58 protein-coding genes (1 of these 58 only partly in view) are annotated in these 55653 nt (G+C 64.6%); 33 read left to right on the plus strand and 25 right to left on the minus strand.

What is annotated here, in order from left to right; all coding sequences use genetic code 11:
- The first annotated feature begins 180 nt into the window (after nt 1-180).
- The 4 genes from SP5_RS16910 to SP5_RS16925 are packed head-to-tail and all read left to right on the plus strand — an operon-like array spanning nt 181 to nt 4716.
- Complete coding sequence (locus SP5_RS16910) at nt 181-867, plus strand: ZIP family metal transporter (protein WP_004212882.1); 687 nt, start codon at nt 181-183, stop codon at nt 865-867.
- Nucleotides 864-1472 carry a cation efflux transmembrane domain-containing protein gene (locus SP5_RS16915; protein WP_004212885.1) on the plus strand — a complete coding sequence of 203 codons (609 nt, stop codon included), beginning with the start codon at nt 864-866 and terminating at the stop codon, nt 1470-1472. The genes SP5_RS16910 and SP5_RS16915 overlap by 4 nt, the downstream gene beginning before the upstream one ends.
- The gene (locus SP5_RS16920) at nt 1469-3970 is read left to right on the plus strand and encodes a heavy metal translocating P-type ATPase (RefSeq protein ID WP_010337029.1); all 2502 of its coding nucleotides are present in this window, start codon (nt 1469-1471) and stop codon (nt 3968-3970) included. The genes SP5_RS16915 and SP5_RS16920 overlap by 4 nt, the downstream gene beginning before the upstream one ends.
- A complete protein-coding gene (locus SP5_RS16925) occupies nt 3967-4716 on the plus strand; it encodes an HAD-IIB family hydrolase (protein WP_004212890.1) in 750 nt (249 codons plus the stop codon). The genes SP5_RS16920 and SP5_RS16925 overlap by 4 nt, the downstream gene beginning before the upstream one ends.
- 235 nt (nt 4717-4951) lie before the next feature.
- Here the strand turns inward: SP5_RS16925 and SP5_RS16930 are convergent, their stop codons facing one another.
- Nucleotides 4952-5671: a DUF6118 family protein gene (locus SP5_RS16930; protein WP_029547630.1), complete on the minus strand. Its 720-nt coding sequence runs from the start codon at nt 5669-5671 to the stop codon at nt 4952-4954.
- Nucleotides 5672-5680: 9 nt separating this feature from the next.
- Nucleotides 5681-6595: a hypothetical protein gene (locus SP5_RS16935; RefSeq protein ID WP_010337031.1), complete on the minus strand. Its 915-nt coding sequence runs from the start codon at nt 6593-6595 to the stop codon at nt 5681-5683.
- 259 nt (nt 6596-6854) lie between these two features.
- Between SP5_RS16935 and SP5_RS19340 the strand changes: the two genes are divergently transcribed.
- Nucleotides 6855-7070, plus strand: a complete 216-nt coding sequence (locus SP5_RS19340; protein ID WP_125458961.1) for a hypothetical protein — start codon at nt 6855-6857, stop codon at nt 7068-7070.
- An 81-nt stretch (nt 7071-7151) separates the two neighbouring features.
- On the opposite strand, the gene SP5_RS16940 is transcribed toward SP5_RS19340, so the two are convergent.
- Nucleotides 7152-7598: a globin domain-containing protein gene (locus SP5_RS16940; RefSeq protein WP_042490932.1), complete on the minus strand. Its 447-nt coding sequence runs from the start codon at nt 7596-7598 to the stop codon at nt 7152-7154.
- Between the two features lie 146 nt (nt 7599-7744).
- Nucleotides 7745-8347 (minus strand): sensor histidine kinase, encoded by a 603-nt coding sequence (locus tag SP5_RS16945; protein WP_052811617.1) that lies wholly within the window; start codon nt 8345-8347, stop codon nt 7745-7747.
- Between the two features lie 141 nt (nt 8348-8488).
- On the opposite strand from SP5_RS16945, the gene SP5_RS16950 reads away from it, so the two are divergent.
- Complete coding sequence (locus tag SP5_RS16950) at nt 8489-8857, plus strand: response regulator (RefSeq protein ID WP_042490934.1); 369 nt, start codon at nt 8489-8491, stop codon at nt 8855-8857.
- Nucleotides 8858-9064: 207 nt separating this feature from the next.
- On the opposite strand, the gene SP5_RS16960 is transcribed toward SP5_RS16950, so the two are convergent.
- The 4 genes from SP5_RS16960 to SP5_RS16980 all read right to left on the minus strand — a co-directional run bounded on the left by SP5_RS16960 (nt 9065) and on the right by SP5_RS16980 (nt 12934).
- Nucleotides 9065-9988 carry a GGDEF domain-containing protein gene (locus tag SP5_RS16960; RefSeq protein WP_042490938.1) on the minus strand — a complete coding sequence of 308 codons (924 nt, stop codon included), beginning with the start codon at nt 9986-9988 and terminating at the stop codon, nt 9065-9067.
- Between the two features lie 306 nt (nt 9989-10294).
- Nucleotides 10295-10927 carry an RNA polymerase sigma factor gene (locus SP5_RS16965; RefSeq protein ID WP_042490940.1) on the minus strand — a complete coding sequence of 211 codons (633 nt, stop codon included), beginning with the start codon at nt 10925-10927 and terminating at the stop codon, nt 10295-10297.
- Nucleotides 10928-11445: 518 nt separating this feature from the next.
- The gene (locus tag SP5_RS16970; RefSeq protein WP_042490943.1) at nt 11446-11730 is read right to left on the minus strand and encodes a WGR domain-containing protein; all 285 of its coding nucleotides are present in this window, start codon (nt 11728-11730) and stop codon (nt 11446-11448) included.
- A gap of 685 nt (nt 11731-12415) precedes the next feature.
- Nucleotides 12416-12934, minus strand: coding sequence for a hypothetical protein (locus tag SP5_RS16980; RefSeq protein ID WP_042490949.1), 519 nt, complete (start codon nt 12932-12934; stop codon nt 12416-12418).
- Between the two features lie 208 nt (nt 12935-13142).
- On the opposite strand from SP5_RS16980, the gene SP5_RS16985 reads away from it, so the two are divergent.
- Nucleotides 13143-13886 (plus strand): hypothetical protein, encoded by a 744-nt coding sequence (locus tag SP5_RS16985; protein WP_042490951.1) that lies wholly within the window; start codon nt 13143-13145, stop codon nt 13884-13886.
- Between the two features lie 67 nt (nt 13887-13953).
- On the opposite strand, the gene SP5_RS16990 is transcribed toward SP5_RS16985, so the two are convergent.
- Genes SP5_RS16990 through traA form a run of 4 tightly spaced genes read right to left on the minus strand, consistent with a single transcriptional unit; the run spans nt 13954 to nt 19210 of the window.
- Nucleotides 13954-15252 carry a serpin family protein gene (locus tag SP5_RS16990; RefSeq protein WP_228168121.1) on the minus strand — a complete coding sequence of 433 codons (1299 nt, stop codon included), beginning with the start codon at nt 15250-15252 and terminating at the stop codon, nt 13954-13956.
- Between the two features lie 8 nt (nt 15253-15260).
- On the minus strand, nt 15261-15530 hold the full coding sequence (locus SP5_RS16995) for a TehB family protein (protein ID WP_010339208.1): 270 nt from the start codon (nt 15528-15530) through the stop codon (nt 15261-15263).
- Nucleotides 15530-16267, minus strand: coding sequence for a DUF6118 family protein (locus SP5_RS17000; RefSeq protein WP_010339209.1), 738 nt, complete (start codon nt 16265-16267; stop codon nt 15530-15532). The genes SP5_RS16995 and SP5_RS17000 overlap by 1 nt, the downstream gene beginning before the upstream one ends.
- Nucleotides 16268-16276: 9 nt before the next feature.
- Nucleotides 16277-19210: a Ti-type conjugative transfer relaxase TraA gene (traA, locus tag SP5_RS17005; RefSeq protein ID WP_010339210.1), complete on the minus strand. Its 2934-nt coding sequence runs from the start codon at nt 19208-19210 to the stop codon at nt 16277-16279.
- A 173-nt stretch (nt 19211-19383) separates the two neighbouring features.
- Here traA and SP5_RS17010 point away from each other — a divergent pair, with 173 nt between their 5' ends.
- The 6 genes from SP5_RS17010 to SP5_RS17035 all read left to right on the plus strand — a co-directional run bounded on the left by SP5_RS17010 (nt 19384) and on the right by SP5_RS17035 (nt 24261).
- Nucleotides 19384-19692, plus strand: a complete 309-nt coding sequence (locus SP5_RS17010) for a conjugal transfer protein TraD (RefSeq protein WP_010339211.1) — start codon at nt 19384-19386, stop codon at nt 19690-19692.
- Nucleotides 19693-19729: 37 nt separating this feature from the next.
- On the plus strand, nt 19730-19939 hold the full coding sequence (locus tag SP5_RS17015) for a conjugal transfer protein TraD (RefSeq protein WP_010339212.1): 210 nt from the start codon (nt 19730-19732) through the stop codon (nt 19937-19939).
- Nucleotides 19932-20486, plus strand: a complete 555-nt coding sequence (locus tag SP5_RS17020; protein WP_010339213.1) for an AAA family ATPase — start codon at nt 19932-19934, stop codon at nt 20484-20486. The genes SP5_RS17015 and SP5_RS17020 overlap by 8 nt, the downstream gene beginning before the upstream one ends.
- Complete coding sequence (locus SP5_RS17025; protein WP_010339214.1) at nt 20479-20742, plus strand: hypothetical protein; 264 nt, start codon at nt 20479-20481, stop codon at nt 20740-20742. The genes SP5_RS17020 and SP5_RS17025 overlap by 8 nt, the downstream gene beginning before the upstream one ends.
- 2 nt (nt 20743-20744) lie before the next feature.
- Nucleotides 20745-22403 carry a type IV secretory system conjugative DNA transfer family protein gene (locus SP5_RS17030; RefSeq protein ID WP_010339215.1) on the plus strand — a complete coding sequence of 553 codons (1659 nt, stop codon included), beginning with the start codon at nt 20745-20747 and terminating at the stop codon, nt 22401-22403.
- A gap of 946 nt (nt 22404-23349) precedes the next feature.
- Nucleotides 23350-24261, plus strand: coding sequence for a replication initiation protein (locus tag SP5_RS17035; RefSeq protein ID WP_029547944.1), 912 nt, complete (start codon nt 23350-23352; stop codon nt 24259-24261).
- Between the two features lie 70 nt (nt 24262-24331).
- On the opposite strand, the gene SP5_RS17040 is transcribed toward SP5_RS17035, so the two are convergent.
- The 3 genes from SP5_RS17040 to SP5_RS17050 form a co-directional block, all read right to left on the minus strand.
- Nucleotides 24332-24613: a hypothetical protein gene (locus SP5_RS17040; protein ID WP_010339217.1), complete on the minus strand. Its 282-nt coding sequence runs from the start codon at nt 24611-24613 to the stop codon at nt 24332-24334.
- 17 nt (nt 24614-24630) lie between these two features.
- On the minus strand, nt 24631-25272 hold the full coding sequence (locus SP5_RS17045; RefSeq protein WP_010339218.1) for an AAA family ATPase: 642 nt from the start codon (nt 25270-25272) through the stop codon (nt 24631-24633).
- Between the two features lie 155 nt (nt 25273-25427).
- Entirely contained in the window at nt 25428-26060 is a 633-nt protein-coding gene (locus SP5_RS17050) for a transcription elongation protein SprT (protein ID WP_010339219.1), read from the minus strand.
- A gap of 418 nt (nt 26061-26478) precedes the next feature.
- Between SP5_RS17050 and SP5_RS17055 the strand changes: the two genes are divergently transcribed.
- From SP5_RS17055 to SP5_RS19345, 4 genes are read left to right on the plus strand one after another with little or no spacing between them, the layout of a single operon-like run.
- A complete protein-coding gene (locus SP5_RS17055; protein WP_010339220.1) occupies nt 26479-26760 on the plus strand; it encodes a type II toxin-antitoxin system RelB/DinJ family antitoxin in 282 nt (93 codons plus the stop codon).
- Entirely contained in the window at nt 26729-27049 is a 321-nt protein-coding gene (locus SP5_RS17060) for a type II toxin-antitoxin system YafQ family toxin (protein WP_029547945.1), read from the plus strand. The genes SP5_RS17055 and SP5_RS17060 overlap by 32 nt, the downstream gene beginning before the upstream one ends.
- A 2-nt stretch (nt 27050-27051) precedes the next feature.
- Nucleotides 27052-27672, plus strand: a complete 621-nt coding sequence (locus SP5_RS17065; RefSeq protein WP_010339222.1) for a histidine phosphatase family protein — start codon at nt 27052-27054, stop codon at nt 27670-27672.
- 8 nt (nt 27673-27680) lie between these two features.
- Nucleotides 27681-28319 (plus strand): hypothetical protein, encoded by a 639-nt coding sequence (locus SP5_RS19345; RefSeq protein WP_157013791.1) that lies wholly within the window; start codon nt 27681-27683, stop codon nt 28317-28319.
- Nucleotides 28320-28451: 132 nt separating this feature from the next.
- On the opposite strand, the gene SP5_RS20010 is transcribed toward SP5_RS19345, so the two are convergent.
- The 3 genes from SP5_RS20010 to SP5_RS17080 all read right to left on the minus strand — a co-directional run bounded on the left by SP5_RS20010 (nt 28452) and on the right by SP5_RS17080 (nt 30145).
- On the minus strand, nt 28452-28778 hold the full coding sequence (locus tag SP5_RS20010; RefSeq protein ID WP_223178489.1) for a Rap1a/Tai family immunity protein: 327 nt from the start codon (nt 28776-28778) through the stop codon (nt 28452-28454).
- A gap of 75 nt (nt 28779-28853) precedes the next feature.
- Nucleotides 28854-29258, minus strand: coding sequence for a PepSY domain-containing protein (locus SP5_RS17075; protein ID WP_228165648.1), 405 nt, complete (start codon nt 29256-29258; stop codon nt 28854-28856).
- Nucleotides 29255-30145 carry a DUF1259 domain-containing protein gene (locus SP5_RS17080; protein WP_042490969.1) on the minus strand — a complete coding sequence of 297 codons (891 nt, stop codon included), beginning with the start codon at nt 30143-30145 and terminating at the stop codon, nt 29255-29257. The genes SP5_RS17075 and SP5_RS17080 overlap by 4 nt, the downstream gene beginning before the upstream one ends.
- 195 nt (nt 30146-30340) lie before the next feature.
- On the opposite strand from SP5_RS17080, the gene SP5_RS17085 reads away from it, so the two are divergent.
- The 4 genes from SP5_RS17085 (at nt 30341) to SP5_RS17100 (ending at nt 34575) form a co-directional block, all read left to right on the plus strand.
- The gene (locus SP5_RS17085) at nt 30341-31264 is read left to right on the plus strand and encodes a chromate resistance protein ChrB domain-containing protein (protein ID WP_008603798.1); all 924 of its coding nucleotides are present in this window, start codon (nt 30341-30343) and stop codon (nt 31262-31264) included.
- A 2-nt stretch (nt 31265-31266) separates the two neighbouring features.
- On the plus strand, nt 31267-32664 hold the full coding sequence (chrA, locus tag SP5_RS17090; RefSeq protein ID WP_017184237.1) for a chromate efflux transporter: 1398 nt from the start codon (nt 31267-31269) through the stop codon (nt 32662-32664).
- Between the two features lie 11 nt (nt 32665-32675).
- Entirely contained in the window at nt 32676-33407 is a 732-nt protein-coding gene (locus SP5_RS17095) for a superoxide dismutase (RefSeq protein ID WP_008603800.1), read from the plus strand.
- A gap of 88 nt (nt 33408-33495) precedes the next feature.
- Complete coding sequence (locus SP5_RS17100; protein WP_157784811.1) at nt 33496-34575, plus strand: Cj0069 family protein; 1080 nt, start codon at nt 33496-33498, stop codon at nt 34573-34575.
- A gap of 84 nt (nt 34576-34659) precedes the next feature.
- On the opposite strand, the gene SP5_RS17105 is transcribed toward SP5_RS17100, so the two are convergent.
- The gene (locus SP5_RS17105) at nt 34660-35220 is read right to left on the minus strand and encodes a recombinase family protein (protein WP_017184234.1); all 561 of its coding nucleotides are present in this window, start codon (nt 35218-35220) and stop codon (nt 34660-34662) included.
- Nucleotides 35221-35393: 173 nt separating this feature from the next.
- On the opposite strand from SP5_RS17105, the gene SP5_RS17115 reads away from it, so the two are divergent.
- Nucleotides 35394-38363, plus strand: a complete 2970-nt coding sequence (locus tag SP5_RS17115; protein ID WP_084220744.1) for a Tn3 family transposase — start codon at nt 35394-35396, stop codon at nt 38361-38363.
- A gap of 149 nt (nt 38364-38512) precedes the next feature.
- Nucleotides 38513-38950 carry a hypothetical protein gene (locus SP5_RS17120; protein WP_010339224.1) on the plus strand — a complete coding sequence of 146 codons (438 nt, stop codon included), beginning with the start codon at nt 38513-38515 and terminating at the stop codon, nt 38948-38950.
- Nucleotides 38951-39369: 419 nt separating this feature from the next.
- Here the strand turns inward: SP5_RS17120 and SP5_RS19350 are convergent, their stop codons facing one another.
- The 5 genes from SP5_RS19350 to SP5_RS17145 form a co-directional block, all read right to left on the minus strand.
- On the minus strand, nt 39370-39990 hold the full coding sequence (locus SP5_RS19350; RefSeq protein ID WP_126053496.1) for a hypothetical protein: 621 nt from the start codon (nt 39988-39990) through the stop codon (nt 39370-39372).
- Nucleotides 39987-40538, minus strand: a complete 552-nt coding sequence (locus SP5_RS17130; RefSeq protein ID WP_037525727.1) for a recombinase family protein — start codon at nt 40536-40538, stop codon at nt 39987-39989. The genes SP5_RS19350 and SP5_RS17130 overlap by 4 nt, the downstream gene beginning before the upstream one ends.
- Nucleotides 40539-40627: 89 nt before the next feature.
- Entirely contained in the window at nt 40628-41047 is a 420-nt protein-coding gene (tnpA, locus tag SP5_RS17135; RefSeq protein WP_010339227.1) for an IS200/IS605 family transposase, read from the minus strand.
- A gap of 168 nt (nt 41048-41215) precedes the next feature.
- Nucleotides 41216-42094 (minus strand): AAA family ATPase, encoded by an 879-nt coding sequence (locus tag SP5_RS18885; RefSeq protein ID WP_009824028.1) that lies wholly within the window; start codon nt 42092-42094, stop codon nt 41216-41218.
- Entirely contained in the window at nt 42021-43421 is a 1401-nt protein-coding gene (locus tag SP5_RS17145) for a TnsB C-terminal domain-containing protein (protein ID WP_010339228.1), read from the minus strand. Before SP5_RS17145 ends, SP5_RS18885 begins: the two co-directional genes overlap by 74 nt.
- Nucleotides 43422-43612: 191 nt before the next feature.
- Between SP5_RS17145 and SP5_RS17150 the strand changes: the two genes are divergently transcribed.
- Together SP5_RS17150 and SP5_RS17155 are read left to right on the plus strand one after the other, a co-directional pair.
- On the plus strand, nt 43613-44185 hold the full coding sequence (locus SP5_RS17150) for a recombinase family protein (protein ID WP_007407197.1): 573 nt from the start codon (nt 43613-43615) through the stop codon (nt 44183-44185).
- A gap of 289 nt (nt 44186-44474) precedes the next feature.
- Nucleotides 44475-45677 (plus strand): aspartyl protease family protein, encoded by a 1203-nt coding sequence (locus tag SP5_RS17155; protein ID WP_013039112.1) that lies wholly within the window; start codon nt 44475-44477, stop codon nt 45675-45677.
- Here SP5_RS17155 and SP5_RS17160 read toward each other — a convergent pair.
- A complete protein-coding gene (locus SP5_RS17160) occupies nt 45671-46087 on the minus strand; it encodes a MerR family transcriptional regulator (protein ID WP_004212867.1) in 417 nt (138 codons plus the stop codon). The two genes, SP5_RS17155 and SP5_RS17160, sit on opposite strands and share 7 nt — an antisense overlap.
- 78 nt (nt 46088-46165) lie before the next feature.
- On the opposite strand from SP5_RS17160, the gene SP5_RS17165 reads away from it, so the two are divergent.
- The 8 genes from SP5_RS17165 to SP5_RS17200 all read left to right on the plus strand — a co-directional run.
- Entirely contained in the window at nt 46166-46792 is a 627-nt protein-coding gene (locus tag SP5_RS17165) for a cation efflux transmembrane domain-containing protein (protein ID WP_004212870.1), read from the plus strand.
- Nucleotides 46792-48759 carry a cytochrome c/FTR1 family iron permease gene (locus SP5_RS17170; RefSeq protein WP_004212871.1) on the plus strand — a complete coding sequence of 656 codons (1968 nt, stop codon included), beginning with the start codon at nt 46792-46794 and terminating at the stop codon, nt 48757-48759. Before SP5_RS17165 ends, SP5_RS17170 begins: the two co-directional genes overlap by 1 nt.
- Before the next feature lie 73 nt (nt 48760-48832).
- Nucleotides 48833-49129: a hypothetical protein gene (locus tag SP5_RS17175; protein WP_007406840.1), complete on the plus strand. Its 297-nt coding sequence runs from the start codon at nt 48833-48835 to the stop codon at nt 49127-49129.
- Between the two features lie 60 nt (nt 49130-49189).
- Complete coding sequence (locus SP5_RS17180; protein ID WP_004212875.1) at nt 49190-50467, plus strand: TolC family protein; 1278 nt, start codon at nt 49190-49192, stop codon at nt 50465-50467.
- Entirely contained in the window at nt 50467-51645 is a 1179-nt protein-coding gene (locus tag SP5_RS17185; RefSeq protein WP_004212877.1) for an efflux RND transporter periplasmic adaptor subunit, read from the plus strand. Before SP5_RS17180 ends, SP5_RS17185 begins: the two co-directional genes overlap by 1 nt.
- 3 nt (nt 51646-51648) lie before the next feature.
- Nucleotides 51649-54894: an efflux RND transporter permease subunit gene (locus SP5_RS17190; RefSeq protein ID WP_004212878.1), complete on the plus strand. Its 3246-nt coding sequence runs from the start codon at nt 51649-51651 to the stop codon at nt 54892-54894.
- A 53-nt stretch (nt 54895-54947) separates the two neighbouring features.
- On the plus strand, nt 54948-55436 hold the full coding sequence (locus SP5_RS17195) for an SRPBCC domain-containing protein (RefSeq protein WP_004212879.1): 489 nt from the start codon (nt 54948-54950) through the stop codon (nt 55434-55436).
- Nucleotides 55433-55653, plus strand: the 5' portion of a protein-coding gene (locus tag SP5_RS17200) for a hypothetical protein (protein WP_004212880.1). It continues 157 nt past the right edge of the window; the window shows 221 of its 378 coding nt (coding positions 1-221); it begins with the start codon at nt 55433-55435; its stop codon lies beyond the right edge, outside the window. The genes SP5_RS17195 and SP5_RS17200 overlap by 4 nt, the downstream gene beginning before the upstream one ends.

Raw genomic sequence — 55653 nt, forward strand, 5'->3', positions numbered from 1 at the left:
GGCTTGAAAATGGCCGTCACCTGGCTGCCGAAGGGCAGGACCGAGATCCTGCGCGCGCAGCGAACCGGTGACGAGTTTCGCGGCGACCATTCGCGGGCTGTCGTGGCGGGCGGATCGATCGCGTTCACGCGACGCGGGAAGATCCGCGTCTGCCACCGAACCCCGGAGGAGTCCTAGGAAATGCAGGCACTGCTCTATACGCTTGCGCCTGTGCTGGCGGTCGTGCTCGGCGCGATTGTCGCGAGCCGCACCAAGTTGAAACCTGGCCTCGTGGCGGGCCTACAGCATCTCGCTGCCGGCGTCGTGTTCGCGGCGGCAGCGACCGAAATCCTGCCGCAGGTCAAGCATGAGGCATCGCCCAGCGCGACGTTGATCGGCGGGGCGGCGGGCGTCGCGACCATGCTGGGGCTCAAGGCTCTTGAGGCCCGCTTCAAGGGGCCGATGGCGCTACTCGCCGCGATCGGCATCGACATTCTGGTCGACGGCCTGGTGCTCGGCCTCGCTTTCGTGGCGGGCGAGAAGGCAGGTCTCCTGCTGACGATCGCGCTCACTCTGGAAGTGTTATTTCTGGGACTGACGCTGACCGACGAGCTGGCGGAAACCTATCGCTCGCGCTTGCGCATCATCGTGATCGTCTCGGCATTGGCCCTGCTGCTGCCGATCGGCGCGCTCGCTGCCGTGCCGGTCGCCGCGCTGTCGCCGGTGATGATCGCCGGCTTCCTCAGCTTCGGGCTGATGGCGCTGCTCTACCTCGTCACGGAGGAGTTGCTGGTCGAGGCGCACGAGAAACCCGACACCCCGCTCATCAGCTCGATGTTTTTCGTCGGCTTCCTGGCCCTGCTGACACTTGAGGAGATGATGGGATGATCCCGGGCAACGACAACAATGGCGGGCAGGAGCGCCGCACACTGTGGATCGTCCTGCTGCTGAACGCGGCGATCGCTGCGGGCTTCTTCGTTTCCGGCTTCTTCGCGGACTCGAGCGCGCTGATCGCCAACGGCGTCGACAACCTGTCCGATACGGCTGTGTATGCGCTGAGCCTTGTGGCGCTCACCCGGGGCCAGACATGGAAGACACGCGCCGCGGTCGCTTCGGGCGTCATGCTGCTGATCTTCGCGGGCGGCATCTTGATCGATGTCGGACGGCGCTACGTGCAGGGCAGCGAGCCCATCGGACCTACCATGATGGTCATGTCCGCGATCGCCGGCGTCGTGAATTACCTCTGCCTGCGGCTGCTCCAGCGCCTCAAGGATCCGGACGTCAATCTCCGGGCCGCAACCACCTTCAGCTTCAACGACTTCATTTCCAACGGCGGCATCCTGATCGCCGGCGTGCTGGTGCTGTGGTTGGGTACCAATTGGCCGGACCTGCTGGTCGGCTTCGCCACCGCCATCATCGCCATCAAGGGCGGTGTCGAAATCCTGCGCGACGCGCGCGCCGAAACCAAGAAAAGCGAAAGGAGGTCGTCATGAACGACAAGCTCGAACTCGACATTCCAGTGTTGTTGCCGGACCTTCCTGACGCGGCCGATGCCTGCCTGGACCGTCTCGTATCAACCCTGTCAAAGCGCGAAGGTGTCGAGCGGGCGCATGTGATCTGTCTCGACGGCAACACGCCAGCGGCGCTGTGCATCCATTTCGATGCCGCCAAGCTGCCGCTGCCACGGTTGCGCGAAATGGTGCGCGCCGCAGGTGCCGAAATCACCGAGCGCTACGGCCATGCGATCTGGCAGGTGACGGGGATCAACCACGAACGTCGGGCGCGCACGGTCAGCGATGCGCTGTGCGCCTTGCCCGGCGTGGTCCAGGCAAGCGCCAGCACCAGCGGGTCTGTCCGGGTCGAATATGATCGCCGCGAAACCACCGAAGAGGAGGTGCGCGCTGCGCTTCGCAAGCTGAAGGTGAGGGTGGGCAAGCGGGTCGCTGCCGATGAACATGCCGGCCACGACCACGGCCCCGGGGGCCACGGCGCGGGCGAAGAGAAGCACGGCCCCGGCGATGGCCACGACCATAGCCACGCCGAATTTCTCGGCCCCAATACCGAGCTGATCTTCGCGCTCGCCTGTGGCGCGCTGCTGGGGATCGGCTACGCGATCGAGAGGCTGGTCGCTGGCGCGCCCGAATGGCTGCCGACCGCCTGCTATATCGCAGCCTATTTCTTCGGCGGATTCTTCACGCTGCGCGAGGCGATCGACAACCTCCGGATGAAGAAGTTCGAGATCGACACGCTGATGTTGGTCGCTGCGGCCGGCGCCGCTGCGCTGGGCGCATGGGCCGAAGGTGCGCTGCTGCTGTTCCTGTTCAGCCTCGGCCATGCGCTTGAGCATTATGCAATGGGCCGCGCCAAGAAGGCGATCGAGGCGCTGGCGAAGCTCGCGCCCGAAACCGCGACCGTGCGACGCGGCGGGCAGACCAGCGAAATCCCGGTCGAGCAGATGGTCGTCGGGGACATTGCCATCGTCCGCCCGAACGAGCGCCTGCCTGCCGACGGCTTCGTCATCAAGGGCACCAGCGCGATCAACCAGGCCCCGGTCACGGGTGAAAGCATCCCGGTCGACAAGGTGCCGGTCGCAGATGCCGCAGCGGCACGCGCCAAGCCCGATGCAGTCGACGCGCAAAGCCGGGTTTTTGCTGGTACGATCAACGGCGGCGGCGCGATCGAGATCGAGGTGACACGCCGTTCCAATGAAAGCGCGCTTGCCAAGGTCGTGAAGATGGTGAGCGAAGCGGAGACGCAGAAGTCGCCGACGCAGCGCTTCACCGACCGGTTCGAACGGATCTTCGTGCCCGCCGTCCTGGTCCTGTCAGTGCTCCTGCTGTTCGCATGGGTGGTCGTCGACGAGCCGTTCCGCGACAGCTTCTATCGCGCGATGGCGGTGCTGGTGGCGGCAAGCCCGTGCGCGCTCGCGATCGCAACGCCGAGCGCGGTCCTGTCGGGCGTTGCCCGTGCAGCGCGGGGCGGCGTGCTCGTGAAGGGCGGTGCACCGCTCGAAAACCTCGGGTCGCTCAAAGCGATCGCTTTCGACAAGACGGGCACGCTGACCGAAGGTCGTCCGCGCATCACTGATGTCGTGCCCGTCGATGGCGCCGATGAAGGCGAGTTGCTGGCGCTGGCTGTCGCCGTCGAAGCGTTGAGCGACCATCCCCTGGCCCAAGCGATCGTCAAGGACGGCCGCGAACGTCTGAACGATCGTGCCGTGCCGACTGCCGGCGACCTCAAGAGCCTGACCGGTCGGGGCGTCACCGCGAGCGTGGATGGCGAGACGGTGTGGATCGGCAAGGCCGAGATGTTCGGAAGTGAGGGCATTCCGGCGCTGGGGCAGGGCGCGCAGGACGCAATCGCGAAGCTGCGCGAGAACGGCCGCACGACAATGGTGGTCCGCAAGGGGGACCGCGACCTGGGCGCGATCGGCCTGATGGACACGCCTCGCGAAGCTGCCAAGACCGCGTTGCGTCGGCTGCACGAGATGGGCGTGTCGCGGATGATAATGATCTCCGGCGATCACCAGAAAGTCGCCGAAGCGATCGCCGACGAAGTCGGGATCGACGAAGCGTGGGGCGACCTCATGCCCGAAGACAAGGTTGCCGCGATCAAGAAGCTCGCCGGCGAAGACAAGGTCGCGATGGTGGGCGACGGCGTGAACGATGCGCCGGCGATGGCAAGCGCCACGGTCGGCATCGCGATGGGCGCGGCGGGGTCGGACGTTGCGCTGGAGACAGCCGACGTGGCGCTGATGGCCGACGATCTGGCGCACCTGCCATTCGCAGTCGGTCTTAGCCGCCATACCCGTGGAATCATCCGGCAGAACGTCTTCGTCAGCCTGGGTGTCGTCGCCTTCCTGGTGCCTGCTACCATCCTCGGCCTCGGCATTGGGCCAGCGGTGGCGGTTCATGAGGGATCGACGCTGCTCGTCGTCATCAATGCGCTCAGGCTGCTCGCCTACCGCGATCCGGCAGGGAAGGCGGCATGAAGTGGCTGATCGCCTTCGACCTCGACGGCACGCTTGCCGAGAGCAAGCGGCCGTTATCGGAGGATATGGCCGCAATCCTCGCCCGATTGCTCGCCATCACGGATGTGGCGGTGATCTCGGGCGGGGACTGGCCGCAGTTCGAAAAGCAGATCGCCTCGCGCCTTCCTGCCGGCGTCGCGCTCGACCGTCTCTGGTTGATGCCGACCACAGGCACGAAACTCTATCGGTTCATCAATGGCGCTTGGCGCGCGGTCTATGCCGAACTGTTCGACGACGCGGAGAAGGCGAAGATCCGCACGGCCTTCGATCAGGCGCTGACCGATGCCGGTCTCGCCGACGAACGTATCTGGGGCGAACGGATCGAGGACCGGGGCAGCCAGATCACCTTTTCGGGCCTGGGGCAGGCAGCGCCGCTGAAGGAAAAGGAAGCGTGGGATCCTGACCGAAAGAAGAGGACCGCGTTGCAGGCCACGTTGCGCGCGAAGCTGCCGGAGCTCTCGATCAATCTCGGTGGCACGACATCGATCGACGTGACCAGAGCAGGGATCGACAAGGGCTATGGCCTGAAGCGCCTGAGTGCCGAGAGCGGTGTCCCGCTCGACGGGATGCTGTTCATCGGGGATGCGATATTCCCCGGTGGGAATGACTATCCCGCTGCTGAAATCGGCCTCGACACAGTGAGGGTGCGCGACGTCGCGGAAACCACCGCCGTCGTGACCGCCATCATCGCGTGTCTGCACCGATAGGATCAAGATACATGGTCGGCTCCATCGCGGAATGCCGCATTGTCAAAGCTCTGGCTTCTGTCGCTTAGGGCAGCGCTTCCTAAAACGAAAAGAAGGCAATGTGCGCGTCTCCGCGAACAAAGCCTCCAGCGATCAATCTAAGAGATTCCGCCGCGCTTCTCAATCGTACGCGGTGCTTGATCCCACCACTCGATAAACCGCAACAGCTCGGGTCCGGAGTGACGCCGCAGGTTCATTATTCCCCCCTCCTCCCCTCCGGCTTAATCCTGACAGTGCATCGCACTGGCTCGCCTGCCTTGTTGGCTGCCCGCCGACATTGTTCAAGCGTCTCCTGATTTGCTTGGGCGATCACTGCACCCGCAACCATCGTGTTCCAAGTGTCGGGCTGGCTGACAGCCGCCAGTCGCCGGCTTGCGGTCCAAGTGTCCAAGCGCAAGCTGCGCGATGCCATCTTCTCTGGCCATAGCCAGCTTTCCGGCACGGCGCGCGCCACGACGCCCGCGCCGGCTGCCCATAACACCATGCCGATCGCGACGCCGCCGATCGCTGACCATGCTAGCCGTCTGTTCTGCTCGCCGGCATGCCGCGCCGATGCGACAAGCCCGTGAAGCTGGCGCGTCACGTCCTCCAGTCCCTTGCGCCCGGTAGCGAGCGCCACCTGGTCCTCGCGCCGGGCGGCGTTACCGGCTGCGGCGATACGCTGTGCCATTTGCTCGGGCGTCATCGCCAGCGCCGGACTCCGCGCGATCACGTCATTGATGACGGCGATACGGTCGGCCGTGGCGTCCACGCCCTTCTGCATCCGCCCCAACGTCTCGGTATAGTCCGGCACGTCGATCGCGCCGCGCTCGGCCGCCAGACCCTCCACGGCGCGGCGCAACAGCGCCAGCTCACCACGCATGGCCTCGAACGCCTCGGCCGCGCCTGCCTCGTCCTGGTCGTCCTCGTCCGCCACCCGTCCCCCTTACCGGCTCATGCCACGATCACGGTCGCGGCCTTGTCCGACCGACTGCGCCAGCTCCTGCCCGATCGACTTGCCCCGCTCCATGTTCAACTCCAGTTCGGGGGCGCGACGGCGCAACACGGATTCGAGCTGTGGGTCGCGGTGCAACCCGCCCGCGATGCCCTCCATCCGCTTGCCAAGTTTCTCCGCGCCCGCGCGGTCGCCGGCACGCTCCATGTTGGCCCGCGCTTCCTTCATGCCCTGCCACTGCTCCACGAACCGGCCCGCGCGCTTCTCCGGGTCGGTGCGGACCTGGCGCTCCGTCTCCATCGCCTTCGCCGCCCCGCCAGTGTTGCCCTCGGCCGCGTCGCGCGCGAGCCGGGGGTCGCGCTCGATCGCGCTGGCGAGGTCGCGCGCGCCATGCGGCCGCACCTGGTCGAGCGCGTCGCCGGCCTTCGCCAGCGCCTGTTCCTGGTGCGCCAGCACCGGCAATCCCTTGTCCCGCATCCGGCTTATATCCGCTGCGGCGCGCCCATAGCGTTCGATCGCGCGGGCCTGCGAGGGCGCCAGCGGCCGATCGGCCGCGAGGCGCTCCGGCGACGTCGTTTTTTCCGCCGCTGGTTTCGGCCGGAACCCGGCGAACATGCCCCGCGCCTTGGCCTGCACCTTCTCGACCACCTGACGCGCGAGTTCCGGGAACCGGATCTCGCGCCGATCGGCGAACGCGCGCGCCTGATCCTGCTCGGGCCGGGCGTAGTCACCGGCCATGTCCTTGCCCCGGTCGCGCGACAGGGCGCGGACAAGCTGGCGCTGGTCGGCGAAGTCGTCGCGGCCGTAATGGAGCTGCGCGCCGTCGCGGTGTCGCGACATGCCAACATAGGCGCTGTGCCGGTCCATGCCGGGGGTGGCGAGAACGTGGGCGCGATCGACCGTCACGCCCTGCGCCTTGTGGAAGGTAGCGGCGTAGCCGTGATCGACCGCGGCATTACGGCTCGACCTATCCCATCTGAGACGGAGGGACGGCGGGGAACCCCGTCGTCCTCCGCTTTCGTGATTATGAACGATGATGACGATCCCTCGGAGCTGCCGTGTCCGATTCCCCTCATCATGAAGCGCTGAAAACCTTGGGAGACGCCCTCAAAGCAGGGCCGAAGGCTCTCGCCCGCAGCACTGGTGCGCAGGCCGGACGAACTTTGTGAATCGCCTCACGACGCTCGCGCACCAACTCGATGTTGGTGGTCACGGCGGGGCGAAAGAGGTGTATGAGGCAGCCTCGATCATCGCAAGGATGCAGCGGAACCAAGAAGACGCAAAAAGCGATGGTTGGTCAGTCGCCGACCATGAGGCCATTGCTGGCCTGAAAGGCATCGAGACCAAGCTTCTGAAACTCGCAAATGGCGTTGAACAATGAGCATCTTGGCTGGCCGCATCGGCCACCAATTTTAGGATCGGCTTCTCACCTCCTTTTGGGAGGAGCAGTCCGCTGCGGCGATCATGCCGCCTCGGTCTGGTAGAGCTGCGCCTCACGGTTGATAAGGATATCGGCCAGGAACCAGTAGGCCTCGCCCCAGGCGTTCAGAACCTCATCGGTTGCCGCCTCGCCCAATATGTCGCGGATCGCCGGCAACAGCGCATTGGCGACCGCAGGATAATGTTCGGGCTTGATATGGGTCTCGACATGGCGCGCGGCGATGCGTTCGATCGCGGGTTTCAGCACGTCGAGCTTGTCGACGTTCTGCGCGAAGGCGAGGATCGCGGCCGCTAGCCGCTTAGGCTGCGCGCCGGATTCGTGCGCGGCCATGTCAAACAGCGCCTTGATCTCCGGATCGACGAACAGGCGCTGATACATGCGCGTGGTAATCTCCACGCCGTGCTGCTGGAGCGCAGGCGCCGTAGCTTTCACCAAAGCCATTGTTTCGGGGGAGAGCGGTTTGGACATACAGACGTGCTCCGGATTTCAGACCCTGATAAAAGAGACGATCAAAGTGGCGAGAGGGACCCGATCCAGCAAGGAGCGTGGGCCGGAGAGACAGGCATGCGCGATGAACCAAGGCTTAGCGGCGGGGTATCCTGTATCCGGATCGATCATAGCTCGACCGCAGCCAGAGGAGCGAGCAAGGTCCACACGACGCCCGAGGCGGGAAACTCCATCTCGGCACGGCCGCGCAAGCTGCGGCTCACGGCCGTGCATATCAGCCGCGACCCAAAGCCCCGCCGCTCGGGCCTGACGACTGGCGGGCCACCCCGTTCGGCCCATTGCATCCAAAGCTCGGCTTCGGTGCCCGAATCCAGCACCTTCCATGTCAGCTCGATCGTGCCCGCCTCATTGGACAGGGCCCCATATTTGATCGCGTTCGTCGCCAGCTCGTGAAAGGCGAGGGTCAACGTCATCGCCGCCCTGGGGCCGATCGTGACCGTGGGGCCGTCGAGGCGAAGCCGCTCCGCGTAGAGGGTGAAGTGGCCCAGCGCATTTTCCGCCAGCGCGGGCAGGGGCGCCGCCTGCCAGTTGTGGGATAGAAGCTGCTCGGTCGCGTTGCCCAGCGCCTCCAATCGCTCGTCAATGGTCGATCGGGCGTCTTCGATCGAATCGGCCGCCTGCAAGCTCTGGCTGACAAGGGAACGAACGACAGTGAGAATGTTCCTGAACCGATGCTCAAGCTCACGAATCCGGGTTTCAGTATCGACCATAACTCTACGTGCCCCCTACCCGGCTACTTAGAGCAATCGGGAGCCCAGGACGAACATTTTGCACGTTCGCGTGGAGCACAGAGCCAGACGGCGCGTTGCTGCGCTGATCGGTGGAACGGCTGCGTAAATGCTTGGTGCGGCATGACTAAACAAGACGGGATCAGCGGCCTTCGCGTGCTGGTTGTCGAAGATGATTATTGGGTCGCGGCTACGCTGGTTGAGATAATATCTGAAGCCGGCGCGGAAATCGTCGGCCCTGTCGATTGCGTGCGGGATGCCCTCGCGGCGCTGGACTCGTCGCCTCATGTCGCCAGCCTCGATGTGCAACTTGGCTCCGAAACCTCGTTCCCGATCGCGGACGAACTGGACCGTCGCGGCGTGCCCTTCATCTTCGCCACGGGTGCGGCCAGCATGATCCCGGCTGCCCACGCCTCACGCCCGACCTTCCACAAGCCCGCTTCGCGCGAGCTGCTGATCGGGGCGCTTTCTGGCGCGCTCAACCCTGCCTAACAGGGCTGCTTCACTGACGCGATGCAAGAGGCTCAAAAGGAAACGCCCCCTCGTCGTCCAGCAGCTCGCCGGGTTGCATCGGGCCGGCTCCGGTCGCGGCGTCGATCGCGGCTTGCAAATGGACGGCGGTGGCCGTCGCGCCTCGGCCGCTCCGATCCAGTTGGGCCAATGCCATCCTCATAAGCGAGAGGGCTGTGTCGTCATTCGTCATAGACATGCCTCGATGGGAACCCGGAGCCTTGACGGAACAGGGGTGTCCGGGGCTCGATCTGTCGCCGCGCGACCGATCTCCACGGCGTTCTTCCCAGCGCGCTTGACCGCGTACATGAGCTGATCGACCGCGTGCATCAACGAGGGTTCGTCACGCGGGGTCTCGGGCTGAATCAGCAGCGCGCCCATGCTGCACGTCACCGGATGAGGCGTGCCGGCCAGAACCGATGACAGGCGCTTGTGAAGCGAGCGAGCGAAATACACCGCTTCCTCGGCCGAATGGACGGGAAGCAGAAAGGCGAACTCGTCGCCGCCGATTCGGCCGAAATCATCCTCACGCCGGATGATCCCCCGCGCGCCCTGTGCGAAGGTGCGCAGCACCTCGTCGCCCGCAACATGGCCGTGGCGGTTATTGAGGCCCTTGAAGTCGTCGAGATCAAGGATCGCGAGCAGGAAGGATTGTCGGGCAGGCACCGCTAGATCGAGACGATGGATCACGCGCTCGCGGAACGTCTCCTTGTTGAGCGCATCGGTCATGCGGTCGCGTGCCGCCAGGTGGTGCTCTCGGTCGAAGGACCGGCGGAAGCTGAGAACAATGGCGGCGACGAAAACATAGGTGACGGCGCGCACGGCCATCCTTGCCCCGAGCAGGGCGGGGGAGAGCCCTGGAAGTTCGGCGAGATGCGGCACGACGGCGAGGACCGCCGCAACGATCGCCACCAGATAGCCAGCACGGCTTCCCAACGCCCAGCAGGCGGCGCAGACGATCGGGATATAGAGCGGCGCGAGACCCATCCGGGAAAAATGTGCGTCCGCCAGCGCCAGCGCCGTGACGCTGAGGAGGATCGCGAACCAGGCGCGCTCACGCGGCAGGGAATGAAGGCGATCGGCGAGGCGGCCGACAGGCAGATGACTATTCACGCATGTCCTACTCGGTCAAAAGGTTCTCCAAGCTCATTCCCGCCCCAAGTGTTCCTGTTCAGCCGGCGGCACGCCCCATTTCGGAGACGTGCCGGCCACTGAACCGGGTGTTGGAAACCTGAAACACGTCAGGCGCGGACGCCTTTGGCCGGGTGGCTTGGACATGCGCGCCCGCCACCCGGTCGATGAAGCTCGACCGGCTCGTGTTTCAGGAGGTTTCCACGCCTCCACCCGCGTCTCCGCAGGTGCGCGCACGCTACCGGCAAACCGTTAAGAAAAGCAACAAGCCGACAGGCACACCGGGGATCAGCCGATCTTGACGCCCCGCCAGTCCCGCCTTTTCCGCAGGTGGATGGGCCGCTTGGCCGCTGACGGGAGCGTATCGCGGCCGGTCCTGTCGGCCAGCAGCGGCGTCGATCGCTCCTCGATGAGGGCGCGCAGCCGAGTCCGCCCGCGTGCGATGCGGCTCTTGAATGTGCCTGGGGCAATGCCGAGCTGCGCCGCGCCATCCTCGATGGACACGCCTTGGCTCGCCAGCAGCACCGCCTCGCGTTGGTGGATCGGGAGTTCGCTGAGCGCCCAATCCGTATCCCGCAGCCAGACGGCGAGGCTCTGGGTCTCGTCCACCCGTAGCATGCGGTCGCGCGCCTCTTCGGGCAGGTCGGCATGAAAGCGGGCGCGGCGGCGACCGGTGAGAAAGCTGTTCTTCATCACGGTCCGCGCCCAGGCGGCGAGGCTTGTTCCCGCCGCGAAGCTGGCGCGCGCGGTCCAGCACCTGAGCATGGTGTCCTGCAGAAGGTCGTCGGCATCGGCACCCCCTCCAGTCAGTCGCCGCGCATAGGCGCTTAGCGCCGCCGCCTGCTCGATCAGCGCTGCTCCGAACGCATCATCGGGCATGGCGATCGGCAAGGGAACACGGGCAGGCACATCGGGCGGCATCTCATTCTCCGGGCAGGGCTCTCCTGCCCTCAAGCGATATAGGGGGTGCGAGCCGCCGATGTTGCCGGCCAGACCGCTTCAAGGCCCGCTTCGTCCCGTATCGGTCGATCGGGGCTGCGCGCGTGCTATGGGGCTTCCATATCGCAATCGGAGAGAGACGATGGAGCGCCTGTTTCCGCGCGCCTTGATAGCGTGCATTCGTGAGGCTCGGCCGCCGACGTCGCAGGAGCTTGCATCGATGGCCGAGAAGATCTGGCGCGAGGCTTTTCCAGAGCGTCCATTTCGACGCGAGCGCGCCATGACCATCGCCGCCGTAGCGCTCACAGGCGAACGCCAGACGTGCAAGGGACCGCCGACATCCTGTCCCGCTGAACCATTTCCGGCTAGAATGCGGAGCGCTACGGTCGGTCGATGGTCGCCAGGGCTGTCGTCCAGGAGAGGATGCGCCGCTTGAGCCGGCAACATGCTGGCCGTAGCACCGGCCGGTTTCTTCAAGCAGCCGGCTTGACGGTGGCGGCTCAAACCTCGGTAGGCACCGGCTCGTAAGGTACCCCGATCCGGGTTTCGGCCGTGCCGCGCCGCCGCAGGGTCGCGGCAATGTGGCGGTCGGCCGCCGCGCGATCGGCGAAGGCGTGCCGCTGGGCTTGGCCGTGTGCGCCGATCCGGCCCCAGCGGGTTTCTACAACGATCATGCCGAAAAGATCGAGGCTTGCGGTGATGCTGTAACGCCGGCGGATGTTGCGCGCCGGGTCGATCGCCACCAGTTCGATCGGCTCGGGCAGGGACAGGTTCGCGCCATTCATGGCGCGGAGCCTACGAAATAAGCCTCTCCAAGTCAGGCGACTTTCCTGAATCAATGGCAAGCCGGTGATTCAGGAAATCGATGGTTCCTCGAAGCGTTACCGCGTCTGCGGGCTTGCGCGATGCTTCTGGCGCTGTTCGAGCCAGGGGGTGAACGCCGACTGGGTGCAAACGTCCAAGGGTTCATAGGTGCCCGGCGCAACACGCCGAAACAGCATGGGGCCGGTCCGAACGGCGCTTCGGCTGAGAGAAACCTGGCAGCTATTCCCGGTCATCCCGCACCGGCCACCTATGTTCATCACCGGACTGGTGCGGATGCTGATTGGTCCCGAGACGCGGCCCTTCGTAGCGCTGATAACGCGCGCGGGGCGGCTCTGCTCGATCTTCTGCCCAGGCCTGAACCATAGTCGCGCTCGTCCGTCCGACCCGCACCAGAAACTGCGCGCCGCTGCCACCGGCGCGCGCCCTATCTCCAACTCACCAACAAGGTCGGCTTTCGCGAACGCCGCGCGCGCCGCTGCCTCGATATTGTCGGGCAGGATGCATGAGCACGCCAGGGCGGGCGTGGACGCGCTAAATGCCGCACCAGCGAGGGCGGCGGCGGTCGTCCGCGATGATGACAGCATCGTCATCCCAAGAGACTATGGCCGCACGGCTGAACGAAACATGGCCTGCGCGCCTATACAGTCATTGGATCATTACCCGAGGATCATGAGCGATCAGGGTCTGGGCTGTCTCACCAAACTGCCGCCGATCAACCCCGCTCAAGGTCACGCGATTGCGTGGAATGTCGATCGTCAGAATGTTGAAGCGCCACTTCCGGCTCGACAACAATTCCGCAACCGCCTGCTCCGTGGCCTGTAATTCCCTCAAGGAGTAGCGGACCTGTCGAGCGACATAGCGCGGGTCGCCGGACAGGCGGCGCAGGCGGGCCTCAGCGTTGTCAGTGAACTGCACGATCACCGCGCCGCCGTCGACGAAGCTTCCAGCATAGGAAGGGTCGCCCGCTGCAAGCCCGTTGATCGCCGAAACAAGAATTGCGAGCGGTGTCGATTGCGCCGATTGGGCCTCAGGCGTGGGCGGCGCGGGAAGCGCCGAACCGGGTTGGGGTGTTGAACAGCCCAACAATAGCTCGCACGCCGCCGTGCAGACGATCACTCGCAGTAGCAGCGATGTTCGCAAGCTGGTCCGCATATGGCCGTTCATCCCAATGCAAGGATATCCGGAAGAGACTAAATTCATTGTGAGGATGATTCTATCCCTATTTGCCCTTTGCATGGCATGTTCGCCCGCAGTTGAGCATGGGGACGAGGGTGGCCCGCAATCAACAAGCACCTTCAGAACCCAGACGAAAGCGCCCTCCCCTAACTATCGTATACTACTCAATCAGCCGGCAGCGGGCGGACACGGGGCGTTGCGACAGGAAGCGACGTCGCCTCTCCCGCGCGATGCCAAGGCCATCGGCGATGCCTGGATCGCCCGTCTCAAAAAGCGGGGAGCGTTACTCGGCTACGGCCTCGCGGGAAAGGGTTCCGCCGGCCCGGTCGAGATGATCGACACGGGGTTGACCCAGCAGGAATTCGACAATTGGGCAAAGGAGAACGGTTGGCGCGTGCCTGGCCACATCAGCTGGAGCTTTGTACCTAAGATGAGCATTCCTCCGGTGAGTGAGGCCGCGAAAGGCGCGATCCGCGTCTGGCCCGCTTCCAAGGCGCGGACGGGCCTTCAACATCAGGCACTTTACCACGGCCGGGTCGAACTACGTGACGGCTGCTTTTTCGTCGGCCTCTCGGGCCAGCCTGTCGACAAGTTGGCATGGTTCCACTCGGAAATGGGGCTCGACATTGACCAGTCCGGCTACTTCATTCTGCGCGAAAGGGTCGGCGGAAAAACGCTCGCCCGCTTGGGCGAGGATATGAACTGGGGCGGCCCCGCGACTGCGGACATCGACAAGGAAACCGCACAAGCCTTGCAAGATGCATGCGGACCCGGCGAGCTATATGTCGTCGGTTCGCCCGAAGCGAGCGAGCGCTTCTTGACCCAGTATCCGCATCTCCGCGAGCCATCGGTTCCCCCGCCGGCACCCCCGAACAAGATTGAGATCGGCCGGTGCTGGACAGCTCCCGCGAAGCCACCTCATCGCGAGCAACTCGCTTAGACCGAACCCAATCGGGTTGTCGAAGGGCTGATCTGGCGGTTGCCCCTCGCCACGCACTTCATGCTACCTAGTTGCTGATCGAGGTTGGATCGGCGATGCGCCCGAAAAACAGCACCGCGCCGCTCTTTCGGTCTCGCAGGGTGGCAAGGAAAGGACGATCGACCACCATCTCCGGTACCTGAGGCGCTATCCGCGCACTGGTGACGACGACCTTGATCGCAGTTGCCGCCGCTGCCTCGGTGCCCTCCTCATCGACGCGCAGGAAGGTCGCGTGCGCCACATCATCGATCGCCAAGCGCGCACCACGGGCAATCCCCGACAGGTCCGCGCGCTGGTGGTCGAAGGCGCTCGGCATACCCGCTGCGATGAGCGCTGCCTTCACGCTCTCATCGAACCTGGCTTCAAAGCGGGGCAGAACGATCCGCACCGCGCGTTCCTGCTCCGCTGACAGGTCGAAACGATCATTGCCGCCCTGCTCGCCGGCGAAGAAATCGACACCCTTCAGCTCGCGCTCCCAGCGGCGCAGGGTCGCCGCGTCACGCGGCAGGAAGATTTCCATCACGAAGCTGCCATCGCCGCGATAAGGCAGCGCGATCGCCTGCCCTTCCCGGGTCTCGCGATAGTCGAACCAGCCAATCCGCTTCATCATCGTGATCGGGATGCGCGTGCCGTCGCCACGCGTGAAGGACCGCGTTTCCGTCTCCTCGAACGGCACCTGCCACTTCGCCTTGAAGTAAAGCGCGTTGGTCAGCACAGCGGCGGTGTCATCCCCGAAGCCGCTCGGAGAGACGATCTCCGAAATCCTGCCCTTCGTCTCGCGCGAAACCCAGCCATTGATCCGCTCGGCCGCTCCGGTGGGATCACCAGCATAATCGACGGTTTCCGGAGCCGCTCCGAAGCCGGCATGCGCCTCGGCGACATACTCGTCCCGGACCGGCAATCCCTTCGCCAGCCACAGCGCGTTCGCGATGCCGAGCGCGGTATCGGCATCGCCGGTGTCGTTAAGCTGGGCATTGTAGGATTTGATGAGCGCAGGGACGTTGCGGGACGAATCCCAACCAAGCACGCGGCCAATCTCCTCGCGCGTGGCGCCCCGCGCGCCAAGGTAGGCGAGCCCCAGGCCCTGCGACAAGCTGACCGGGGAGATGAACAGATTGGCGTTTGCATCGGCCTTCGCTGCCAGGTGCGGGTAGACCTTGACGGTCATTAACGCCGCGCCATAGGTCAGGTCATGCGGCAAAGCCTCGGCGTCGGGCCGGGACAGGCTTGTAGGAAGCGAGCCGGGACTCGGTGCCGGGTCGCGCGTCGCACAGCCACCAAGCGCGAGGATGGCAAGAAGCGGGTATGACAAGGCTGTTTTAGGCATGGCTCTCCCTAAAGGCTTGGCTGCTGATCGTAGAAATCGACCTGCATCCGCATGGCTCCGAGCGGTTCCACGAAATGCGGCTGTTCGGGCAAGATCAGCCCTGGCCGGTCAGGTGTAAGGACCACCTCCGAGGCCGGGTCGAGATAGGTGAGCTTCAGTCTCCCTTCGATGACCCGGATCACGCCCCACACACCGGCCTTGGTGCGATGTTCGGAGCGCAGGGCAGCGGGCAATGTCGCCTCATCGAATATGGGCGTCGAGCGGTAGGGAATCACCATTATCTCTTCACTCCCACCTGGATCGTGCATCGCACCGGCTGATCCGCCTTCCTTGCCGCTTGCCGGCATCCTTCGATCTTTTCACGATTGTCGCGCAGCAACCTGTCGGCCGCGACGATCGCCTCCCAGCTCGCCGGTGACGCGCTCGCCATCAAATGCTGCCCGGCATCCCACGGTGTCGCCTCGGCAAGAGCCCGCGTCGCCATGCGTTCGGGCCATTGCCAGCTCGCCGGCGCGATCTCGCGCGCGACCATACCGGGAAGGAAGGACCAGAGGAGGATGCCGATAAGCAACCCGCTCAACCCGAACCATAGTTGACGGTCCTTCTGATCCCGCGCCGTCAGCGCCGATTGAACGACGGTGCGCAGCTCGCGCCCCTGCTGCTTCATCTCGTCGGTGGCGGTCGCGAGGGCGGCATGGTCGGCGCTGCGAAGGTCGGCCGCCGCTCGATTGATCTGCGCCGAAACCTGCGCCGGCGTCATCGCCAACGCCGGCGACTTCACGATGGCCGTCGTAACCTGGTCCAGGCGTCCGTTGATGCCGTCCAGCCCCTGGACGACATGCCCCAGCGTCTCGGAATAATCCGGCACGTCGATGCTGGCGCGCTCGGCCGCCAGTCCCTCGATGGCGCGGCGCATCAACGCTAGTTCGCCGCGCTGCTGCTCGACCGCAACGCGCACCTGCTCGAACGCTTCCGCCGCCGCGTCGCCGCCTTCCTCCCATTCCTCGTCCGCCATTGCCTCTCCTTATCGGCTCAACCCTCGATCGCGGCCGATTTCCAGCGAACGGGTCAATTCCTGGCTGATCGGGCGATCCCGGCCCATTTCCAGCCCCAGCTCGGGCGCGCGCCGCCGCAAGACGGATTCGAGTTGGGGATCGCGGTGCAGCGTTCCGGCCAGGCTCTCCATCTTCTTGCCGGTGCGCTGCGCGGCCTCACGATCGCCGCTGCGCGTAAGCTCGGCCCGCTCGCGCGCCATGCCCTGCCAGCGCTCCACGAACCGATCGGCGCGAAGCTCGGGATTGGTGCGGACCTGGGCCTCGTGCGCCATCGCCCGCGCCGCGCCGCCGGCCTTGCCCTCGGCCGCTTCGCGCACCAGCACCGGGTTGCGCTCGAACGCGGACGCCAAATCGCGGGCGGCATGGGGCCGCACCTGGTCGAGCGCGTCGCCCGCCTTCGCCAGCGCCTGCTTCTGATGCGGGAGCACGGGCAAGCCCTTCTCCCGCATTCGGTCCATATCGGCCTGCGCGCGCGCATAGCGCTCGATCGCCCTGGCCTGGCTCGGCGCTGCCGGTGCCCGCTCGGGGGTGGTGTTAATCGGACCCCCTTTGCCGTCGCGCGCCAGCTCGGGCGAGGACGATTTCGGCTTGAACCCGGCGAACATACCCCTCGCCTTGTCACGCACCTTCCCGGCGATCTCGCGCGCGAGTTCCGGGAAGCGGATCTCGCGCCGCTCGGCGAACGCGCGGGCCTGGGCCTGCCCGTCACGGGCGGCGGCATAATCGCCCGCCATGTCCTTGCCCCGGTCGCGCGACAGGGTGCGGGTGAGCTGGCGCTGATCTGTGAAATCGTCGCGACCATAGTGGAGCTGCACGCTGTCGCGGTGCCGCGACAGGCCGACATAGGCCGAGTGCCGATCCATGCCCGGTGTCGCCAGCACATGCGCCTGATCGACCGTCACGCCCTGCGACTTGTGGAAGGTGGCGGCATAGCCGTGATCGACATGGGCATAGTCCTTGAGGTCGAACGCGACCTTCCGGCCATCGTCCATCTTCACCGCCATGCCCTCGGCGCTGACGCGCTCCAGCGTGCCCAGCGATCCGTTCTTCACGCCAAGGCCGCGATCGTTGCGGAAGAACATGATCCGATCACCGGTCGCGAAATCGCGCCTGCCGCGCTCCACCGATAGCCCCACCTCCTCACCCAGCTCGCCGGCGGCGCGCATACGGCTGCGGGCTTCGCTGTTCAGCTCCTGCACCTCGGCATTGGTATGGGTGAGGATGATGCGGCTCTTGTCCGGATCGGCCTGCCGGTCGCTCTCCCATCCGTTCATCAGTTCGACCCGCGCCGCCTCGCGCGTGTCGGCAGCGCGCACCATGCCTTGCCTCTCATAGGCGTGCAGCGCCTCTCCGGTCCGGCCTGTGGCGAGCGCGCGCGTCGCGTCCTTCTGCCAGTCCTCATGCTGCCGGCGAATTTCGGTGATCTCGGCCGCGCCATGACGCTCGGCAAGGCTGCGGAACGCCGCCCCGGCCTCGATCGCCTGCAACTGCTCGGGATCGCCGACAAGAACGACCTTCGCGCCGGCACGTTCGGCCTCCGACAGCACCCGCTCCATCTGGCGCGAGCCGATCATGCCCGCCTCGTCGATAACGAGCACATCACGCGGGCCTAGCTGCTCGCGCCCCTGCCCCCATGCGTGCTCGAGACTGGCGATCGTCCTCGAGGCGATGCCGGAACCACCCTCAAGATTTTCGGCGGCAATGCCCGACAGGGCCGCGCCGCGCACCTGATAGCCTTCGCGCTCCCACGCCTCGCGCGCGACCCCCAGCATGGCCGACTTGCCGGTGCCCGCATAGCCGACGACGATGGCAAGATCGCCACTCGTCCCTATATGCTCCAAAGCGGCCCGCTGATCTTCACCGAGTGTCAGCCCGCCACTCCCGGCGGCGTTCAGCCCCCCTTGTAGCGACGCCGCCGGGAGACCATGCCCCACCCTGTCGGCAAGCCGACCGGCAGCGCGCTCTAGCCGCTCCTCCACCGCGATCATCTCGCGGCTCGTGAACCGCTCCTGGTCGCGTCCGTCCTTCCCCAGCGCCACCAGCTCGGGCGAGGACCGCACCGCGCTCATGGCCTGGTCGAACTGCTCCTTGCCGTCGCTGTGCCGGTGGACGAACATCGCCAGGTCGCGGGTGGTGAACGTCGCCTGTTGCCGCGTGATCGCATCCAACGCGATTTCCGGCTTGGCGATAATCTTCTCGCCGTTCTCGCGCGCGATCCGCACATGATCGTCGGCGTTGCGGTGCGGCTGTCCCTCAAGCTCGTGCCGTTTCCCCATCGGCCCGATCTTGTGCTGGGGCTCAAGCTCGATCCCCTGCGCCTCGTAGGAGCGATGGTCGATCCGCCCTTCCAGCCCCAGCTCCGCCATGCGTTCGTTGACGTGGGCGGCCCATGCCTCTCGCCACTCCTTCAACAGCTCGGTTGAGTTCCAGGCGCGGACCTTCTTGCCGAACCCCTCAGGTCCAACCTCACGCATCGACAACATGACATGCGCGTGCGGCTTCGGGGTGCCGTCCTTTGCCTTGTCCCAATGCACATTAAGGTCCGCGACCATCCCGCGTTCGACGAACTGCTTGTCCACAAAATCGCGGGCGAGGCTAACGCCCTGTTTCTCGCTCATCTCGCGCGGGATCGAGAACTCCACCTCGCGCGCGAGCTGCGCGTCCTTGCGTTTCTCCCCGGCCTCCACCTCGTTCCACAGGGTCGCGCGATCGTTTAAACGCTCCGGCGCACCTTCGGGAGCCAAGATTTCCGAATGGACGACGCCGGCCTTGTTCGAGAAGTCATGGTCGCGCCCCAGCCGGTCATCGTGCAGCCGTTCCGCCGCACGATAGGCCGCACTGGCAACGGCGCTCGATCCGTTGGCACGGCTGATAACCTTGGCCGAGAAATGGTAGATCGCCATGACAACCGCTATACTGCCCTTCTTAGCGCACGTCGGCAACGACGTATAAGCGCGCACTCACACTCTCTGCCGTTCGCATGATTGACTTCGCCGCATTTTTGTTCGCAACCGCTGTCCTGCATCCGTGATCGTGCTACGCTGCCTCTCCCGATCATGGGCGCGAGGGAGAGAATATGCGCAAGGTCCGCGACTATGACGCCGAGTTGAAGGCGCTGGGCGACAAGGCCCGCGCGCTCAAGGCGAAGAAGGTCCAGCAGCTAGGCGAACTGGTCACGTCCACCGGGGCCGATACGCTTGATGCCGACGTGTTGGCCGGTGCGCTGCTCCATATCGTCGCCGAAGCACAGGCTGAAGGAAACCGGGAGGCGTGGCGCTCCGATGGCGCGGCTTTCTTTCAAGGGCGCGGGCGCAAGACTGGCCGACGTGCTGGCGGCAGCGCGGAAGGCGGAAGCGAAGCTGGCGCAGGCGAGGCACAGGCTTGATGCCGCCGCGCGCCGCATCGATACGAGAGGATGGGTCGTGGCCCGACGCGAGCGCACCCGCCATCTCATAGAGCTGGGCGGCCTGGTTCAGAAAGCCGGCCTGGTCGAACTGGCCGACGACGATCGCGCCACCCTCTACGGCGCGCTGCTCGAACTTGCCGCGAAGGCGCGTGAGGATGGCAACGCGCTCTCGCTCTGGAAGCGGCGCGGCAAACGCGCGTTCGACGCGGAAGCTGACGATGGCTGACCGGCCCGATTTTCATATCATCACTGGTGGTCCCGGTTCGGGTAAAACCACATTGATCGACGCCCTGGCGGCGCAAGGCTTCCACCATATGCCCGAAGCCGGTCGCGCCATCATTCGCGATCAGATCGCCATTGGCGGCGGCGCCCTGCCATGGGCCGATCGCGGGGCCTTCGCTGAACTGATGCTGAGCTGGGAATTACGATCCTGGCATGAAGCGCATGACCGAAAAGGCCCGGTGATCTTCGATCGCGGCGTTCCTGATGTGTCGGGCTATCTGCGCCTGTGCGGCTTGCCCGTTCCTTCCCATGTCGAGCGCGCGGCCGAGATGTTCCGCTACCAGCGCCGGGTATTCATCGCCCCGCCCTGGCGCGAGATTTTCGGGCAGGACACGGAGAGGAAGCAGGATTTTGCAGAGGCGCAAGCGACCTATGAGGCGATGGTCACGGTCTATGCCGATCTCGGCTATGAGCTTGTGTCCCTGCCTCTCGCCCCGGTTGCTGAAAGAGTGCGCTTTGTGCGCGCACGGATGTGGAGGGTAGATGACTGACCGCGTTCCCCGCTCATGGCAGCTCCTGATGGTCGGGTCAGGCGTACATCGGATCTCGCCCGATCTTTGCGACCGGCTTGTGCGCCTGCTCGATCTCTCGCCGCAAACCCGGCTAATCGAAATCGAAACCGATCAGGGCGGCGTCAGCGTCTCACGGGACTGGCCCAGCGACAAGATGGAGGAGGTCTCGGCGATCGAAGCCGAAATCCAATCCACCCCCGGCATCATCCGCATGACCATGTTCCAGGCGAGTTGACGATGGAGTGGTTCCGCCAGCTCGGCCGCGCGATCCGCAACCTGTCCCGCATCGCGCGCCAGAATCCCATATGGGCGATCACCGCGCTGGTGGTCAGCCCAATCCGGCTGATCCGCCATCTGTTCGCCGTCCTGATCCTGTTTCTGGCCGCCGGCATCGTGCTGGGCCTTGGGATGCCGCTCATCCTGGGCAAACTGCTCGGCCTCCCGCATGATTCCAACCTCTATCAAATCATCATGATGCTGACGGTGATCGTCGTCATCCTCATTGGCCTGCGCGCGCTCTTCCAGCCCCTGATCCTTGCTTATGGCGGCCCTGCCGCCGACGACACCCACGGCTCGGCCCGCTTCGCCACCGACGCCGAAAACCGCGCCTATGCCGGTGATAGCGGCCTGCTGATCGGCCGCGATCGCAAGACGGGCAGGCCGCTGCGCTATGCCGGTCCAGCCCATCTGCTGACGATCGCGCCGACGCGCACCGGCAAGGGCGTGGGCACGATCATCCCCAATCTGCTCGACTATGCCGGCCCGGTCGTCTGCATCGACCCCAAGGGCGAAAATGCCCGCATCACCGCCCGCCATCGCGGCAACTTCGGCCCGGTCCATGTCCTCGATCCGTTCGGGGTGACGGGCCTTCCCGGCGCGGCCTTCAACCCGCTCGATCGCATCGACCCTGCTGGCCTCGATCTCGCCGACGACTGCATGACGCTGGCCGATGCGCTGGTCTATGACGCCCCCGGCGAAGCCGGCGAGGCGCACTGGAACGAGGAAGCCAAGGCGCTAATCGCCGGCATCATCCTCGCGATCGTCACCAGCGAGCCGCCGGCGACCCGCACCCTTGCCACGCTACGCGATCGCCTCACCCTTGCGCCGCAAGCCTTCGCTGCCATGCTCGAAGCGATGCAGGCGCAAGGCGGCCTCGCTGCCCGCGCCGCCAACCGGCACCTCGGCAAGTCCGATCGCGAAGGCGCCGGCGTCCTGTCGGCCGCCCAGCGCCACACCCATTTTCTCGACAGCCCACGCATGACAGCGGTGCTGGGGCATTCCGATTTTACGTTCGCCGATGTGAAGGCGCAGCCTACCAGCGTCTACCTGGTGCTGCCGCCCGATAGGCTCGCCACTTATGCCCGCTGGCTGCGCCTGATGCTTGCCCAAGGGCTGACCGATCTGGCGCGCGCACCGGCCTCCCCTACCCGCTCTGTCCTGTTCCTGCTCGATGAGTTCGCCGCCCTCGGCCGCCTCGAACCCGTCGAGCGCGCCATGGGCCTGATGGCCGGCTACGGCATCCAGCTCTGGCCGATCCTGCAGGACGTTCACCAGCTCCGCGCGCTCTACGAGCGCCGCGCCGGCACCTTCCTGTCCAACGCCGGCGTCCTGCAGGTGTTCGGGGTCAACGATCACGACAGCGCCAAGCTCGTCTCCGATCTGCTCGGCCAGGAGACGGTAGTGTTCGAGACCATGAGCCGCGCAATCGACGCGGAGGAAACCGGCATCTCGTTCGGCGCGCAGCATGTCGGCCGCCCGCTGCTCACCCCCGATGAGGTCCGCACGCTGCGCGAGGATTTGCAACTCGTGTTCCTCGCGGGGCAACGGCCGATCGTCGCCGCCAAGCTCAAATATTACGCAGATCGCGAGTTCGCCGGCCGCTTCGACAAAGCGTGAGGTCGTTTAAACGGCATGCCTGTCAAAGCGCCATCGTTCCGATATACAGGCAATATCGAAGTAACGGCGTTCCGCCGCACATTATGCCGCGTCGAAATCGCCCAAAAGCGCGGAAAATCGCGCTTTGGCGTGCGAAAGGTGAGTTTTGGGGTATCAGCTCACCGTTCGCCTTTCGCGCGGCGGTAGGTGATACTCCTAAGGGTCGTGGATCTCGCGCCGGAAAAATCGGCCGTCCGGGAAGCCCTTAGAGCACCGTGGGCAGTTGCGACGCCCGAAACCCTGTCCAGGAGACGGAATCGCGCTGGGTGGCCCGGAAAACGCCCCTGCCGGGACGTTTCCACCCTCCCTGCCCTCTCGATCGGAGCGCCCACATATCCGCTTGGCTTTTCTGGAAAGCCATTTTCCACGGCTGGTCTAGGCAGTGTGCTGGCGATAGGGCGTGACGGTTGGGCGATATTCCAAATCAACAAAAGCGTGCCGGCGAAGCCGGCTCATTGTGGGGATGCCGGGTGGGAGGATCGCGTAGCGATCCGGGGCGGCCGAAGGCCGCGAGCCGGCGGGGCGAAGCCCCAAGAGGCGGTGCTTTTCTTCTCCTTTGGGCATGTCGGTGCCGCCGGCGCAGAGTTATCCACAGGCAAGGCTACCCTAAAACTCACCGTTCGCCTTCTGATTCAAAGATTCTTCTTAGATTCAAGATTCAGGGTGCCTCAAACCCGCAGAAAACTTGGAAAAATGACCTCAAAAAGTGAGTTTTGGGGTCGAGTCGCGTGAGCTTTGGGGTAGCCTTCGGTGAGTTTTGGGGTCGGTAAAAGTGAGTATTGGGGTCGAGTCCGGTGAGCTTTGGGGTATCCGCCAAATCGACGGTGAGTTTTGGGGTATCCTCCCCTGATCGCGATCGGCGAGCTTTAGGATTTGCCTAGCTCACCGCTGCTGTTAAGGTGAGGGCATGGCTTTAGCAAACTCACCAGTGAAGGACGCGAAGGCAAAGACTGCCTCGGGCGACGAAACCGCCCTCACCCTCGCCCAAAAGGGACGCGGAAACCCGTTCGATCCCGCCAATTACGGGGAAATCGTCAAACCCGGCGAGCTGGTCGATATTGTCGAGCTGTCGCCCCTCACCCTCGCCGATCGGCGAATCTACAATCTGCTGATCGCGAACGCCTGGGACCGGATCGGCGAGCCGGTCATTCACCGCATCGCCAAATCCGCGCTCAAGGGCACGCACCAGGGCAACGAGCGCATAGAAAGCTCGCTGCTGCGTCTGATGGGCACGATCGCGATCGTCACCATCCGCAAGGCCGGCAAGAGCTACAAGCGCCGCGTCCAGCTTCTCGGCCCCAGCGACGAAAGCCTCGAAAAAGACGGCTTCCTCCATTACCGGATTCCCGAAGAGCTGATCGAGATATTGCGTAACAGCGAGGTCTATGCCCGCCTCAAGACGCAAGTGATGTATTGCTTCGAGTCGAAATACGCGCTGTGCCTCTATGAAATGATCGAACGGCGGATCGGCCTCGAATACAAGCAAAGCGAAGAGTTCACGATTGCGGAGCTGCGCGGGCTGCTCAACGTGCCGGAAGGTAAGTTGGAACGCTTCGCCGATTTCAACAAATACTGCCTCAAGGTCGCGCAGGACGAAATCAACAAGCTCTGCCCCTTCTGGGTCGAGTTCACCCCGATCAAGAAAGGCCGCAAGGTCGAGCGGGTTTCGATGATGTGGCTCCCGAAAACCATGAGCGGCCGGCGCGACGCGCAAAACCTGATCGACCAGCATAGCATCGTGCGGCGCGCCAAGCTGCGCGGCGACATACCCGAAATGCCGGTGCTGGTGGATTTCAGCGCGCCAGCGGCCGAACGGTGAGGGCCTACCCCAAAACTCACCTTTCGCGCGCTAGGACCGCCTAGCCTTCGCCAGCTCAGCCCGCGCCGCCCTAACCCTCGCCGGCATCGAGCGCGCGGCTCACCGTGAACTGAATCCACGCGCTCCGGCTGATCCCGCGCCGCTTGGCTGCCGCATCGACCTTGGCGAGAAGCGCGCGATCGAAACGCAGCATCACCGGCGACTTGCGCGGCTCGGCCCCCTGCCCCGCCTCGTCGGCCTCGACCGCGATCGGCGCGGCATCCGGCTTCGCCGCGCCGGCAATGAAGGCATCGGCGGCCGCCTCGTCAATCGCCGGCTTGGGCTTGCTGTTCGGTTTACGAGCGATAGCCATTAACACGCACTCCGATATTATCTTGATATACAAACCGCGCCGATCAGCGCCGTCAATTCGTCTATCGCCTTGGGGTCGCGCGGGCTTTGCTCGATAACCGCCCTGCCCTCGGCCGCCGCGTTCGGGAACGCCTTGCGCCGCACGATCGACGTGGGCAGCACTTCGATACCGTCGATATCGCCGATCATCTCCAAGGCGGCCTCATTGTCGGCCCCCTGCGCGTCCGCGCCGTTCAGCACGGCCACGGCGCGCAAGCCCTCGTTGATCTCGCGCGCCTCGGCGACCAGCGCCGAAACCTGATCGAGCGCCCACACGTCGAAGCTGCGCGGCTGCACCGGCACCAGGAGCGTGTCGGCGACGGTGAGCGCGGCGCGCAGCGATCCGGTATCGCGTCCGCCCACGTCGATGATGATATCGTCATATTTGCTGGCGAGCTGGCGGACCTGGCTGCGCAGCGCCGCGCCGGTGAGGGCGACGGCGGTATAGCCGGCCTCCCCAAGCCGCTCGGCGCGAAGCTGGGTGAAGGTGAGGGCGGTGCCCTGCTCGTCCCCGTCCACCAGCAAGAGGTCGCGGCCGGCGAGCGCCAGCGCGACCGCGAGATTGACGGCGAGGGTGGTCTTGCCAACGCCGCCTTTCGTGTTTCCGACTGCCAATATCATAATGCCCTCACTCTGCGAGCTATCGTTAGTCGATTTGCCATGAACTGTCTATCGCTATGATATACAGATGATGCTTACCTATTGGTGTTAAGCCATCGGAGCGTCATTGAAATGGCGATAGGACGGGTCTTGAATCCGAAATGACGATAACGCCCTCATTCCTCCGGTTCGGGATCGTCATCGTCCAGCGGCTCATGGCTCATCTGGCCGTGATCCTCGATCGGGCAAAGCGGCGCTCCGGCCTGCTCAAGCCATTTGCGCGCGGTCCTCACGGTATAGCCGCACGTCGCGCACTCGCATTTGAGCATCCGGGCTTTCTGCTTCTTGGGCGCGGTCGACTCTCCGTCCGTATCAAGGCGGGCATGGGGGAGGGGGCCGACGCTCTCCAAGATCGGCGCGATGGCCGCAAGGAACGCCTCGCCGGGGGTGGTGGCGCGCATCGGCCCGACTAGGCCCAGCCCAAGGGCGACCCGTTTAAACGCCTTCCCATGCCCTGCCGGGATGCCAACGGCGGCATGGACCAGTTCATGCGCGAGAATGGCCGCGATCTGCGCCGGCATCGCATCGGGCGCGTGCGCCAGGTCGGGCCGGATGAAGATTTCAAAATGCCCGTCCGCGCTCAACCGATTATCCCAGCACTCGCCGATCGCCTTGCCCTTCGCGCCTCTGCTGGTGAAGCCGATCGCCACGCGCACGCGGTCGGGCAGGGGGGCGTCCAGCGCCTCGAACAGCGGAGCCATGCCCAGCGCCACGGCATTGAGCCAGCTTTCGCGGGTTTGGTGGGTCATCGTCCTTACTCCTCCCTTCAAATCGCCTGTCCGGCGATGGCCATGCCATCGGCCGGAACACGGACGCCCAAGAACGCCGGCGAGAGAGGGGGGCAGCGGGATTCGATGGGGGTGGTGCGGCCGCAGCGCAGCGAGGCACGGCCCCATCTAATCCCGTTGCGGGGGAGAGACGGCCGGGACCGCCTTTCCCCCTTGAACGAACATCGACGCCGGCGCACGCCGGCACCATGAAGCGAGATCCGCTTGCGATCTCGCCCCCGCCATGTGGGTCGTCACCTTGGGCCAAGACCGCTTGCGGGCTTGGGGAGCGAAGCGAGTAGGGCCACGGTGCCGCGCCAGCGGCAGGCGCATGTCCCCTGCCTGGATTGAAATTGTTGCTCAAATGAGCTACATTGTCGGCTTGACCAAGGAGGTTCCAATGGCCGCTACCGCTTTCGTGCGCGCGCGCATCGACGAAACATTGAAGGATGAAGCCGCCGCCGTGCTGGCCGAGCTGGGGCTGACCGTCTCGGATGTGGTCCGCATGACCCTCACGCGGGTTGCCAAGGATCATGCGTTGCCGTTCGAGCTGAAGGTGCCGAACGCCGAGACGCGCGCCGCGATCGAGGCGTCCCGCGCGACGATGAAGGCCCACCGCGCCCGTTTCACCGATGCCCAGGAAATGTTCGATGCCCTCGACCAAGAAGCCCACCAGCAGTAAGCGGGCTTCGTTCCCAAGAGAGGCGTCCTACGAAAAAAGGTTCGTCAAGGATTGGGAGCGACTGTCGCGCAGCGGGCGCTACAACATGAAACAGCTCAAGGAGGCGATGATGATGCTCATCGCCAACGACGCGCCGTTAGGCCCGGAATGGCTGGATCATCCGCTGAAAGGCGATTGGAGCGATCATCGCGAGTGCCATATCGGCGGCGATTTCCTGCTGATCTATACGATTGAGGGGAATCTGGTGAACTTCGTGCGCGCCGGCACTCATGCGGAACTGTTTGAATAGCCATGCGCGTAATCTTCATCCGTCACGGCGAATCCACCGGCAATGCCGGCGTGCCGTGCCACGATCTCGCGACGATCGAGCTGACGGAGCGCGGCCACGAACAGGCGAGGGCGGTCGCGGCGAGCTGGACGCAAGCGCCCGCGCTCATCGTCACGTCCCCCTATACCCGCACGCAGCAGACGGCCGCGCCGACGATCGCGCGCTTTCCCGGTGTGCCGGTCGAAGTGTGGCCGATCGAAGAGTTCACCTATCTGCAACCGGCGCGCTGGAACGGCACGCGCAGCGCCGAGAGGATGCCGCACCTCGAACGCTATTGGCAGGACGCGGACCCGGACTATTGCGACGGGGAGGGGGCAGAGAGCTTCGCCACGCTGCTCCGGCGCTGCGAGACGGCGCTAGACCGCCTCGCCGCCATGCCCACGGACTCGCTGGCCTATGTGTTCGGGCATGGGCAGTTCATCCAGGCCGCGCGCGCGATCGTCGCCGATGCCCATATGGATGACCGCGCCAAGATGCGAGCGTTCTGGCGCAAGGGCGAGCCGCCCGCGATCGGCAACGCGGAAAGGATCGGGTTCAGGTGGACTGAGGATCGCTGGGAATGTTCACTGGCACTCGACGCATAACCCCTCTCTTGGCGGCGATCCTGCTGGCCTCCTGCGCCAACACGCCGGAGCCTCCTACCAACAGCCATGTTGGGGCGCATCCATACTCGGCCGCCGAGCTAGAGCGCGCTTTTACGAATAGCCGATCCGCCTTGCCGCGCGATCTCTACGGGCCACTAGGAATAGTCATCGATGCCAGGCGCGGCGCGATCGTCATCAGCACCGCTTACGAACTGACCACGGCAGCACCGGATTTTTCGTGCGCGGCGCTGCGACCGTTACCCCCGCGCGATCTTGCGACCACTGTTCCCCTGATCGATGAGCGGGATTGCCAGACAATTCCGGCGAAATATTCCAAAGCACGGCCATTTATCGTGACCTACGATGCCGCGACCTTCCCGCCATCGGCTATGCAGGAAGCGCGCGGAATGCTCGCGGTGGAGAGGGGATGTGTCGTGCTCCGCGAAGCCAATGGTTCACGCCTGTTGGTCTGGCGACAGCCCGCGCAAATTACGCAGACGCAGGATGGATATCGCATCGAGCAGTTGGGCGCGTCCGCCGCGATCGGCGCGCCGGTCGCGCTGACAGGCACCGGCGGAAACACCGTCTCGCCTGCATTTGGCGTCACCTCAAGGTTTGTGCGCCAGACAACGATTTGGCAGACATAATGCGAACATCGGCTAATTAGCGAGCTTGAGGCGCGACATGGGATCGTTGAGCTGGCGGAATTCACCGCCAGGCGGACGCTCCGCCTGCCCTCAAAGGCAGCCGCCGGGCAGGCTACGCCGCGGGGTACGATGCTACTGACATGGCCAAGCCTTCGCTAACGAGCGTTCAGCTCCGGCCACCATATGAACACTCATAAAATAGCTATTCTGCTCCGCCCAGCGTAAATATGCCGCGCGCAGCGCCGATCGGTCATAGCGTGGAGCGCGGCATTCCGCTTTTCGCGCGACGATCATCATGTCGAGCACGCCTTGGAGGTAAGCGCCGCATCGCGGCTCATTCGCTTGACAGCTTACGAACAACGCCGAGCCCGTCGCCGACGCGGGTTCGGTTTGGCCGATCGCACTATCAGGCAGGGCGGCCAAAGCGGCGCATAACAATATCCATCGCCTTGGCCGCATTTTCGTCTCCTATTCCGCAGTATCATTTCGGAAGGGGCGCACGGCCCTCGACGGCCGGCGCCCCGTGCTGATCCATCATTCGCGGCCGAGCACCTGGCCTTCGGGCGTGACGAACAGTTCGATCGTCTTTCCGTCGCTGTTCTTGCCCTTGATTTCATAGAGCGTGCTTCCGTCCGCCTTTCGGGTGACTTGCTCCGCTTTGCTTATTGACGCGAGTTGCGCGCGTGCCGCGTTCATCGCGGCCTCGGGCACCTGAGCAAGCGGGATGTCTCGTTCGCTGTGCTTGCCGATTATCCGGTTTTCGTTCGCCTCGTGGTTTTGCGCGATCGCCACGCCCGCGATCGCCAGCGCGGCCGCGCCCACGCCTGCGACAACAGTGAGAGTTCGTTTGCTAGCCATGTTCCATTCCACTTCCTGCATAAGGGCCGTGGGGTCGGGCGGGCGGCGGTTACGGCCCAATGAGCCGTCGTCCGAGTTCAACTCCTCTGATTGTTCATCCTGTCGAGCGCCGCGCGCAGCCCACGGGCGAGCTTGGCTGCGTCGTCGTTGGCCCAGAAGTGCATGAAGAACAGCCGCGGCTCGTCGTTTAGCATATGATTATGCAGCGCCGTGACCTCGATCCCGTTCGTCCGCAGCACGCGCAGGACCGGATCGACCTCGTTTGCGACAAGTACGAAATCGCCGGTGATGGCGGCTCGGCCGTCCCCGGTTGGCTGAAAGTTGATCGCGGTCGCCGTGCCCATCGTCGGCGGAGTCTCCATATCGCCGTCCATCAGCCGCTCGGCGCGCGGAAAGCTGTATTGGAGGATGCCACCGGCCGTCTTGCCCTCACCGCCCATCAACCGGTTGAGCGGGGCCACATCGAGGTCGAGCCGCGATGCGGCTGCGCTGGCCGAAGGCGATTGCGGCGCGGCGAGCGGGGTCCGACTGGCTGATAGCGCTTGCCGGAGCGCGGCCGCGAGCTTCACCGGGTCGCCGTGGCCGGCAATGTGCATGTACATGGTCGCAGGCGAAGAGCGGAGCAGGTGATTGTGGAGCGCGGTGATCGTAAAACCGCTTGCGAGCAGGCGGCTCAAAACGGGGTTCACCTCGTCGTGGGTCAGCACGAGATCGCCCATCACCATCGCCTCGTCGCCCATCGGCTGAAACGCCGCCCAAGAGCCGAGCGCGAGGGAGGGCTTGATCGTCACCCCATCCAGCGTGACGCTCAGGTCCGAACGCGGGAAGCTGTAGCGGTGAACGCCCCCCGGCTGTTCGGCCCCCGCTCGTCCTATCGCCCGGTCGACAGCCGACCAGTCCGGCGCTGCCCATGCCGGGCTTGCCAGCAGGAGGCTGGCGAATCCCAAGGCGATGGTCTTTTTCAGCATAATTGATCCTTCATCAGCGCACTCGACACGGAAAGCCTCACGTCATGCGAGCGCGCCGCCGGCGAGCCGCGACATTACGCTCCGGTTTCTTTCTTCGGGATAAGCAGTCCTATGCTCATGAGGCTTGTGATGCAACCCTTACACTTGTAGGCTAGTGACGATACAACTATGACAAACACACAAGCTTCCCCTTGGTTGCTCCTGATCCCGCAGCTTCCGGCTAAGCCTGCCTATTTGCGGGTGAAGGTCTGGCGGCGTTTGCAGGCGATCGGGGCCGCGCCGCTCAAGAACGCCGTCCATGCGCTCCCCAATCGCGAGGACACGCGCGCGCTGTTCGAAGAACTGCATCGCGAGATCACCGAAAATGGCGGCGAGGCGCTGATCCTCGAAGCGCGCCTTGTCGGCGGCATGGGCGATGCGGAGCTGCGCGGAGTGTTCGACGCTGCGCGTGACGCCGACTATGAGGAGTTGGCACGCGAGGCGCGCGCGCTGTGTGAGGGCGAGTATGTCGCGGCGGCGGATGTGGGCCGCCTGCGCAAACGCCTGAACGAGGTCGCCGCGATCGACTTTTTCGGTGCGCATGGTCGGCAGGCGGCACAGGCCGCCATCACCGAGGCGGACCGCCGCTCTCACCAACATCCCGATGTGAGCGGCCCCGGTGCGCCCGAGCTGACCCCGGCGGAGCTAAAGCGCCGCGTTTGGGTGACGCGCCGCCATGTCCATGTCGATCGCATCGCGTCCGCCTGGCTCATTCGCCGCTTCATCGACCCCGAGGCGAGCTTCAAGTTCGTCGAGGGCAAAGGATATGTGCCGGAGCCTGACGAACTGAGGTTCGACATGGCGGACGCTGAGTTCACCCACGAAGGCGACCGCTGCTCCTTCGAGACCTTGGTGTTCCTCACCGGTCTCGAGACCGACCCCGCGCTGCGGGCGCTCGGCGAAATTGTTCACGACCTTGATATTGCCGATGCTCGGTTCGAGCGCCCGGAAACTCCGGGAGTGAGCGCGCTTATCGCCGGCATCTGTGCCGGCACCGACGACGACGAGGAGCGGATCGCGCGCGGATCGACCGCGCTCGACGGATTCTATGCTCACTTCACCCGGCGAAAAGAGGACTAAAGATGGAGGCCAGCGCACGCGCTGAAATCGCAGTCGAGACGCTGCACGAGCACGGCATCAGCTTTGGCGAGGCGGTGCGCGTCTGGATCAGGGTCGCGCTGCTCAGCTTCGGCGGACCGGCGGGCCAGATAGCGGTGATGCATCGCATCCTGGTCGAGGAGAAGCGCTGGATCGGCGAGGAGCGGTTCCTCCACGCGCTCAACTATTGCATGCTGCTGCCCGGCCCTGAAGCGCAACAGCTAGCTGTCTATATTGGCTGGTTGCTCCATAAGACCAAGGGCGGCCTGGTCGCGGGCGCGCTATTCGTGCTGCCCGGCTTCCTCGCGATTTTAGGGCTCAGCTATGTCTATGTGCTGCTCGGCGAAGTGCCGCTGGTCGAGGGATTGTTCTTCGGATTGAAGGCCGCCGTGCTGGCGGTGGTGCTACAGGCGGTGGTCCGGGTGGGTTCGCGTGCCTTGAAGAACAACGTCATGCGCGGTTTTGCCGCGCTGGCGTTCGTCGCGATCTTCGTGCTCGACGTGCCCTTCCCGCTGATCGTGCTTGCCGCCGCGCTGATCGGCTTCTTCAGTGGCCGCGCTGGTTACGCCGCATTCAAGGGCGGCGGCGGACATGGTCCCGCCGGCGCTGAGATAATCCACGACCGCGACACCGCTCTTGGCGAGGGCCTTCCCGACCATGCCCGGCCGAACCTCTCTTGGTCGCTGCGCATCTCCGGCGTCCTGCTGCTGCTCTGGCTCGGGCCGGTCGCAGCGCTGCTGTTCGCGTTCGGCCCCGACGACGTGTTCAGCCGCATCGCCACCTTCTTCAGCCAGATGGCGGTGGTGACCTTCGGCGGCGCCTATGCGGTGCTCGCCTATGTCGCGCAGGAGGCAGTCGAGACCTATGGCTGGCTCCAGCCCGGCGAGATGCTCGACGGGCTCGGCATGGCCGAGACCACGCCCGGGCCGCTGATCATGGTGACGCAGTTCGTCGGCTTCCTCGCGGCCTTCCGCGAAGCGACCGGGCTGCCGCCGCTCGTCGCCGCGACCTTCGGCGCAATCCTCACCACCTGGGTTACCTTCCTGCCATGCTTCCTGTGGATCTTCGCCGGCGCGCCATTCATCGAGCGGCTGCGCGGCAACCGCGCATTGTCGGCCGCGCTTTCGGCGATCACCGCCGCAGTGGTCGGCGTGATCCTCAATCTGGCGGTCTGGTTTGGTATCCACACTCTGTTCGAGCAAGTCCGCGAAGTGCCGTTCGCAGCCGGCACCATCGATCTCCCAGTCCTAACGTCCGTCAACTGGCCGGCGCTGGCGCTCGCGGTGGGTGCGATACTCGCCATGTTCCGGTTCAAGGCCGGCATGCTGCCGGTGCTCGGCGTCTGCTCGGTCCTCGGGGCCGCATATGTAATGATCATCTGAAGGAGTGACGCGTGACGATCGACCATCTTTCCCGACGCAGTGCAATCGCAACTCTTGGCATCGGAGCCGCCGCCATGACTATCAACGAAGCCTCTGCGCAGACGCCGGCCGCAGCGCCGGCGGCTGTCCCCGCCTTTGCCGGAAATCATCAGGTCAAGCCGCTCAGGTTCAATCCCGCCAGGCTTCACGGCCTCTCCGAAAGGCTGATCACATCGCACCACGAGAACAATTATGCGGGCTCGGTCAAGGCCCTGAATATGATCGAGACACGACTTGCCGCCGCGCTCGCTGACACGGACCTGCCGCCGGTGGTCTATGGCGGATTGAAGCGCGAGGAGCTGCACCGCACCGGCTCGGTCGTGCTCCATGAGGTCTATTTCGACGGGCTCGGCGGCAACGGCCAGGCAGCCGGTTCCATCCGCGACGCGCTGGGCGCGGCGTTCGGCTCGTTCGACCGCTGGGAAGCCGACTTCCGCCGTACCGGGATGAGCCTTGCCGGCGGATCGGGCTGGTGCGTGCTCGTCTACAATCTCCACACGCGCTCGCTGCACAACCATTGGGCGTGGGATCATATGCACGGTGCGATTGCCGGCGTGCCGCTGCTCGCGCTCGATATGTACGAGCACAGTTTCCACATGGATTACGGCACCGCCGCCGCCAAATATGTCGACGCCTTCTTCCGCAACATCGACTGGGAAGTGGTCGACCGGCGCTATGCCGCGGCTTTGCGCGGCGGCGGCTGAACCCGACCGCCGTGGCTTAACACCCACTGCTGCGCGACACCTGAGTTCGCGACCACAAAGGGGACAGGTCCGATGGGGAGATGCAACAATGACATCCGGCCCGAACATCGCTCTTCTTTGGCGTGGGCAAGCAGCCGAGTGGACGCATCGCTTTCATGAAGCCCGGCAGTGGCCGATAATGCAGGCCTTGCGGGCGCTCGGGGCGACCGCAAGGCCTGTACTGTACAGGGACGAGGCGGTTCGCGAGATTCGGGACGAGCTGCTGTCGTGCGACGCAGTGCTGGTCTGGGTGAATCCGTTGGACATTTCAGGCGACCGCTCGCAGCTCGATCCAATGCTGCGCGAAGTCGCGGGGTGCGGCGTTGTCGTCAGCGCGCATCCTGACGTGATCGCCAAAATCGGCGTCAAGGAAGTGCTCTACACAACGCGATCCATGGAATGGGGCAGCGATGTCGATCGATACGTGGACGCTGAAGGCCTTCGCGCTCGTTTCCCCGAACATCTTGCCGCAGGCCCGCGCGTGCTGAAGCCGAACTACGGCAACGGCGGCAGGAATGTATGGCGTGTCCAACTAGACGAAGCGGGAAACGCTCCGGCTTTGAAAACGTCGGTGAAAGTTCAAGAGGCCCGCCAAGGAAGCAAATCGGAGCGCATCAGCCTAGCCGAGTGCTTGGAAAGGTGGGTGCCGTTTCTAAACGACGGCGGCGTGCTGATCGATCAGGCTTATCAGCCGCAGTCGTCCGAGGGCATGGTCCGCTGCTACGTGTGCGGGCACCGAGTGGTTGGCTTTGGGCACAACCTGATCACTGCGCTGATGACGCCAACGGCCATTGATACAACGTCGTCAACCCCACAGCCGATGGGCCGCGCCATGTTCGGACCGGAGGTGACGCGCTTCGCAGCCTTACGGAAAGCGATGGAGGATCGCTGGATTCCAGAGATGCAAAGGTTGCTGTCGATCGCCGACCACGATCTTCCGCTTCTTTGGGACGCCGACTTCCTATTTCGCCCTGGTGAAGCCATCAGCGATGGCTCCTATGCGCTTTGCGAGATCAATGCTAGTTCGGTTGCACCATTTCCGCCAAGCGCCGTCCAGCCAGTCGCCGCAGCGGCAATCGGTCGCGCTCTTGCCATTCGTTTGACGAAGGAGACCTCCAATCCTCATTGATATGATTCAAGCAATTCAAGAGACGTGACATTGGTCGTATCAATCAGACAAGCCTAAGGGTGAGCGAGGCTGGGTGAAACCGGCTCAGGTGGCAGCGCGGAGATACTGGTAGAGGGTTTCGCGACTGATCCCCAGGTCACGGGCGATGACGGCCTTGCGCTCGCCGTCATCAACACGGCGGTGCAGCTCGGCGACCATTTCGTCGGAGAGGGAACGTTTCCGCCCGCGATAAGCACCGCGTTGTCTGGCGACCGCAATGCCTTCGCGCTGCCGCTCCCGGATCAGGGCGCGCTCGAATTCGGCGAACGCACCCATGACCGAGAGCATCAGGTTGGCCATCGGGGAATCCTCGCCCGAGAAGGCCAGGCTTTCCTTCACGAACTCGATCCGGACGCCTCTTTTGGTGAGGGACTGAACCAGTTTGCGCAGATCGTCGAGATTACGCGCCAATCGATCCATGCTGTGGACCACGACGGTGTCACCCTCGCGGGCGAAGGCGAGCATGGCATCGAGTTCGGGGCGGTTGATGTCCTTGCCCGATGCCTTGTCGGTGAAAATCCGGTCGAGCGACTGCCCGTCCAACTGGCGATCGACATTCTGATCGAATGTGCTCACCCGGACGTAACCGATCCTCTGGCCTTTCATCGCCGCCTCCGGTCAAAATGTCTGGTTGAATTCTATGACACGGCGGAACATGCGTCAATAAATGCTTGCCATAACCCTATCCTGACAGAAACCGCCGCTGCATCCTGACGTCCGGTTAGGCTATACTCCAGATTGACGCTAGCCTGTCGCTCTCGACTCGGGATGGAGGCAGGATGGCGCGGCGGCGATTATTGACCGGAGAAGAAAGGCGTCGCCTGTTCGATATCCCCCATGACGAAACCGCGATCGTCGGCCACTATACCCTTGCCGCCGAGGATCTCGAACTGGTCGGTCGCCGCTATCGCCCTGCCAACCGCCTCGGTCTGGCAACGCAGATCGCGCTTATGCGGCATCCCGGCTTCGGTTTGCAGCCCGACGTCGACGTCCCCGATGCGGTCCTTCACTATCTCGCCGCCCAGCTCTTCGTCGATGTTGATGCGTTCGCCGACTATGGCCAGCGCGCGCAAACACGTAACGATCATGCCGACATTGCGGCACGGCATCTGGGGCTACACCCTTTTCGGCGAGGGGATATACCGCTCGCGCTCGATCTCGCCGCAAGAGCTGCGGAGCGGACCGATCGGGGCGAACCTATTGTCCGCGCATTGATGGAGGGGCTGAAGCAGGAACGCTTCATTCTTCCATCGGCAGACACGCTCGAACGTGCGGGCCTCGCCGGCAGGGCACGCGCCCGCAAAGCCGCGGCGGCGCTCATTGTCGAAAGCCTGGGTCATGCCGAACTGGCGCGGATCGATGATCTGATCGTCAACAACAGCGACTTCGGCATGACGCCGCTGGCCTGGCTGCGCAATTTCGAGGAAGCGCCCACCACGGCGAACATCAACGGGCTGCTGGAACGGCTACGCTATGTGCGCGGAATCGGCATCGACCCGGCGATCGGCGCGAAAATCCCCGACTTCCGGTTCGCGCAGTTCATGCGCGAAGGTGGCGTTGCGCCGGCGTTCCTGCTCTCCGATTATAGCCTTAACAGGCGCCGCGCGACGCTGATCGCGGCGGTCATCGACCTCGATGCCAGGCTCGCCGATGGTGCGATCCAGATGTTCGACAGGCTTGTCGGAAGCCTGTTCACACGGGCGCGGCGCGGGCGGGAAAGGCGCTATCAGGACAGCATCCGCTCGGTCGGCGAACTTATGCGGCTGTTCGGCGCGACGATCGCCGCGCTGGGAGAGGCGGTCGAACATGGCGGTAATCCGCTCGAACTGATCGACGAAGCGGTAGGCTGGCACAGACTGGTCGCAGCCAAATCGCAGGTCGATGCGCTGGCCGAGCTGGCGGGCGAAGATGCGCTTGTCGCGGCGACTGGTCGCTATGCGACGCTGCGGCGGTTCAGCCCGGCTTTCCTCGATACATTCACGTTCAAGGCATCGGGGAGCGGATCGCAACTGGTCAAGGCCATCGAGGTCATCCGCGATACCAATGCCCGCAAGGCCCGCAGCCTGCCCGAGGGCGTTCCGCTCCCATTCGCCAACCGGCAGTGGAAGCGCCTCATCACCGAAGGTGGCCAGGTCGATCGCCGGCGATACGAGACGGCCATCATGGCCACGCTGCGCGATCGGTTGCGCGCCGGCGACATATGGGTCGAAGGAACCCGCAATTATCGCCGCTTCGACACCTATTTGCTGAGTCGACGCGATGCCGATAAGGTGGCCGACAGCCTGCCATTCCAGACCGATGCGGCCGCCTATCTGGAGGAGCGGGCAAGGACGCTCGACTGGCGGCTGCGCCGTTTCGCCAAGCAACTCAAGGCGAACAGGCTCGCGGGCGTGGCGCTCGAACGCGACCGGCTCAAGCTGCAACCCATGCCGGCGATCACTCCACCCGAGGCGGAGGCTCTCGATCGCAGGCTCGACGCCTTGCTTCCGCGCGTGCGGATCACCGAACTCCTGGTCGAGGTGGCCGAGCGCACCGGGTTCCTGAGCGCATTTCGCGATCTTCGGTCCGGCAAGGAGCATGACAACCCGCACGCGATCCTCGCCGCCATTCTCGCTGATGGATCGAATCTGGGTCTAGAGCGCATGGCCAACGCCAGCGACGGGGTGAGCTACGCCCAGCTTGCCTGGACCCACAACTGGTATTTGTCGCCCGAAAACTATCAGGCCGCGTTGGGGATGATCGTTGCCGCGCACCATGATCTTCCTTTCACGCGCCATTGGGGAGCCGGCACTAGTTCATCCTCCGATGGGCAGTTCTTCCGCTCGGGCCGCAACCGATCGGCGGCGGCCGACATCAATGCGAAATATGGCAGCGAGCCGGGCCTGAAGATCTACTCCCACCTGTCCGATCATTTTGCCTCGTTCGGATCGCGGATCATGTCGGCCACCGCCGGCGAGGCCCCCTACGTGCTGGATGGCCTGATGCTCGGCGCCGGCGCGCTACCGCTGCATGAGCATTACACTGATACCGGCGGCGCGACGGACCATGTCTTTGCCCTTTGCCATCTTCTCGGCTTCCGGTTCGTGCCCCGTCTGCGCGACATCGTCGACCGGAAACTCGGCTCGATCGCCGCGCCTTCGACCTACAAAGGCATCGAAAGCCTCATGGGCCGCACGATCAAGACGGCGGCGATCGAAGCCGATTGGGATGACATCGTCAGGATCGTCGCCTCCATTAAGGAAGGAGCCGTTGCGCCCTCCGCGATCCTGCGCAAGCTGGCCGCCTACAAGCGCCAGAACAGGCTGGATTTTGCGCTGGCCGAACTCGGCCGCATCGAGCGGACGCTATTTGCGCTCGACTGGCTTGAACAGCCCGACTTGCGTCGCGCCTGCCAGGCCGGCCTCAATAAAGGCGAAGCACGTCATACCCTTGCCGCCGCGATCTACACCAACCGACAGGGGCGGTTCACCGATCGCTCGATCGAGAATCAGGAATATCGGGCATCGGGCCTCAATCTGCTGATCGCGGCGATTTCTTACTGGAACACCGTCTATATGGACAGGGCCGCCCAGCATCTCCAATCATCCGGCGGCACCTTCGATGATGCGCTGCTTGCCCATCTCTCGCCGATGGGCTGGGTGCATATCAGTTTGACCGGCGACTATCTGTGGCAAAGGGCAAACCGGCTCTCCCCTGGCGAGTTCCGCACCCTCAACGATCCCATGGCCCGCTTCAAACTCGTGGCATAGCCAGTGTTCTCATTATGTCCGCCAAATCGTTGTCTGGCGCACAAACCTTGAGGTGACGCCATTTGCACGACAACATGCCATTCCCTCCGACTGCCGCACATTCCCGACCTTCGCGGTTAACGGCATTTTGCCAGGAGAGTGATGTGAGGGTGGCCGCACTGTGCCTGTTCCTGCTGGTGAGCGCGTGCGGCCTGGGAGAGACCTCGCCATCGGTGGTCGAACAGACCCAGGATGGCGTCACCGCGCTCGTCCGAAACGATGTGCAGGAATCAGAAGACGGCCTGGTCGTGTCTGACGCGATTGAACGGCATGGCTTCGTGCGGCGGCAAGGATCGTGCCTTGTCGTGGACTACAGCGGCCAAGAATATTCGCCGGTATTCCGCACGCCAGCGACCTTTGACGCTACCCTGCAATCTGCAACCGCGAAGCCCTCCGCCCCGCTTCAATTGCTCGGCGGCCCTCTCTCCAAGGTGCGACGTGGATTCAGCGAAGAACTGGCCGAATTTTGCGGACGGCCCCTGTTCCTGCTGGTCGGGATCACGCCTTCGGTATTTCATAACCCCGTCGTGCCCGGTAAGGCGCGATAGTCAGTTGGCGCTGAAATAGGGGCCGGCACATTGCGAGGGCAGGGGAGTGGAAAGGGCCTCGGGAGGTATGCTCTCGCCGACGCCCCCGCCAAGTTGAATGCGTGGGCCGATCGGCACGCGCTGCCCGCTGTTGCCCAATATAACGGCAGCTCCGCGTCCCTCGGTCACGATCCGGGAGCCCTTGGGCCAAATGACAAGCGCCCTCGTTTTGCCCGCTCTGCCGACAAGCCGCAGACAGCCATCACGGGCAACGAGCCGGCCGGACGCTAGCGCCGTCAATGCTATCTCGGGATCGAACGATAGTGTTGGTAGCGCGATTCCTGACATGGGAGGCTCGCTCGTCGTAGCGCAGCCCTCAAGTCCCATCGCGGTTAAAAGCAAAGATGGCAAGAACGTGCTATACCGGCGCACTGATCGCCTCATGACAACACCGATAATCCGGTAGGCTCAGGCACCCAGCGTCCAGCTTGGCGGATAAGGCGGAATTGCATTCCATGCGCTCCGAGATTGCCGAATACGGCTGTCGCCCAAAAAGTCAGCACACCTTTCCGATCGCGAGATTCGACCCTCACCGTGTAGAGGATCGCTTCGGCCTTGGTCGCGGTGACGAACGGAGTGGCATCGGCCCTGCATTGGGAGGCGGGGAAGGCGGGCAAGCGCAGTAGCTCGGCCAATCGCCTGATCGTTCTTTCCGGGGCATCCTTAACAGCGCCATCGGCGAGGCCCTGCAGCCCGACACAAATCGCTTGCTTGCCTTCCCCCGGTCGCGCCCGCGCGACCGCCTCGTCGAACATCACGTCGATCTGCGCATCATCGAGGCCGCTAATGTCGGGAGCGCCAGGAACCGCGATGGCACTCCCGTTACCATGATAATTGGGGCCGGGCACTGGCGGGGGAGGGGGCGGCGGCAATTCCGACGAACTTGCTCGTTGGGGTGGTCCCTCCGCCACCGCCGGTTCTTTCGCCGGACTACATCCTGCGAGACTGATGGCCAGACTGACGACGATGGCGGCACCAGGCCATTGCAGCCCCGTCATCATGGCCGTTCCTGTAACCGCGAAATCGTCGCCTGGCTGACGTTGAACAGCGCCGCGACGGAACGCTGAGTGTCGCCGGCGTCGAGCTTGCGCCGTGCCTCGGCCTGCTGGTGGGGGGTGAGGGCGCTTTTGCGGCCGAACTTGACCCCGCGCGCCTTGGCCTGGGCGCGGCCGGCGCTGGTGCGCTCGACGATCCGCTGGCGCTCCCAGCTCGCCGCGACGCCCAGCACCGCGATCACGACCTCGGCGAGCTGCGATGTCGTGTCCAGCATCGGCTCGGCGATCGAGCGGAAGCCGGCGCCGGTCTCCTTGACCGCGTGCAGGATGTTGAGCAGGTCACGCGTGTTGCGGGCGAGGCGATCGGTCGCCGTCACCATCAGCACGTCGCCGGGATCGAGCGCGCCGATCGCGCGCTTGAGCTGAGGCCGCTCGGCCGACGCGCCGCTGATCTTCTCGCGGTAGATCTTCGTGCAGCCGGCCGCCTCAAGCTGGGCGAGCTGCTGGGCCAGGTCCTGGCCGTTGGTCGAGACGCGCGCATAGCCGTAAATCATGCCGCGATTCTGCATCAGATTTTTGCATCAGGGAAGGGCGCGGATGTAAACGCTCGCGCTGAATGACTGACCGGCTGACGCCGGTAGGTTCATGGCGAAGGGCTGAAGCCTTGCTTGTGGGTATGGCGGTCGAGATAGCGCATGATGATATCGTCGGTGATGTTTCCGGACGTGGTTGAGAAGTAGCCACGCTGCCAGAAGCGCTGGCCCCAGTAGCGCTTGCGGATATGCTCGAACTCCTGCTGGATCTTGCGCGAGGACCGCCCCTTGACCCGGCGCACGAAGTCGCTGACCGAGATATGCGGTGGGATTTCAACGAACATATGGACGTGATCGCGTGAAAGCGCGCCATTGACGATCGTCACGCCCATTTCGACACAGACCTGCTTGATGATCTCGCGCACCCTGAGGCGGACCTCGCCGTGCAACACCTTGAAACGGTATTTGGGCGCCCAGACGATATGATAGCGATGATGAAAGGTCGTGTGGCAACCACTCGAATAGCCCATAGCAGGTATCCTCGGGAAAGTGAGACTTCACGCCTTTCAGGCGGTCTCACTTTCCCGAGGATACCTGCTATTATGCGAGTCTATGGCTGAAGCCAGTATCCGACTGAAGTCGGAGGGGTTGCTCCCAAAGCGTGACGCTAAATGGCGGCGTTCTGATCGCGCTATTTGTCAGTTGCCGGGTCCGATGACGAGGCAATCGCGCGCGGCCTGAACGATGTCAGCGGTGACCTCCTCGACGCGGTTGAGGGTCATGATCCGCCGCATCTGCGCGAACAGGCGCTCCATGAGCCGGAAGTTGCCGCGCGTGATGCGGATCACGGCTGCCTGCGCTTCGATCGCGTCGAGTTGGGCCGGGTCGAAGCTGATCCCGAAATCGCCGGCGTGGGTCGCGAGCAGCAGCCGCATTTCGGTCTCGGTAAGCGGTTTGAACTCGTGGACGAAGCCGATCCGCGAGTAGAGCTGGGCATAGCGGGCGAGGCGCTTCTCCAAGCCCGGCATACCCATCAGGATCAGCCCGAAGCCGTGGCGATCGGCCATGTCGCGGAGATGTTCGAGCGACTTTATGGTCAGGCGGTCGGCCTCGTCGACGATGACGAGGGGGCAGGCGATGCGGGCGGCGTCATGGGTGATTTCGTCCTGCGAGCCGCCCGCGACCGTCAGCCGGGCATAGCCCAGCTTAATGAGGTTGAGGCCCAACACCGCGTCGATCGTCTTGGGCGTGTTGCTGACCGACACGGTGTAGAAGACGGCGCGGCAGCGAGCGACCTTTTCGCCAAGGAGCGCGGCAATGGGACGGAGCGCGGCATATTCCCCCAGGTCGGGGAAGCTGGAAAACTCGCGCGCCGATCGCGTCTTTCCGACGCCCGGCCGGCCATGACACACGCCGATATAGCGGTAGTGCGCGCAGGCTTCGGCAAACTCGACGAACCGGGCATGTTCGCGGGTCGCCAGGAACGGCTGCTCGACCAGGAACTCAATCGTCAGCGGCGTAGAGCCGGAGCCCTCGGTAGGTGGTGGGCCGGGAAGCCGTATCCTCTTGGTCGCCATCGAAGGTCTCCGTGGGGGCAGGCACCTGCTTGTCGCGCTCCTTCGCGCCGCGCCGGGCGCGCTGGATCGCGCGCAACGACGGGTGCCCAGCGTGCTCGGAGCTGAGCGCACGGCAGACGAACCGGCCCTGGTGGTAGACGTGGATCTCGGTCAGGTCGCGGGGGTCATAGACCGCCTCGACCTGCTCGCCGACGAAGGCCGCGAGCGTGGGTTCGACATAGCGCCTGCCCATCAGACGGATGCCGTCGCGCAGCACTTTACGGGGCTTGGGCACGTGCACGAGCAGCATGTCGAGCTGTTCAAGGCTGTCGGGCATTGCGGGCAGGAACCCGCCCTTCTGCCAGCGCGTGATCGGCGGTTCGCCGGTGCTGCCATGCGGGCGACGATGATAGACGCCGCACACGAACGCCTCGAAGCGGGCGCGCAGCTCGTCGGGCGTGAGCACTGGCGCCGACAGCGGCTTGCCCGCGATCAGGTGGCCGGGCAGGTCGGGCAGGAACATGTCGTTGATGGTGCGGAACAGCCGCTCGATCTTGCCGCGCCCGCGAGGACGCCCCGGCAGCGAATGGATGAGGCGGATTTTGAGGGCGATGCACGCCTGCTCGATATGCTCGGAGATGAAATCCGAGCCGTTGTCGACGTAAAGCTGTTCGGGAATGCCGCTGACGATCCATTCGGGATTGGGCTTGCGCCAGATCGCCTGCCGCAAGGCGAGCGCCGTGTTGAGGGCACTGGGGGCATCGAGGCTGAGGAAGTAACCGGCGATGGCTCGGCTGTGATCGTCAACGATGACGGTCAGCCAAGGACGCACCGGGGTTCCGGCATCATCGAGCACGAGAATGTCGAGAACGGTATGATCGGCCTGCCACATCTCGTTCGAGGTCGCGGCTTCGCGCCGATGCACTAGCTCGTGCTGGTCGCGGTAGACGGCCGGATCGGAGGCTGCGGCGATCTGGCTTGCCGGTATCGCCCTGACGACACGCGCGACGGCCGCATAGCTGGGGGTTCGGTGTCCATGCGCGATGGCGAGTTCCTGCACCTTTCGGTGAATGGCGGCGACCGGGGGTCGCGGGCGCTTGGTGGCGAGAGTGCGGGTCAGTTCGACCAGATGTTCCGGCAGGTGCAGCCTGCCCCGATCGTTGCGCGGCAGACGCGCGAGACCGGCAAGTCCTTCGGCACGGTAGCGCCCGAGCCAGCGCTGCAACGTCCGCTCGCTCAGCGTGCCGGTGCGGGCGAGGTCCGCGAGCGGGATGCCATCGGCGAGGTGCGGTTCAAGGACGCGGTAGCGCTCGATCGCCAGCGGCGGGACAAGCGCCGGATGCGTCACCGCCGACGGTCCGTGTCGCAGGTAAGGAAAACGGAGATTTGCCTGCCCATCGCCATGCGAGTCCGCTCGCGTTGCCAAACCGGCCTGTTCGACGTAAATCTACCCGGTAAAGAAAACTAGGGCAACATAGACCTGCCGATGACGACTTTCTTCCCAAACCGCGCCCGATCGGGGCGCCACCGGCCCTACGCATGAAAATCGGTTACGCCCGCGTATCGACCGCCGAGCAGAACCTGGACCTCCAGCGTGATGCGCTGAAGGCTGCCGGCTGCGAGAAGGTCATCACCGACAAGGCCTCCGGGGCGACTGCCGCTCGCCCTGGATTGGAAAAGGTGAAGGAGCTGCTTCGCGCCGGCGACACACTGGTGGTCTGGCGCCTCGACAGGCTCGGCCGCTCGCTCCGTGATCTGATCGGATGGATGACCTACCTCGACGAGGAAAAGGTCGGGCTGCTGAGCCTGCACGAGGCGATCGACACGACCACCACGTCGGGCAAGCTTACCTTCCACCTGTTCGGGGCATTGGCGGAGTTCGAGCGCAACCTGATCCGCGAGCGGACCCAGGCCGGTCTCACCGCAGCCCGCGCTCGCGGCAAGAAGGGTGGCCGGCCGGCCGCACTCGGCAAGGACAAGCGCGACCTGGCCGTCAGGCTCTACCACGAGAACACGATGCCGATCGCCAAGATTTGCTCGATGCTCGGCATCTCCAAGCCAACACTCTACGCCTATGTGCGATCGGCCGAGACCAAGCCGGTAGCCGCGTAGCGACGCTCGCCGACAAATAGCGCGATCAGAATGCCGCCACTTAGCGCGAGCGTTTACACCGTTCGCGGTCCCGATCGGCCCAGCGTCCCCCGGAACCGTTCGTTATCGGGAAGGCATCTAAGCGGTCTGCACCATCCTTCATCTAAAGTTCTCCAAGCGCTTCTGAGGATTTTCGGGCGCACCAAAAGCACTTGCTCCTCCAGTGGCTGGAGCATGTAACCGCAATTTGCTCTCCTGCGGACGGGGGGCTGGAGGTGGCTTTTTGACGGCCCGTGTTGAAGCAATCGGTATGTCTCGACGCTCATTAGTGGCGCGGCTGGTGGCCTGTGGAACCGGCTTGGTGCTCGGTTCTCCAACGCTCGCGCGACAGACTTCCCGGTCTGCGGGCTCGTGGAACTTCGGTGCGGCTCACCTCGAATGGGAGCCGCTGGAAGTCGGCACGGGTGATACCCTCCTTGTTTCGGCACAAGTGCGCGGAGTGCCGGTGCGGGCGGTGCTCGACAGTGGCAGCGGCGCGTCGATCATGAGCACGGCGCTCGCGGCGAAGCTCGGCTTGAACGATGGTGAGCGGCGCATGATTAGCGGGCTGAGCGCCAAGGCCCCGGTGCTGCTGGTCCGCGACATCGACGTACAGCTCGCCCGCGAAACCCGTCGCTTACCCTTTGCCGTCGTTGGTGATCTGAGTTCAGTGTCGGCGGCCTTCGGACGACCGATCGATATCCTCCTCGGTGCCGATATGTTCACGGGTAGCTGCATCGCGCTCGATTTCGCGAAAAGGCGTATGGCGGTCGTCAAGTCAGGCACGTTTCTCGCCGGTCCCGACTGGCGCGCTGTCGCGCTCGGGCGCGGTGCCAAGCAGGAGCTGTTCATTCGAGCTTCCGTCTCGGGTTTGCCTCCCGTGCCCTTGATGATCGATCTTGGCAGCTCGGCCGCGCTGATGCTCTCGTCGGCCTATGCCCGCGATCAAGGGCTGTTGAACGGGAAGCTCGTCTCGACCGCGGCGATCGGCGGCGTCGATGGTGTGCGTATCAACGATGCTTTCACGATCCAGAACATCAACATCGAAGGGCTTGGCGTCTCGAACGTCCCCACACTCGGGATGAGAGCTTGGCTCTCCACCAGCACGGTTGGCAATGTCGGCCTACCGCTGATCGCTCAATTCGACGTGGTGTTCGACGTGACCGCCGGATTCGTGTGGCTCCGGCCACTCGGTCCTCGTCGTCGCCTGCCGATGCTGAAGGACCGTAGCGGCCTTGGCCTCGCAGCCTCACCAACGGCGCTCACCGTTGTTCATGTGGCGGCGAACAGTCCCGCGGAAAAGGCTGGCTGGGCGGTCGGCGACCGGATCGTGGCGGTGAACGGCCATTCGATCGATGCGAACTATACGCGTGGGGAGCTCTGGCAAGTGCGCTCCCGGCCTGCTGGCACCCTCGTAAAGCTGACGATGGCCTCGGGTGATGTGCGCGAGCTCAGGCTGGCCGATTATTATTGATCGGCTTGAGGGTGGCCTTTGCCGATCGCCTTCATGATCCGACAATCGGCCATGCGCGCCTTGGTGCAGCTCTGGCTGAGCATTGCCAACTCATCCCGCAACACCGCGAGTTGCGCCAGTCTCTCCTCCACATCCTTGAGGTGCTGAGCAGCGATAGCTGAGGCGGCACCACAATCCTGGTCCGGGTTCTGCGCCAGCCCCATCAACGAACGGATCTCGTCGACGGAGAAGCCAAGCCGGCGACCGTTGCGGATGAAGTGCAAACGCTCAATGTCACTGGCATCGTAGGTTCTGCGACCCGACGCCGTGCGAGGGGCGGATCGGAGCAACCCGATCGACTCATAAAAGCGGATCGTCGTCACCTTCGTCGAGGTCTCGCTGGCGAGCTGCCCAATCATCACCGGCTTCATCATGCCATCCTTGCTTATGCGAACGTGTCGCACATTTCGCTTGCTTCTACAGCGACTGGAGGTGGTAAGGAAGGCCGCATGAATGCTTCTACCGAAAGCTGCGGGTGCCACGGGGAGCCCGCGCGCGCGCAAACCGATCCGGCCTATCGCCGTGCGCTGCTGACCGTCGTGGTGCTCAACCTCGGCTTCGGAGTCGCCGAGCTGTTCGGCGGGTTCATCGCCGATAGCCAAGCGCTGAAAGCGGATTCCCTCGATTTTCTCGGGGACGGGTCGATCAGCCTTATCGGTCTTCTCGCGCTTGCCTGGTCCGCACGGGCGAGGGCAAAGGTCGCGCTGACGCAGGGGTTGTTTCTCGGTGCGCTTGGCGTGGGCGTAATCGGTTTCGCGATTTGGCGCGCCCTGAACGCAACCGCGCCCGATGCCGAACTGATGGGCACAATCGGCGTTGTCGCGCTCGCGATCAATGTCGTGTCCGCCTTGGTGCTTGCGCGTTTCCGGGAAGGGGACGCCAATGTTCGCGCGATCTGGCTGTTCAGCCGCAACGACGCGCTCGCCAACGTGGCGGTGATCGCCGCGGCCGGTCTGGTGGCGTGGACAGGAAGCGCCTGGCCGGACCTCGCCGTCGCCGGCCTCATCGCCCTCCTGTTCCTCCACTCCGCTTATGAAATCGTCACTGGCGCTCGGCGCGAATTGGGAGAGCGGTAGTGCGTCTGCTCGCGTTGATCCGGGCAATGCTCTCGTTGCGGCTGCTCTCCGCGCTCGCGGCGCTGCTGATCCCTGCTGCGGCAATCGCCGAACCCGGCGACGTGCAAACCGCATGGCGGCTGCTCGACTATATGGCCGTCGATTATGGCGGCGCGGTCGCCAACGGTCGGATCAAGAGCACGTCGGAATATGCCGAGATGACGGAGTTCGCCGCGTCGGTCTCGACACGGCTTCAGGGCCTGCCGGCGAAGCCGGAGCGTCAAGCCCTCATCCAGCGGGCTGCCAACCTCCAGGCGGTGATCGCGGAAAAGGGACCGACTGAACAGGTGGCAACATTGGCGCACGGGCTCGCGGCCGATCTGTTGCGCGCCTACCCGGTGCCGCTCGCGCCCGATAAGGCTCCGAACCTCGTCTCCAGCGATGCCCTGTTCCGACAATCCTGCGCGTCCTGCCACGGGATGACGGGCAACGGCCGTGGCCCTGACGCCGCCAAGCTCGCTACGCCCCCGATTGCTTTCACCGATGCCGAGCGCGCGCGCCAGCGCAGCGTGTTCGCGCTCTATCAGGTGGTGACGCAAGGCATCGACGGGACCGCGATGCAGAGCTTCGCCGATCTGCCCAACGATCAGCGCTGGGCGTTAGCATTCCGAGCCGGGAGCTTCGCCTTCACGGATGCGCAGGCGCGCGAAGGCGAGCGGCTTTGGAAATCCGACCCGACCCTTCGCCGGCGCATTCCGGACCTGAAAACCCTGGTCGCGCTCACCCCGGCCGCGCTCGGCGCGGCGATCGGCGACGCCAAGGCTGACCCAGTGCTCGCGTTCCTGCGTCGTCATCCCGAACAGGTGATACAACAGGCTCCCGGCTCGCTCGCGGTCGCCCGCGCCAAACTCGCCGAAAGCGTGGCGGCTGCGCGGCGCGGCGATGCGCGCATGGCGAAAGAGCTGGCGCTGTCGGCCTATCTCGATGGGTTCGAGCCGATCGAGCCAACACTCACCGCGCGCGACGCGACGCTGATGGGTCGAATCGAGGGCGCGATGGGGGAGTTCCGCGCCTCGATCGACCGGGGCGCGTCGCCCGATGATCTCGCGGAGAAGGTCGCAGTACTGGGCGGCCTTTTCGACGATGCGGAAGCGGCGCTCGCGCCTGATGCCGCCACCGAAGCGTCCACGTTCCTGGGCGCGTTCACGATCCTGCTGCGTGAAGGGCTCGAAGCCCTGCTCATCGTTGTCGCCATGATCGCGTTCCTGCGTAAAGCCGAGCGCGGCGAGGCGCTGCGGTACGTGCATGGCGGCTGGGTCAGCGCGATCATCGCGGGCGGGATCACCTGGGCGGTCGCCACCTATGCGATCGGGATCAGCGGTGCGAGCCGGGAGCTGACGGAAGGGTTTGGCTCGCTGTTCGCCGCGGTCGTGCTGCTCTCGGTCGGGATTTGGATGCACGGCAAGGCGCAGGCCGATCAGTGGCAGCGCTATATTCGCGAGAAGATGTCGCGGGCGCTCTCGGGCGGGTCGGGCTGGTTCCTGTTCGGGCTGGCGTTCGTCGTAGTTTATCGCGAGGTCTTCGAGACGATCCTGTTCTATGCCGCGCTTTCGGCGCAAGGTGACAACGGGATGCTTCTCGCGGGGGCCGGGTCGGCGATTGGACTGCTCAGCCTGATCGCTTGGGCCATGCTTCGCTACAGTCGCAAGCTGCCGATCGCGCAGTTCTTCCGCTATAGCTCCTGGCTCATGGCGGTCCTGACCGTCGTGCTGGCGGGTAAAGGCGTCGCCGCGCTCCAGGAAGCCGGCCTTATCAACATCGCACCGCTCGCGGACGTGCCACGGCTGTCGATGCTCGGCGTGTTTCCCACTTGGCAATCGGTGCTGGCGCAACTCCTGATGGCGGTCGCCATTGCGGTCGGGTTCGCCTGGAACGGGCGCGACCGATCCCGCTCGGGTTCCGGCTCAGTGACCCTTGGTTCGAATTAGTGCAATGACATGAAAACCCTTCCGTGATAGAGGCAAGCTAGTGCGAGCCTTTTTGCCTTTCCTGACATGCCTGATGCTGGTCCTGACCAGCTTCTCCGGCATGGCCCATGCCGCCGATCTGGCGGGGGGAAGCATCGCGGGCGTTGAGTTCACGGTCCATACCGCCGGTGACATCGATCAGGTGCCATCGGACTCGGACAAGAATGTCCCGCATCATCACAATTATTGTCACGGACACGACGTCGGCGCGCCTGCGCGCACGACGATGGAATATACCCCCGTCCTCACAGTGCCCAAGCCGACAATCTCCGCCTCTGCGTCGCTCGACGGCCGCACCGGCATGGTCCATTTGAGGCCCCCCCAAGCCTGACGTCCGATTTGGGCGTGCGTTGGCGCGCCCCTGTCGATCATCGTCAGGAGTCCTATTTTCATGAATCGTATCCTCGCGGCCATGCTGGCCGCAGCGTCTTGCGCCACGATGGCGCAGGCGCAGGTCGGACCGTCCGCGCCTGTTGCGCAGGATGCGCCGGTCTACACGCTTGACCAAGCGGTCAGTGCAGCGGGCGGTTCGGCCCCTGCTGCGGAAGCGGCGACAGCTGGAATCGACGCGGCCCGTGCAGGTCGCACAGTCGCCGGCTTGCGGCCCAATCCGGTGGTTCAAGGCCAAGTCGAGAATGTCATCGGCTCCGGGCCGTATCGGGGGGTCCGCAGCGCGGAAACCACGGTCGGCTTTGCGATCCCGATCGAGCTAGGCGGCAAGCGCGGCGCCCGCGTCGCGGTCGCCAATGCGCAATTGTCCCGGGCCGAGATCCAGGCCGCGATCATCGCGGCGGATGTCCGGCTTCAGGTAACGCAGCTCTATGTCGAAGCGGTCGCGGCCGATCGCCGGGTAATGACAGCCCGCGATCAGGCCCGGATCGCCAGCGATGCGCTGCGGGCCGCGAGCGTTCGCGTGCAGGCAGGGCGGGCATCGCCACTCGAGCAACAGCGCGCGGATGTCGCGCGTATCAATGCCGACGCCAATGTGGAGCGGCAGCTTCGCTTGGCCGAGGCGGCCCGCGCCAATCTGGCGCGTCGGATCGGACGGCCGATCGACGGCCTGCTCGATGACACGCTGCTCGATCGCCTTCCCGGTGTGAACGTCTATGGGCCGTTGGCACCGGTCAACACGACCGGCACACTCGCGCTGGCGGCAGCCAACGCGGATTTCTCCATTGCCGAAGCCGGCGTGCGGCTCGCGCGCGCCAATCGCGTGCCTGACCTGAACGTCGGGCCGTCGATCCGCCGCCTGGAAGCGACCAACGACATGGCGGCGGTGTTCAGCGTGTCGATCCCGATCCCGGTGTTCAACAATGGTCGCGCCGCGATTGCGCAGGCGACCGCGCAGCGGACCCAGGCGGATGCGCAGCGCCGCGTGACCGCGCTCGACATCGAACAGGCGATCACGGACGCGCAGGCGCAGGCGGCCAATGCCGCAACGACGGCTCGTGCGGCGTCGGGGCCGGCGCTGGCGGCTGCACAGGAGGCCGCCCGCATCGCGCGGATCGGCTATCGCGAGGGCAAGTTCGGCCAGCTCGAATTGCTCGATGCTGAACGCACGCTCGCCGAAACGCGGGTCGCCGCGATCGACGCGCTTGCCAATTACCAGAATGCCCGCGCGCAAGTGGAGCGACTGACCGCTCGTGCGCCCAATGGGGGGAATCAGTGATGAAGAGCTTTTATCTCGCGGGCGCGGCGTCGCTCGCCCTGCTCTTGGCTGCCTGCGGCGGCAAGGATGGCGGAAACGAGGCAACTGCCGAAGGCGCAGCTGCCAATGAGACGGCAGCGGGCACGGAAAAGGGCGGTGCTGAAGGCGGTCATGCCGGTGAAGGCGTCGTCACATTGGGTGCCGACCAGATCGCCACAGCGGGCGTCCAGGTCGGACGGCCGATCATCGGCGGGGCCGGGACGATCGAGCTGCCCGCGATCATCGAGGGCGACCCACAGGGAACGCAGGTCGTCTCGGCCGCAATTGCGGGACGCGTGGTCGCGCTCACCCGTAACCTCGGCCAATCGGTCGGACGCGGCCAGACCATTGCGGTCATCGAAAGCCGCGAGGCGGCGCAGATCAAGGGCGAGGTCGAGGCGGCGCGGGCGCGGCTTCAGCTCGCTAATTCGAACCTCGCGCGCGAACAGCGGCTGTTCGCGCAGAGAGTCTCCCCTGAACAGGATCTGATCGCCGCCCGCACAGCGGCGACGGAGGCGCGGATCGCCCTGACGCAGGCGCAGAGCATGGTTTCGGCGGCGGGTGTCGGCGGCGGCGGGCTCAACCGGCTCGGCATTGCCGCGCCGATCTCGGGCCAGATCATTGCGCGCCCCGTGACGCTGGGACAAACGGTCGCGGCGGATGCCGAACTCTATCGCATCGCCAACCTGAGCCAGGTGTCGATCGCGCTTAATCTCAAGCCCGAGGATGCGGGCCGGGTGCGTCCCGGCAATACGGTGCTGGTGAAGGCGGCAGGCCGTCAGGCGACCGCCCGCGTGACCTTCGTGTCGCCGGCGCTTGATCCGCAGACGCGGCTCGTGCCTGCGCTCGCCACCCTCGACAATCGCGGTGGCGAATGGCGGGTCGGCGAGCCTGTGACGGCAGCCGTGCAGCTCACGGGCAGCGGCGGGAGCGGGGCGGTCCGCGTGCCGACGACGGCGGTCCAGAGTTTCGAGGGCAAGTCGGTCGTGTTCGTGCGCACGCCCACCGGCTTCAAGGCGACCCCGGTCCAGCTCGGCGATGCGTCGGGCGACACGGTGATCGTCCGGTCGGGCCTGACCGGCAACGAACAGATCGCCACCACCGGAAGTTTCACGCTCAAGGCCGAGATCGGCAAGGGCGAAGCGAGCCACGAGGATTAAGCCATGATCGCCCGTATCGTAACCTGGGCGGTCGAGAAGCGCTGGCTAGTCCTGCTCCTCACCGTCATCGTCGCCGCCATCGGCGCCTTTTCCCTCTACCGGCTACCGATCGACGCGGTGCCGGACATCACCAACAATCAGGTCCAGATCAACGTCCGCGCGCCTGCCCTCTCGCCCGAGCTGGTCGAGAAGCAGGTGTCGTTTCCAATCGAAACCGCGCTCGCCGGCACCCCCGGCCTGGAATATACGCGCTCGTTGAGCCGCAACGGCTTCGCGCAGATCACGGCGGTCTTTTCGGACGCGACGGACATCTATTTCGCCCGCCAGCAGGTGGGCGAGCGTCTGCGGGGCGTGCAAGAGAATCTGCCCGACGGCGTGAACCCTGAAATGGGTCCGATCGCGACAGGCCTGGGCGAGGTGTACATGTACACCGTTCGTCTCGATCATCGCGAGGACGACAAGCACAAGCCCGGTGAACCGGGCCAACAGCCCGATGGCAGCTACATCACGCCAGAGGGCGAGCGACTGACGACCGAAGAGGACAAGGCGACCTACCTGCGCACCGCGCAGGACTGGATCGTGACGCCGCTTCTGAAGACCACACCGGGCCTCGCCGGTGTCGACTCGATTGGCGGTTACGCCAAGCAGTTCCTCGTCGTGCCCGACGTGCAGAAGCTGGCCTCGCTCGGCATCACGCTGACGGACCTGGGAAATGCGCTGGAGCGCAATAACACCAGCGTCGGCGGTGGCTTCGTCAATCGCAATGGCGAAGGTCTGGCTGTTCGCTCGGATGCGCTCGTTCGCAATGCCAGCGAGTTGGCCAGGACCGTGATCGCGACACGTAACGGCGTGCCGATCACGGTCGAACAAGTTGCGACTGTGAAGACGGGTCAGGCGATCCGCATGGGTTCGGCATCGGAGAACGGTACCGAAGTCGTCGTCGGCACGGCGATCATGCGGATCGGCGAGAACAGCCGCATCGTGTCGACCGCGGTCGCTGAGAAACTGAAGACGATCAACGCTTCGCTGCCTCCTGACGTCGTAATTCAGCCGGTGCTGAACCGCACCGAGCTGGTCAATTCGACGATCAAGACGGTCGCGAAAAACCTGTCCGAAGGCGCGGTGCTGGTCATCGTCGTGCTCTTCCTGCTGCTCGGCAACTTCCGTGCGGCCCTGATCGCGGCGTTGGTCATCCCGATCACCATGATGCTGACAGGCTTTGGTATGCTGCGCGCTGGGGTCTCGGCCAATCTGATGAGCCTTGGGGCTTTGGACTTCGGTCTGATCGTCGACGGCGCCGTCATCATTGTCGAAAACGCGCTGCGCCGGCTTGCCGAGCAACAGCATCATGAAGGCCGATTGCTCAGCGTCAAGGAACGGCTCGCGACCGTGGCAGCCGCCGCTCGCGAGATGATCCGCCCCTCGGTTTACGGGCAGGCAATCATCATCCTCGTCTACGTACCGCTGCTCACGCTGACCGGCGTGGAGGGTAAAACGTTCGGACCGATGGCGCTGACCGTCATCATCGCGCTCGCCTTCGCCTTCATCCTCTCTCTCACCTTCGTGCCGGCGATGATTGCGATCTGGCTGTCGAAGAAGGTCGAGGAGAAGGACGGCCGCATCATCACGTGGCTGAAGAAGCGCTACGAACCCGGTCTCGACCGGGCCATGAAGCGCCCGACGCTGACGATCGGTGCGGGTGTGGGAAGCCTTGTGGTGGCGGCGCTTGCTTTCACTACGCTCGGCTCGGTGTTCCTGCCGCAGCTCGACGAAGGCGATTTGCTGATCCAGTCGCTCCGCATTCCGGCAACGTCGGTCCAGCAGAGCCAGGCGATGCAGGTGCCGATCGAGCGGATGATGTCGAAGCAGCCGGAGGTGCAATTCGTCTATTCCAAGACGGGCACCGCCGAGCTGGCGGCCGACCCGATGCCGCCGAACGCGACCGACATGTTCGTCATCCTGAAGCCGCGCAAGGATTGGCCGGATCCTGAGCTTCCCAAGGAGGAGCTGGTCAGCCGGATCGAGGGTAATCTCGCGAAGATTCCGGGAAATGCCTACGAGATCACCCAGCCCATCCAGATGCGCTTCAACGAGCTGATCGCCGGCGTGCGCGGCGACATCGCGGTGAAGGTGTTCGGGGACGACTTCAACCAGATGAACCGGACGGCCGAGCAAATCGCGGCGGTGCTGCGCAGAACGCAAGGCGCAGCGGACGTGAAGGTGGAGCAGACGACCGGTCTTCCCATGCTCGACATTCGCGTCAACCGCGACGCGATGGCGCGGTTGGGCGTTACGGCTCAGGATGTGCAGGACACCGTGACTGCGACGATCGGCGGGCGAACATCGGGCCAGATCTTCGAGGGCGACCGTCGCTTCCCCGTGGTGATCCGCCTGTCGGAGGCGCAGCGTGCCGACATCGGCCTGCTCCAACAGGTGCAGGTGCCGGTGGCAGGCGGCGGCTATGTACCGCTGTCCAGCGTCGCCGAGATCAAGGTGGTCGATGGTCCGAACCAGATCAGCCGCGAGAACGGCAAGCGGCGCGTGGTGGTGCAAGCCAACGTGCGTGGCCGCGACGTCGGATCCGTCGTGGCGGATGCGCAGGCGGCGATCGGCAGCCAACTCCGGCTGCCTGCCGGCACCTATCTCGAATGGGGCGGCCAGTTCGAGAACCTCCAATCGGCAAGCGAACGGCTGAAGCTGGTCATTCCGGCTTGCTTCATCTTGATCCTGCTGCTCCTCTACGGGGCGTTGGGATCGGTCCGCGACGCCGCGATCGTGTTCACCGGCGTGCCTTTCGCGCTGGTGGGCGGCGTCCTGTTGCTGTTCCTGCGGGGCATGGACTTCTCGATCTCGGCGGCAGTGGGCTTCATCGCCCTCTCGGGCATCGCGGTCCTCAACGGCCTCGTCATGGTCAGCTCGATCCAAGATCTGATCCGATCAGGGATGAGCCGCGAGGAAGCCGCGCATGTTGGCGCGATGCAGCGTCTGCGACCCGTCATCATGACCGCGCTAGTCGCCAGCCTCGGCTTCGTGCCGATGGCGCTGGGCGAAGGCGCCGGCGCAGAGGTTCAAAAGCCTTTGGCGACGGTCGTCATCGGCGGTCTGATCTCGGCGACGCTTCTTACGCTGTTCGTGCTGCCGACACTCTATGCCCGGTTCGGGCAGAAAGTGATCGAGAAACCCGAGCACTACAATGAGGAGCATGAAGGGGACGACCACGGTCAGACCTTCGTGAACAACTTGGCCTGATGGATGGGCGGGGCGATCCGCGATCGCCCCGCCCATCTCTGGGAGATGGGGATATGCCTCGCACCATAACCAGCTCGATGCTTCACGGCGGGCCACTGCGCATCTGGTCGGCACTCACCGATCCGGATCATCGCCGGGCGTGGAGTCCGCTCGTATTTCTCGATGATCCGTCCCGGCTCGGCGACACAGAATGCACCTTTGCGATCCAGGGCATCACCCGGCCAATTCGGACGCCAGCACGGATTGATCGATTCGATAAACCGCACGCCTTCGCTTGGTCCTGCGGCATCCCCTATCTGTTCACGCTCGAAGAGCGGTACGAGCTGGCGGGGGACGATGGCGGCACCAGGCTAACGCATAGCTGCACGCTGCGCGGGGCGCTCTCCCTGCCGTTCGCGGCGATGATGTTGCGCCGCCTGCGATCCCTGATGGTCGAATCTGACGATCGCCTCGCAACCTATCTCCGCTGGCGGGTAGGTCAGCCTGCCCGGGCTATCAATCGTCAGCGCGTCCCCTTCCGCTACAGGAGGAAGGCGCGATGATGATGCACTGTAAGCGGGTGCTGCCCGCCGTCATCCTCGTTGTCGGGCTCGCGGCGTGCTCGGAAAGAAAGCCGCCAGCCCCGCCAACGGAGCAGCAGATCCATTCGTCCGACAGCGCCGTGGCGACCGGGGAAATGGGGCGGCATAGATATCGCTGTTCCGACGGGGAACCGCTGTTCGTCGATTACAAGGACAACGGCCTGCAGATCGATTTGCG

The organism is Sphingomonas parapaucimobilis NBRC 15100 (assembly GCF_000787715.1).
Taxonomy (GTDB): domain Bacteria; phylum Pseudomonadota; class Alphaproteobacteria; order Sphingomonadales; family Sphingomonadaceae; genus Sphingomonas; species Sphingomonas parapaucimobilis.

What these genes read in the sequence shown, in the direction of transcription:
- SP5_RS17000 (WP_010339209.1), bottom strand. Translation starts at nt 16,267, where the DNA reads ATGGCGGACGAGGAATGGGAGGAAGGCGGCGACGCGGCGGCGGAAGCG.
- SP5_RS17025 (WP_010339214.1), top strand. Translation starts at nt 20,479, where the DNA reads ATGACTGACCGCGTTCCCCGCTCATGGCAGCTCCTGATGGTCGGGTCA.
- SP5_RS17155 (WP_013039112.1), top strand. Translation starts at nt 44,475, where the DNA reads ATGTCTCGACGCTCATTAGTGGCGCGGCTGGTGGCCTGTGGAACCGGC.
- SP5_RS16915 (WP_004212885.1), top strand. Translation starts at nt 864, where the DNA reads ATGATCCCGGGCAACGACAACAATGGCGGGCAGGAGCGCCGCACACTG.
- SP5_RS19350 (WP_126053496.1), bottom strand. Translation starts at nt 39,990, where the DNA reads ATGATGACGGGGCTGCAATGGCCTGGTGCCGCCATCGTCGTCAGTCTG.
- SP5_RS17100 (WP_157784811.1), top strand. Translation starts at nt 33,496, where the DNA reads ATGACATCCGGCCCGAACATCGCTCTTCTTTGGCGTGGGCAAGCAGCC.
- SP5_RS17065 (WP_010339222.1), top strand. Translation starts at nt 27,052, where the DNA reads ATGCGCGTAATCTTCATCCGTCACGGCGAATCCACCGGCAATGCCGGC.
- SP5_RS17030 (WP_010339215.1), top strand. Translation starts at nt 20,745, where the DNA reads ATGGAGTGGTTCCGCCAGCTCGGCCGCGCGATCCGCAACCTGTCCCGC.
- SP5_RS16940 (WP_042490932.1), bottom strand. Translation starts at nt 7,598, where the DNA reads ATGTCCAAACCGCTCTCCCCCGAAACAATGGCTTTGGTGAAAGCTACG.
- SP5_RS16925 (WP_004212890.1), top strand. Translation starts at nt 3,967, where the DNA reads ATGAAGTGGCTGATCGCCTTCGACCTCGACGGCACGCTTGCCGAGAGC.
- SP5_RS17180 (WP_004212875.1), top strand. Translation starts at nt 49,190, where the DNA reads ATGAATCGTATCCTCGCGGCCATGCTGGCCGCAGCGTCTTGCGCCACG.
- SP5_RS16910 (WP_004212882.1), top strand. Translation starts at nt 181, where the DNA reads ATGCAGGCACTGCTCTATACGCTTGCGCCTGTGCTGGCGGTCGTGCTC.
- SP5_RS17045 (WP_010339218.1), bottom strand. Translation starts at nt 25,272, where the DNA reads ATGATATTGGCAGTCGGAAACACGAAAGGCGGCGTTGGCAAGACCACC.
- SP5_RS17150 (WP_007407197.1), top strand. Translation starts at nt 43,613, where the DNA reads ATGAAAATCGGTTACGCCCGCGTATCGACCGCCGAGCAGAACCTGGAC.
- SP5_RS20010 (WP_223178489.1), bottom strand. Translation starts at nt 28,778, where the DNA reads ATGCGGCCAAGGCGATGGATATTGTTATGCGCCGCTTTGGCCGCCCTG.
- SP5_RS17055 (WP_010339220.1), top strand. Translation starts at nt 26,479, where the DNA reads ATGGCCGCTACCGCTTTCGTGCGCGCGCGCATCGACGAAACATTGAAG.
- SP5_RS17040 (WP_010339217.1), bottom strand. Translation starts at nt 24,613, where the DNA reads ATGGCTATCGCTCGTAAACCGAACAGCAAGCCCAAGCCGGCGATTGAC.
- SP5_RS17105 (WP_017184234.1), bottom strand. Translation starts at nt 35,220, where the DNA reads ATGAAAGGCCAGAGGATCGGTTACGTCCGGGTGAGCACATTCGATCAG.
- SP5_RS17060 (WP_029547945.1), top strand. Translation starts at nt 26,729, where the DNA reads ATGCCCTCGACCAAGAAGCCCACCAGCAGTAAGCGGGCTTCGTTCCCA.
- SP5_RS16970 (WP_042490943.1), bottom strand. Translation starts at nt 11,730, where the DNA reads ATGAATGGCGCGAACCTGTCCCTGCCCGAGCCGATCGAACTGGTGGCG.
- SP5_RS16920 (WP_010337029.1), top strand. Translation starts at nt 1,469, where the DNA reads ATGAACGACAAGCTCGAACTCGACATTCCAGTGTTGTTGCCGGACCTT.
- chrA (WP_017184237.1), top strand. Translation starts at nt 31,267, where the DNA reads ATGGAGGCCAGCGCACGCGCTGAAATCGCAGTCGAGACGCTGCACGAG.
- SP5_RS17115 (WP_084220744.1), top strand. Translation starts at nt 35,394, where the DNA reads ATGGCGCGGCGGCGATTATTGACCGGAGAAGAAAGGCGTCGCCTGTTC.
- SP5_RS17195 (WP_004212879.1), top strand. Translation starts at nt 54,948, where the DNA reads ATGCCTCGCACCATAACCAGCTCGATGCTTCACGGCGGGCCACTGCGC.
- SP5_RS17010 (WP_010339211.1), top strand. Translation starts at nt 19,384, where the DNA reads ATGCGCAAGGTCCGCGACTATGACGCCGAGTTGAAGGCGCTGGGCGAC.
- SP5_RS16965 (WP_042490940.1), bottom strand. Translation starts at nt 10,927, where the DNA reads ATGCCGCCCGATGTGCCTGCCCGTGTTCCCTTGCCGATCGCCATGCCC.
- SP5_RS17165 (WP_004212870.1), top strand. Translation starts at nt 46,166, where the DNA reads ATGAATGCTTCTACCGAAAGCTGCGGGTGCCACGGGGAGCCCGCGCGC.
- SP5_RS16995 (WP_010339208.1), bottom strand. Translation starts at nt 15,530, where the DNA reads ATGGTGATTCCCTACCGCTCGACGCCCATATTCGATGAGGCGACATTG.
- SP5_RS17185 (WP_004212877.1), top strand. Translation starts at nt 50,467, where the DNA reads ATGAAGAGCTTTTATCTCGCGGGCGCGGCGTCGCTCGCCCTGCTCTTG.
- SP5_RS17050 (WP_010339219.1), bottom strand. Translation starts at nt 26,060, where the DNA reads ATGACCCACCAAACCCGCGAAAGCTGGCTCAATGCCGTGGCGCTGGGC.
- SP5_RS18885 (WP_009824028.1), bottom strand. Translation starts at nt 42,094, where the DNA reads ATGGCGACCAAGAGGATACGGCTTCCCGGCCCACCACCTACCGAGGGC.
- SP5_RS17175 (WP_007406840.1), top strand. Translation starts at nt 48,833, where the DNA reads ATGCTGGTCCTGACCAGCTTCTCCGGCATGGCCCATGCCGCCGATCTG.
- SP5_RS17190 (WP_004212878.1), top strand. Translation starts at nt 51,649, where the DNA reads ATGATCGCCCGTATCGTAACCTGGGCGGTCGAGAAGCGCTGGCTAGTC.
- tnpA (WP_010339227.1), bottom strand. Translation starts at nt 41,047, where the DNA reads ATGGGCTATTCGAGTGGTTGCCACACGACCTTTCATCATCGCTATCAT.
- SP5_RS16980 (WP_042490949.1), bottom strand. Translation starts at nt 12,934, where the DNA reads ATGAACGGCCATATGCGGACCAGCTTGCGAACATCGCTGCTACTGCGA.
- SP5_RS16945 (WP_052811617.1), bottom strand. Translation starts at nt 8,347, where the DNA reads ATGGTCGATACTGAAACCCGGATTCGTGAGCTTGAGCATCGGTTCAGG.
- SP5_RS17080 (WP_042490969.1), bottom strand. Translation starts at nt 30,145, where the DNA reads ATGCTGAAAAAGACCATCGCCTTGGGATTCGCCAGCCTCCTGCTGGCA.
- SP5_RS16950 (WP_042490934.1), top strand. Translation starts at nt 8,489, where the DNA reads ATGACTAAACAAGACGGGATCAGCGGCCTTCGCGTGCTGGTTGTCGAA.
- SP5_RS17020 (WP_010339213.1), top strand. Translation starts at nt 19,932, where the DNA reads ATGGCTGACCGGCCCGATTTTCATATCATCACTGGTGGTCCCGGTTCG.
- traA (WP_010339210.1), bottom strand. Translation starts at nt 19,210, where the DNA reads ATGGCGATCTACCATTTCTCGGCCAAGGTTATCAGCCGTGCCAACGGA.
- SP5_RS17035 (WP_029547944.1), top strand. Translation starts at nt 23,350, where the DNA reads ATGGCTTTAGCAAACTCACCAGTGAAGGACGCGAAGGCAAAGACTGCC.
- SP5_RS17160 (WP_004212867.1), bottom strand. Translation starts at nt 46,087, where the DNA reads ATGAAGCCGGTGATGATTGGGCAGCTCGCCAGCGAGACCTCGACGAAG.
- SP5_RS16990 (WP_228168121.1), bottom strand. Translation starts at nt 15,252, where the DNA reads ATGCCTAAAACAGCCTTGTCATACCCGCTTCTTGCCATCCTCGCGCTT.
- SP5_RS17130 (WP_037525727.1), bottom strand. Translation starts at nt 40,538, where the DNA reads ATGATTTACGGCTATGCGCGCGTCTCGACCAACGGCCAGGACCTGGCC.